The organism is Mycobacterium sp. SMC-17, assembly GCF_045310915.1.
Taxonomy (GTDB): Bacteria; Actinomycetota; Actinomycetes; order Mycobacteriales; family Mycobacteriaceae; genus Mycobacterium.
Genome location: NZ_JBJIAK010000041.1, coordinates 1 through 55039, shown reverse-complemented (window position 1 = coordinate 55039; position 55039 = coordinate 1). Strand labels below are relative to the sequence as shown.

The window sequence follows — 55039 nt, the reverse complement described above, 5'->3', positions numbered from 1 at the left end:
CCGGAAGCTAAGCCTGCCAGCGCCGATGATACTGCCCTGCACGGGCGGAAAAGTAGGACACCGCCGAACACAAATTACCTCAGCCCCCCGATGAAAATCGGGGGGCTGAGGCATTTTTGCGTTCAGGACGTTTTTGCATTTCGGCGCCGCGGCAATACGTGGCGCCGAAATGGCATTCATCAGTCGAACAGCGTCGGCTCTTCTGCTCCTGATCGGCTCTTTTCCAGATCGAGCAGCAGCCTCTTACGGTCCAGTCCGCCGCCATATCCGGTCAGGCTGCCATTTGCCCCGATAACGCGATGGCAGGGCACGATGATGCCGACGGGATTGTGTCCATTCGCCAATCCGACGGCTCGTGAAGCACCCGGTGATCCGACCTGTAAAGCGATTTCGCCATATGAACGCGTTTCGCCGTACGAGATGGTCAACAATGCACCCCAGACCCGTCGCTGGAATTCCGTGCCGACGAGGTCGAGTTCCAGATCGAACTCCTGGAGTTCGCCGGCGAAGTACGCGGTGAGTTGCTCGACGGCCTCTGGAAATGCCGACTCATCGGGCTCCCAGCCCTCATGGCTGGGCTCATATGTCTGATCGTCCATCCGCAGGTGCCGGATGCGTCCGTCGCGACCGGCGATCGTGATGGTTCCGACCGGGCTCTGCATCGTCCTGGTCTGCAACGTGGCGGTCATGCCTGCTCCTGTTGTGGTGATTGCGGTGGGTTGGCGGTCAGGGGCGGCCACTGGTTGACCGCGTGATCCAGGGAGGTCCACAGGTATTGGGTGGCGTAGGCGCGCCATGGGCGCCAGTGCGCACTGTGCTCGATCAGCCGGCGTGAATTGTCCGGCAGCCCAGCTTGTTTGGCTGCAGCCTGAACGCCGAGGTCGCTGGCCGGAAACGCATCCGGATCGCCGAGTCCCCGCATTGCGATCACCTCGGCGGTCCATGGTCCGATACCGGGCAGTTCGGCCAACTGAGTTCTCGCCTGCAGCCAGTCCGATCCGGCGTCGAGCTCGAGGGTGCCGGCCGCGAGTGCATCGATCAGCGCCACGAGAGTGCGCCGGCGGGATTCGGGGAAGGCCAGGTGGCTCGGATCGATCTCGGCCAGTTGCGTGACGGACGGGAAGACATGGGTCAGGGTGCCCACCGGGTCGTTGATCGTCGTGCCGTACGCCAGTGCCAGCCGACGCGTGTGTGTCGCAGCGGCCTTCATGGACACCTGCTGACCGATCACCACCCGTAGTGCCAACTCGTTCTCGTCGACCGTGCGGGGGATGCGCTGCCCGGGCGCCTTGGCGACGATAGGGGCAAGGTGCCGGTCGGCATTGAGGACATCGATGACGGCCTCAGGATCGGCGTCGAGGTCCAGGAGTCGCCGGCAGCGGGCGATGGCGGTGGCCAGATCCCGGAAGTCGTCGAGGATCAGCGTGCACTGCACGTGGTCCACGCGTGGCGACAACCCGACTATGCCGGTGCCGTTGGGGAGCCGCAGGGTGCGCCGGAACGCGCCGTCGTGCACCTCTTCGACGCCGGGCACCGCACCGGCCGCCAGGTGGCCGAACACTCCCTCGTAGGCGAAGGGTGTCCGCACCGGTAGCCGGACGGAAAGTGTTCCCGTGCCGGGGGTTTCGTTGGGTTCGAAGCGCGCTTGGGCCCGTTGCCGGAGTTCGGTCGGCGTCAGTGCGCAGACTTCGCGAATGGTGTCGTTGAACTGGCGGATGCTGGAGAATCCCGCGGCGAACGCGACGTCACCGAAGGGCAGTTTCGTGGTCTCGATGAGTACCCGCGCGGTCTGGCTCCGTTGGGCGCGGGCGAGCGCCAACGGGTTCGCGCCGACCTCGGCCTGGAGCAGGCGCTCGAGTTGTCGAGTGGTGTAGCCGAGTCTGGCGGCCAGTCCGGTGACGCCCTCGCGATCGACGGTGCCGTCGGTGATCAGTCGCATGGCGCGGGCGACGACGTCGGTGCGGATGTTCCACTCCGGTGACCCCGGTGATGCGTCGGGTCGACAGCGCTTGCAGGCCCGGAAGCCGGCCCGCTGCGCTGCCGCGGCGGTCGGGTAGAAGCGGACGTTGCGGGCGAACGGCGGCCGGACAGGGCAACTGGGGCGGCAATAGATACCCGTGGTGAGGACGGCCGTGACGAACCAACCGTCGAACCGCGCGTCCTTGGATTGGACTGCCCGGTAGCAGCGGTCGAAGTCGTCGTACATGTCTTCGACAATGTCATGCGGCAGACTCGAGTACTAGCGGAAAATCGACATCAACGTGGCTGGCGAGACATATTTAATCATTTGTCTCGTAAATGGCTGACGTGCGAGTTCCGCCCTGTTATAACTGGAACGCGTTCTAGTCGGGGTCTCGGGGTTCAGGGGAGTTGCATGTCGATCAACAGTCGTGATGAGTTGTCAACTGGCGCAGCCAGATTCGTGGGCCGCGTTGGCGCCTTGGCGGTCGCCCTGGGGATCGGCGCGGCAGTGGCGAGCAGCCCTGGCATCGCCTTCGCCGCTCCGAGTGACGCCGCGGGGGCGCCGTCGGACACTCATGCCAAGAGCGAGAGTCCGGCCAAGAGCGACGGAGACAAGACCGACACGAGCAAGCCGAAGAAGGACAAGGGCACCAAGCGTCCTGGCATCGTGAATCCGGGTAAGAAGTCGTCGAAGCGGCCCGCGGCGCAGGCGGATGTGGAAAAGCCGTCGGCTGCGAAGGATGCGACCGACACCGGCAAGACATCTGAGCCCGACGCGAAACCCGCGACCAAAAAGGTCACCAGGACGCCGGTCGTGACCTCGGCTCAGAAGCCGACGAAGCCGCAGGTGGCCGCGACGGCCAAGGCGGACGCGCCCGTGAGCTCTGTGCCGCGCCTGCACGCGGTCGCGCCGGTGGCGGCACTGGGTGCGCCCGTCGCAGCGGCGAGAGCGGCGGTGTCGCACGCGCTCTCGGCCGTGGGCCTCAACGGGGCGGCGAACGCGTCCGGGAACCCCGTCGCGCCACTGCAGAACGCCGCGTTGTCCGCGCTGCTCGGCGTCACCCGCCGCGAGACGGCATCCACCTCCGCGACAACGGCATTGGCGGCCGCGCCGTCGTCGCTGCAGAGCGTGCCCACGGTGCTCGGCACGTCGCAGCAGTTGGCCGCCGAGCGGAAAGCCACCGCCATCGTGAAGACGGTGCCGATGCAGATCATGAAGGCGATCATCAAGTTTGCGTTCCAGCTGAACGCCAAGCAGCAGTACTCCCAAGTGGGCGGACCGGACCAGGAGAACCTGGACCAGCTGAACCAGGCGGTGGACGAATACGCCCAGCAGGCCGCCATGGAGTACCAGCTGCTCAACCCGATGCGGCCGACGGTGCTGGAAATGGTTATGCCGCCGCATGATTGGTTCGGCCAGGCGATCACCGGCACGCGTATCCTGTACGACAACCCGGACACCATCTACCGGATGATGGCGGTCAATTCGACGTCCACGTACGTGATCAGCGGGAAGTTCGGCCCGGGGGGGCGCCCGGCGGAGACGACCTTCAGCGTGCTGACGGGCCTCGGCGGCAAGACGGCCGCGGTACTCAACGCCAAGGACATGCAGATCAACCCGGACGGTAGCTTCACCGTGACGGTGAGTTCGCGTCCGGCCGAGCCGGGCCAGACCAACCATCTGCAGATTCCGACCGACACGACCTTGATCGTCGCGCGGAACACCCTGTCGGACTGGAACACCCAGGATCCGATGAGCTTGTCCATCGAACGGGTCAGCGGCCCGCGCAACAGTCTGTTCGCGCAGATCGGCGGCTTCGACATTCCCGGTCTGGGCCCGGCTGTCTCCGGCAACCCGTTCCTGACCAACCTGGTCTCGCTGGTCCCGCCGCTTCCGGTGATGCCGCGGTTCCTGCAGGGTTTGGAGGCGTCGGTGATCCTGGCGCTCGGGTTGCGGATGGAACCGCAGTACATGGATGTGGCGACGAAGGATTCGTCGGGAAAGACGAAGCCGCCCAACGTCTTCACCGATCCCGAGAGCAACGCGACGTTCCTGTCGACCCAGGTGCAGAGCCCGGGATACTTCCAACTGGCCGACGACCAGGCGCTGGTGCTGACCATCAAGCCCGGCGACGCCGGCTACTTCGTGGTCCCGGTGACCAACGACTGGACCATCACCAAGAACTACTGGGATCAGCAGACCAGCCTGAACATCGCGCAGTCGGTGGCCAATGCGGACGGCAGCTACACCATCGTGGTGTCGCCGACCGATCCCGGTGTGGCGAACTGGGTGTCCACCGGTGGCCTCAACCAGGGGACCATCTCGATCCGCTTTCAGGACATCGACACCACGGGTACCAACCTGCCGAAGGTGAGTTCGCAGGTGGTGGCGCTCAGTGATCTCGGTAGCGTGCTGCCGGCCGGGACGGTGTATGTCACTGCGGCGCAACGGCAAGCGGCACTGGATGAGCGGAAGGCCGGCTACGACAAGCGCTTCGCGCCTTACCCGCAGGTGTGATTCACCACTCGTGGTTCGGGCACTGCACGTCGACGTAGACGGTCGCGGCCACCGGGCCGCCCGGCTTGAAGTTGCCCGGGTTGTTCACGTCGGTGACCCAGCAGATGTTGAGCGGTTTGACGTCGAAACCGTTGGTCCAGTTGATCTGTACGAGGTAGCCCTCGGCCTGGAGGTTGTTGATGACGTCGGCCGCCGAGCCCCCGGTGTCGAGGGTGGGATCGGCCGCCGCCTGCGGAGCGAGCGCGAACGCCACGGCGAGCGCACCGACAGCTGCAGCCATGACGGGATATCGCTTCATGCTCACCATGATCCTCCGGATCTGTGTGAAGCAGATGTGAATTTCAGGCCAGGATCGCCAACTGCGTCGGTTCGGACAGGCCACGCAGCGTCACGGTGTCGCCCAATGCCCAGTGCGCTCTTTCGGATTCGCTGACCGCGTCGAGCATGTCCGCGGCGGCCGCCAGCTGCCCCGGTACCGACTTGGCGAGCTCGCACAGGCGGGCCGCCTCGTTGACCGGTTCACCGATGACCGTGTACTCGAACCGCTCCTTGGCCCCGACGTTGCCGGCCACCACGGTGCCGGCCGCGACCCCGAGGCCGGCCTGCAGTTCGGGCACTTCGTCGCGCAGGCGTGACGCGATGGCCCGGGCGGCGGCGAGCGCGTCACCCTCGGTGCACTGCAGCGATACCGGCGCGCCGAACACCGCCAGCACCGCGTCGCCCTCGAACTTGTTGACGAACCCGTGGTGCCGGTCCACCTCGTCGACGATGACGGCGAAGAAGCGGTTCAGGAGGTCGACGACCTCGACGGCCGGGCGGCTGGTCACCAGCTGGGTGGAGCCGATGACGTCGACGAAGATCACCGCGGCGTGCCGCTCTTCGCCGCCGAGTTGCGGCTTCTCCTGTTCGGCGAGCGCCGCGACCTCACGTCCGACGTGCCGGCCGAACAGGTCGCGTACGCGTTCGCGTTCGCGGAGCCCGTGCACCATCGAGTTGAATCCGCGTTGCAGCTGGCCCAGTTCGGTGCCGTCGAAGACGACCAGATCCGTGGTCAGGTCGCCCTGCTCGACTCGGCTGAGTGCCTGTCGCACAATGCGGATCGGGCTGGCCGTCAGCCAGGCCACGATCCACATCAGCAAGGCGCCGAAGACCAACGCGAACACCGCGAGCACCAGGACGGCGAACGCGAATTGGGTTGGCGTGAGCGTGCTTTGGGTCAAGGCGAACACCGCGGCCAGCAGCACGCCCAGCATCGGCACGCCGGAACCGAACGCCCAGACGACCATGGTCCGGCCCATGATGCCCGGTGACAGCCGCGACGGCGGCCGGCCGGCCTGCAGGGCGTCGGCGGCAACGGGGCGCAGCGCGAACTCGGTGTACAGGTTGCAGCTGGTGGATACGACGATGCCGGGGAACGTGACGCCCAGCAGCAGTTTGGGGATGAACTGGGTGTCATGCATCGCGTAGAGCGTCGTCAGCAGTACGGCGCCGGCGCCCCACAGGGAGAGCAGCACGCGCGTCAGCTGGCCCGGGGCGCGGAAGGTGTTGCGCTGGTCCTCGACCGTCGGCGTGCGTTCTTCGATGGCCCAGCGCACGCTCTGGATCACCCTGTTGGTCGCCCACACCACGCCCACGAGGAAGGCGAACACGATGTACGCGGGCGCCACGATGGTGGTGATCCACCAGACATCGGCCCGGAAGACGTTGGGGGTCGGGAACAGCACCGTCTCGATGAGGATCGAGACGCCGACGCCGATCATGTTCGCGACGATCACGAAGGTGGTCAGGATGAGTTGGATGCGGATGCGTCGCCGGCGCTGGGTCTCGGAAACGCGGCCCAGAATCCACGATCCGTATTCGGGTGTGGCCTGCAGGCTGCTACGCGGGGTGATGGCTTCCCGTATCCGTGCCAGGCGCGTCGTCCCGGTCTGGTCCGCAGTCATTGGCCGTCAGCCTAGTTCGTGGGGCGGGTCCGGACCGGGATTCAATACCCCTAAGGTGGTTCGGGTGCGTCTCGTGATCGCCCAGTGCACCGTTGACTACGTCGGACGTTTGACCGCACATCTGCCGTCGGCCCGTCGCCTCCTGTTGTTCAAGGCGGACGGATCGGTGAGCGTGCACGCCGACGACCGCGCCTACAAGCCGCTGAACTGGATGACGCCGCCGTGCTGGACCGTCGAGGAGGCGCCGGTGGACGGCGTTTCGGCTCTGGTCTGGGTCGTCGAGAACAAGGCCGGTGAGCAGCTACGGATCACGGTCGAGGACATCGAGCACGACTCCAGCCATGAGCTCGGGGTCGATCCCGGCCTGGTGAAGGACGGTGTGGAGGCGCACCTGCAGGAGCTGCTCGCCGAGCATGTCGAGCTGCTGGGTGTCGGCTACACGTTGGTGCGCCGCGAATATCCGACGCCGATCGGTCCGGTCGACCTGTTGTGCCGCGACGAGACCGGTGCGTCGGTCGCGGTGGAGATCAAACGGCGTGGTGAGATCGACGGCGTCGAGCAGCTGACGCGGTACCTGGATCTGCTCAACCGGGACAGCGTGCTGGCGCCGGTGGCCGGGGTGTTCGCCGCTCAGCAGATCAAGCCGCAGGCGCGCACACTCGCCACGGACCGTGGAATCCGTTGCGTCACTTTGGACTACGACAAGATGCGCGGCATGGACAACGACGAGTTCCGGTTGTTCTGATGCCTCGGCGACGTCCGGAGCGGCCTCGGCGCGATCCGCCGCCACTGCTCGGGCTGTCGTCGCGCCGGGTGGAGACCGGGCCCGACGGGTATGACTACGAGGTGCGGGCCGTCGCCGGTTCCCGCGCGGTCAAGACCTATCGGTGCCCGGGATGCGATCACGAAATCCGCCCGGGCACAGCGCATGTGGTCGTGCTGCGGGTCGACGACGCCGAAGACCGCCGGCATTGGCACACGCCGTGCTGGGCGAACCGGGGCAACCGGGGACCGACGCGAAGGTGGTCCTAGCTCGAGCTCAGTGCTCGGCATCCTTGGCCGGCTCGACCAGTTCGATCAGCACGCCGCCGGCATCCTTCGGGTGGATGAAGTTGATGCGCGAGTCGGCGGTGCCGCGGCGCGGGGCTTCGTACAGCAGGCGGACGCCGTCGGCGCGCAGACGCTCGGACAGGGCGTCGATGTCGCTGGTCCGGTAGGCCAGCTGCTGCAGGCCGGGGCCGCGGGTGTCGATGAACTTGGCGATGGTCGACTTCTCGTCGAGCGGGGCCAGCAGCTGAATCTGTGCGCTGCCGACGGGCGCGCCACGGACGGAGAGCATGGCCTCACGGACGCCCTGGTCCTCGTTGACCTCTTCGTGCAGGACGATCATGCCGAGGTGGTCGTGGTACCACCGGATGGCGACGTCCAGATCCGGCACGGCGATCCCGACGTGATCAATAGCGGTCACGAGGGCGCTGGCCAGCGCCGGACGGGCATCGACGTGTTCGGTGGTCATAACGTAAAGGTAACCTGATACGACCGAATTTGCGCCTGTGGGATCGGCCACATTAGCCGTTACAGATTTGTTGGAGGATGGAAATGACGACCTCGGTAATTGTTGCTGGAGCCCGCACTCCAGTTGGCAAACTGATGGGTTCGCTGAAGGACTTCTCGGGTAGCGACCTGGGTGCCATCGCGATCAAGGGCGCGCTCGAGAAGGCCGGCGTCGACGCCTCGCTGGTCGATTACGTGATCATGGGCCAGGTCCTGACCGCCGGTGCCGGGCAGATGCCGGCCCGCCAGGCGGCCGTCGGCGGCGGCATCCCGTGGGACGTGCCGTCGCTGTCCATCAACAAGATGTGCCTGTCGGGCATCGATGCGATCGCGCTCGCTGACCAGCTGATTCGCGCCGGGGAGTTCGAGGTCGTGGTGGCCGGTGGCCAGGAGTCCATGAGCCAGGCCCCGCACCTGCTGCCGAAGAGCCGTGAGGGCTACAAGTACGGCAACGTCACCGCGCTGGATCACCTGGCGTACGACGGCCTGCACGACGTGTTCACCGACCAGCCGATGGGCGCCCTGACCGAGCAGCGCAACGATCAGGACAAGTTCACCCGTGCCGAGCAGGACGAGTTCGCCGCGCAGTCGCACCAGAAGGCCGCGGCCGCGTGGAAGGACGGCGTCTTTGCCGACGAGGTGGTTCCGGTGTCGATTCCGCAGCGCAAGGGCGACCCGATCGAGTTCGCCGAGGACGAGGGCATCCGCGGCAACACCACCGCCGAGTCGCTCGGTGGCCTGAAGCCGGCGTTCCGCAAGGACGGCACCATCACCGCGGGCTCGTCGTCGCAGATCTCCGACGGCGCCTGCGCCGTCGTGGTCATGAGCAAGGAGAAGGCCGAGTCGCTCGGCCTGACCTGGCTGTGTGAGATCGGCGCGCACGGCGTCGTCGCCGGCCCGGACTCGACGCTGCAGAGCCAGCCGGCCAACGCCATCAAGAAGGCCGTCGAGCGCGAGGGCATCACCGTCGACCAGCTCGACGTCATCGAGATCAACGAGGCCTTCGCGGCGGTGTCGCTGGCCTCGACCAAGGAGCTGGGCGTCGACGGCGCCAAGGTCAACGTCAACGGTGGCGCCATCGCCATCGGTCACCCGATCGGCATGTCCGGTGCCCGTATCACGCTGCACGCGGCGCTGGAGCTGGCCCGCAAGGGTTCGGGCTACGCCGTCGCCGCGCTGTGCGGCGCCGGTGGCCAGGGTGACGCCCTGATCCTGCGTCGTCCGTAGTTTCCCGCGAGGTGTGAACTACGCCTCGTAGTAGTCAGCCCGTCACTCGGGCACAATGGCGCCATGAACGCTGTTGTGCCCCGGGTGGCGGGCTGGTTTCGTTTGATCGCTCTGGCCGAGGCCGTCAGCTGGGTCGGGCTGCTGACCGGCATGTACTTCAAGTACCTCGGTACGCCACGCACCGAGATCGGCGTGCAGATCTTCGGCATGGTCCACGGCGTGGTGTTCCTGGCGTTCGTGGCCACCGGGCTGGTGGTCGGCTGGGCCGCGCGCTGGTCGCTCGTGACGTGGGTGGCTGCGGCGGTGTCCAGCATCGTGCCGCTGGCCAGTGTGGTCTTCCTGCGCTGGGCCGAGCGCAACGGGGCGTTGGCAGTCGGTGCCGCTGCCGCAGAGGCCGAACCGGAGACGTCGGCCGTCGCGTGACAAACTGGAGAGCGTGACTCGTCCGCGTCCTATCGGTCCCGCGCTGGCTGGCGCGGTGGACCTCTCCGCGCTCAAAAACCGTCCCGCTGAAGGTGCTGCCGGTGCCGGTGGCGCACCCGGTGGTATCGAGATCACCGAGGCCAATCTCGAAGCCGAGGTGCTGATCCGCTCCGGTGAGGTACCGGTCGTCGTGCTGCTGTGGTCGCCGCGCAGCGACTCGAGCGTCCAGCTGGGGCAGACCCTGTCCGCGCTGGCCGCCGAGGATGGCGGCAAGTGGTCGTTCGGCACCGTGAACGTCGACACCTCTCCGCGCATTGCCCAGATGTTCGGCATCCAGGGCGTCCCGACGGTCGTCGCGCTCGCCGGCGGCCAGCCGATCACGAGCTTCGAGGGTGGCCAGCCGGCCGACCAGCTGCGGCGCTGGGTGGACTCGCTGCTGCAGGCGACGGCCGGCAAGCTCGGTGGCGGCGGCGAGGGCGAGGACGAGCAGGTCGACCCCGCACTCGCACAGGCCCGCGAGTTCCTCGACAGCGGCGATTTCGACGGCGCCCTGGCTGCGTACCAGGCGATCCTCGATGCCGACCCGAACCACGTCGAGGCCAAGGGCGCCGTGCAGCAGATCGCCTTCCTGCAGCGTGCGTCCGCGCAGCGGCCGGAGGCCGTGCGTCTCGCCGATGCCTCGCCCGACGACATCGACCTGGCTTTCGCCGCCGCCGACGTGCAGCTCTTCCAGCGTGACGTCGACGGCGCGTTCAATCGGCTCATCGCACTCATCAAGAAGACCTCGGGCGACGACCGCACCCGCGTGCGGACCCGGCTCATCGAGTTGTTCGACCTGTTCGACCCGGCCGACCCCGAGGTCATCGCGGGCCGGCGCAATCTCGCCAACGCGCTCTACTAGGCATCACTGAGCCGGCACAGAGGCCCAGAAGTCGGTGACGGCTTGAGCGATCAGGTCGGTGTCGACCAACAGCGGGCCGACGTGTCCGGCGCCGGTGAGTGCGACGACGCGTGCGTCGGGCATGGTGGCGGCCGTGGCGCGGGCGTGGGCGGGGCTCCAGTGCTGGTCGCCGAGATCGCCGGTCATCAGCAGCGTCGGGACGGTGACGGCGGTGATCTGCTCGGTCAGCGCATGCCAGCTGTGCATGTATTGGATTGTGCGCCTTACTGATTCGCGGTCCATTGCGCGGAACGCGGCTTCGAGCTCGGCCGCCTGATCGGTGCGCGTGGTGTCGGCGCCACCGAGAAGCACGTCGAACAGAATCCTGGTCAGCAGGGGATCGGGTCCGAGCAGCCGGTAGGCGACGGCGAGCGGGTACGTCTGGGTCCAGCGCTGACGTCGGCTGACGGGCCGCAGCGGGGCGGCGATGGTGGTCAGGCTGCGCAGCCGGTGCGGTTGGGTCGCGGCCAGCGTGATGCCGACGTGTCCGCCCCAGGCGTTGCCGATCCAGTCGACGGTATCGAAACCGAGTGCGTCGATCACTTCGCCTGCGGCACTTGCACATTCGTCGAGGGTGAAATCCCGGCGGATGGGGCTGCTCGTGCCGTATCCGGGTCCGTCGATGGTCACCACCTGTCGCTGGGCGGCGAGGGTGTCGACGAGCGGACCCCAGCTGCGTGAGTCCACCCAGAGGCTGTGCCACAAGACGGCGGCAGGCCCTGTCCCGGTGCGATGTACGTGCAGATCTCCGAGGCTGGTCGGGACTTGGGTGTCGAGTGTCGTCATCGCGACCTCCATACAGGTTGTATGCTGCTACCATACAACCTGTATGGTCACCGTCAAGGGGGATTCGCGGGAGCGGCTCGTCGCAGTCGCGACCGAGTTGTTCGGCGAACAGGGCTACCACCAGACCGGTACCGAGGAGATCGTCCGCCGTAGCGGCGTCACCCGTGGCTCGCTCTATCACCATTTCGCGGACAAGGAAGCGCTCTTCGAAGAGGTCTTCGACCGTGCCGATCAGGTGGTGAGCGGGCGGGTTCGGGCCGCTGCCGCGGCGGCGGCCGACCGCGGCGAGGACGCGTGGTCGGTGTTCCTCGCCGGCTGGGATGCCGTGCTGGACACCGCGGTCGATGCGCCGCTGCAGCGCATCCGCGTGGTCGACGCGCCCGCGGTGCTCGGCTGGCAGAAGTGGCAGGAGCGCAACGCGCGGTACACCCTGGCCAATATCGAGGCCGGTCTCGTCAGCCTGCTGGAACAGGGTGTGCTTGCGCCGCAGCCGATTTCACCGCTGGCCCTGCTGCTGATGGGACTCAGCAACCAGGCCGTGGCCGCGATCGCGGGCGCGCCTGATCCCGTTCGCGCGCGCCGCGACATCGGTGCCGCGGTGCGTCGCCTGCTTGACGGGCTGCGCACCTAGTCTCGCGAGCAGACGTAAAACTGTCGATTTCACCCACAAATCGACAGTTTTACGTCTCCTCACGGAGGGAACTCAGGCAGGTTTGAGCCAGAGCGCCGACAGTGGCGGGAGGACCAGGACGGCGGAGGCGGGACGGCCGTGCCAAGGTTCGTCGGTGGCCTCGACCGCGCCCATGTTGCCCGCGCCGGCGCCGTGATAGACGGTCGCGTCGGTGTTCAGCAGCTCCTGCCACGTCCCGGCGTGCGGCAGGCCCAGCCGGTACTGCGAGTGCTCGCTGCCGGAGAAGTTGAAGACGCAGGCGATCGCCGACCCGTCGTCACCGAACCGCAGGAAGCTCAGCACGTTGCTGTTGGAGTCGTTGGCATCGATCCAGGAGTAGCCCTCGGGGCTGCTGTCGCGGGACCACAGCGCGCGGTTGTCCCGGTAGATGCCGTTGATGTCCCGCACCAGCTGCTGCACGCCGGTGGAGAAGCTGTGCTCGCCGAGCTGGAACCAGTCGAGCCCGCGTTCCTCGGACCATTCGGCGCGCTGGCCGAATTCCTGTCCCATGAACAGCAATTGCTTGCCCGGGTGCGCCCACTGGTAGGCCAGCAGCTGACGGAGGCCGGCCGCCTTGGCGTGGTCGCCGCCGGGCATCCGGGTCCACAGTGTGCCCTTGCCGTGCACGACTTCGTCGTGGCTGACCGGTAGGACGTAGTGCTCGCTGTAGGCGTACAGCATCGAGAACGTCATCTCGTGGTGGTGGTAGCTGCGGTGCACCGGGTCGTGGCTGATGTAGTCCAGGGTGTCGTTCATCCACCCCATGTTCCACTTCATCGAGAAGCCAAGGCCGCCAAGGTTTGTCGGGCGGGTGACGCCGGGCCACGAGGTGGATTCCTCGGCGATGGTGACGATGCCGGGAACCAGCTTGTGGACGGTGGCGTTCATCTCCTGCAGGAACTGCACCGCCTCCAGGTTCTCCCGGCCGCCGTAGATGTTGGGAGTCCAACCACCTTCGGGGCGCGAGTAGTCCAGGTACAGCATGGAGGCGACGGCGTCGACGCGGAGACCGTCGACGTGGAACTCCTCGAGCCAGTACAGCGCGTTGGCGACCAGGAAGTTGCGGACTTCGTTGCGGCCGAAGTCGAAAACGTAGGTGCCCCAGTCGAGTTGCTCGCCACGGCGGGGGTCGGCGTGTTCGTACAGCGGCGTGCCGTCGAAACGGCCCAGCGCCCACGAGTCCTTGGGGAAGTGCGCCGGCACCCAGTCGACGATGACGCCGATGCCGGCCTGGTGCAGCGTGTCGACCAGATAGCGGAAGTCGTCGGGAGTGCCGAGCCGTGACGTCGGCGCGTAGTACGACGTCACCTGATATCCCCAGGACCCGCCGAACGGGTGCTCGGCCACGGGGAGCAGCTCGACGTGTGTGAAGCCCTGCGCCACCACGTATTCGGTGAGCTCGACGGCCAGTTCGCGGTAGCTCAGCCCCGGCCGCCAGGACATCAGGTGCACCTCGTAGGTGCTCATGGGCTCGAAGATCGGATTGAGCTCGGCCCGGGCGGCCATCCAGGCGTCGTCCTGCCAGACATGGGAGCTGACAAAGGTTTTCGATGCGGTGAGCGGCGGCACCTCGGTGCTGAAGGCCATCGGGTCGGCGCGATCACTGACGGCGCCGTTGCCGCCGTGGATCCGGAACTTGTAGAGGCTGCCGACTTCGAATCCGGGCCAGAACAGTTCCCACACCCCGGAGGAGCCGAGTGCCCGCATCGGGGCCTCGCTGCCGTCCCAATGATTGAAGTCGCCGATCAGGTTGACGCCCTTGGCGTTCGGCGCCCACACCGCGAACGAGAAGCCCTCCACCACGCCGTCGGGTGTCTTGAACGAACGAGGCTGTGCGCCAAGGATTTCCCACAGCCGCTCGTGCCGGCCCTCGGCCAGCAGGTGCAGGTCCATGTCGCCGAGCGTCGGCAGGAAGCGGTACGGGTCGGCCGTCGTGTGCACGACGTCGCCGGAGTACTCGACCTCGAACCGGTAGTCGGCCAGGTTGTCGAACGGCACTTCGACCGCGAACAGGCCGCCCTCGATGGCTTCCATCGGGTACCGCTTCTTGCCGATCAGCGCCGTGACCCCGAGAGCGTGCGGCCGCAGCGCCCGGATGACCGTGCTCTTGCCGTACTCGTGCGCGCCCAGGATGGAATGCGGATCGTGGTGCTCGCCGGCCAGCAGCCGGGCCACGTCGGCGGCGGGTGGTCGGAGCTGGCTCGTCACGGTTGTCTCCGCAGGAGAGTCAGCCGCTTGTCGTACGGGATTTGCGGCATGTTCAGTATGTGCGCTACCGCTTTGCTCGGGTCTAGTCGCACGTAATTTGCTGCGCCCCATTGATATTCCTCACCGGTGATCTCGTCTCGTACCCAGAACCGGTCGTGGTCCTCCATGCCGAGGGCACCCATGTCCAGCCAGAGCGTTGCCTGCTCCGGGCCGAATGGGTTCAGCGTCAGCACAACGAGGACGGTGTCGCCGGTAACGGGGTCGAACTTGCTGTATGCCAACAACGCATCGTTGTCGACGTGATGGAACTTGATGGTCCGTAATTGGCTCAGTGCCGGATGCACGCGCCGAATCTCGTTGAGCCGCGTCAGCAGCGGCTCCAGGGACCGACCGCCGGCGAGCGCCGCCTCGAAGTCCCGTGGCCGCAGCTGGTACTTCTCGGAGTCCAGGTACTCCTCGCTGCCCTCGCGCACGGCCTGGTGCTCGAACAGTTCGTAGCCGGAGTAGACGCCCCACGACGAACTCAGCGTGGCCGCCAGCACCGCGCGGATCGCGAACATCCCCGGGCCGCCATGCTGCAGGCTGGCATGCAGGATGTCGGGGGTGTTGACGAACAGGTTGGGCCGGTAGAAGTCGGCGTACTTGGCGATCTCCTGGCCGAACTCGGTGATCTCCCACTTGGCGGTGCGCCATGTGAAGTACGTATACGACTGCGTGAAGCCCAGTTTCGCGAGTCCGTAGAGCCGCGCCGGGCGGGTGAATGCCTCCGACAGGAACAGTACGTCCGGATCGATGTTCTTGGCCTGGCCGATGAGCCAGGCCCAGAAGTTCGCGGGCTTGGTGTGCGGGTTGTCGACCCGGAAGATCTTGACGCCGTGCGACATCCAGAACTTGACGACGCGCAGCACCTCGTCATAGAGGCCCGCCGGGTCGTTGTCGAAGTTCAGCGGATAGATGTCCTGGTACTTCTTCGGCGGATTCTCGGCGTACGCGATGGTGCCGTCGGGCAACACGGTGAACCACTCGGGATGGTCCTTGGCCCACGGGTGATCCGGCGCGCATTGCAGCGCCAGGTCGAGCGCCACCTCGAGCCCGTTTTCGCGGGCCGCGGCGACCATGTCGTCGAACTCGTCGATGGTGCCAAGGTCCGGGTGCACCGCGTCGTGCCCGCCCTCGTCACTGCCGATGGCCCACGGGGAGCCGACGTCGCCGGGCGCGGCGGTCACGTTGTTGTTCGGGCCCTTGCGGTGCACCTTGCCGATCGGGTGGACCGGGGGCAGGTACAGGACGTCGAAACCCATTGCGGCAACGCGCGGGATGGCCTTCGCGGTTGTGGAGAACGTGCCGTGCACCGGCCTGCCGTCGGCATCCCAGCCGCCGGTGGACCGGGGGAAGAGCTCGTACCAGGCGCTGAACCGGGCCCGGGGCCTGTCGACCCAGATGCCGTATTGCTCTCCGCGCGTGACCAATTCGCGCAACGGGTACTTGCGCAGCAGGTCTGTCACGTCCGGCGCCAGCGCCGCGCCGGCACGGATGTACGGGTCGCCCGGTTCCCGGAGCCGCCGCGCGGCGGCGAGCAGCGGGGCGCGGTCGTCCTGGGGGACGGCCGTGGCGGCGCGCTCCAGCAGGCCCGCGCCGACCAACAGGTCGTTCGACAGCTCGGCCTCGCTCTGGCCGGCGTCGAGTTTGGCGGTGATGGCGTGCCGCCAGGTCGCGATGGGGTCGCCCCAGCCGTCGACGCGGTACGTCCACAGCCCGACGCTGTCCGGCGTGAACTGACCGTGGAAGACGTCGGGCGTGAAGCCCGGGGCCATGGGCAGCCGGGTCGGCTTGACCTTGGCCCGCGGCGGGGCGGGCGTCGGCGTCGCACCCGGCGGGGTCTCGGCGAGCTGCGGGTAGAGGGGGCCGTGGTAGCGCACCACCAGCGTTGCGGCGACAGCGTCGTGGCCTTCGCGCCACACGGTCGCGCTGATCGGAACCACTTCGCCGACCACGGCCTTGGCGGGGTATCGGCCTGCGGACACCACTGGTGCGACGTCGTCGATCTCGATCCGACCGGCCACCAAATCACTCCTTACCCGGGACTACGGGATTACCCATACCCACCGTAGTAGTCCGTGACACTTGAAGGGCAGTGACCAGTTGGATGGGCAGTTGGGCTGTCACCGAACTGACCCTGCACGTGGAAAAAATGTCAGTAAGGTTGGCTCGTGTGAAAGCCCTTCGCCGGTTCACCGTCCGTGCCCACCTGCCCGAACGTCTCGCCGCCCTGGAGCGCCTGTCCATCAACCTGCGCTGGTCCTGGCACACGCCGACTCAGGAGCTGTTCGCGGAGATCGATCCGGTGCTGTGGGAACAGGTCGGCGCCGACCCGGTGGCGTTGCTGGGGGCGGTCAGTCCCGCGCGTCTGGACGAACTGGCGGCAGACGACGACTTCGTCGGCCGGGTGAACCACCGGGCCGCGGATCTGGACAGCTATCTGACCCGGCCGCTGTGGTACCAGGAGCAGGCCGACCTCGCTGAGGACGGCGGCCCCGCGATGCCGAAGGGCATCGCGTACTTCTCCATGGAGTTCGGCGTGGCCGAGGTGCTGCCGAACTACTCGGGCGGTCTGGGCATCCTCGCCGGCGACCACCTCAAGTCGGCGTCGGATCTCGGCCTGCCGCTGATCGCGGTGGGGCTGTACTACCGGTCCGGTTACTTCAAGCAGTCACTGACGGCCGACGGCTGGCAGAACGAGAACTACCCGTCGTTCGATCCGCAGGGCCTGCCGCTGCGGCTGCTGACCGGGGCCGACGGCCAGCCGGTGCTGGTGTCGCTGAACCTGCCGGAATCACAGGTGCTGCGGGCCCGCGTGTGGGTCGCGCAGGTCGGGCGAGTTCCGTTGCTGCTGCTCGATTCCGACATCCCGGAGAACGAGCACGAGCTCCGTTCGGTGACCGACCGCCTGTACGGCGGCGACCAGGAACACCGGATCAAGCAGGAGCTGCTCGCCGGCATCGGCGGCATCCGCGCGATCCGGGCGTTCACCGAGATCGAGGGCATCGAGGCGCCCGAGGTCTACCACATGAACGAAGGCCACGCGGGTTTCCTTGGCGTGGAACGCATTCGGGAATACATCAGCGGGTCGGGGCTGGATTTCGAGACCGCGCTGGCGGTGGTCCGGTCGTCGACGGTGTTCACCACGCACACCCCGGTGCCGGCCGGTATCGACCGGTTCCCGGTGGAGATGGTCCGACGCTATTTCGACGACACCGTCGCTTCGCCGCTGCTGCCCGAGGTGCCGTTGTACCGGGTGGTCGCGTTCGGCGCCGAGGACGACCCGGACAAATTCAACATGGCGCACATGGGCTTACGGCTCGCCCAGCGGGCCAACGGGGTCTCGCTGCTGCACGGCCGGGTCAGCCGCGGCATGTTCAACGAACTGTGGCCCGGCTTTGACCAGGCCGAGGTACCGATCGGCTCCATCACCAACGGCGTGCACGCGCCCACCTGGGCCGCGCCGCAATGGCTCGAGCTGGGCCGCGAGTTGGTCGGCGTAGAGGGCATGACGGCCGTCGACCAGGCCGCCGGGGAGCCCCAGCTGTGGCAGCGGTTGCACGACGTCGATCCCGGTCACCTGTGGTGGATCCGGTCCCAGTTGCGCGAGTTGCTCATCGCCGATGTGCGGGCCCGGCTGCGGCGGTCATGGCTCGAACGCGGTGCCACCGAGGCCGAACTGGGCTGGATCGCAAAGGCTTTCGATCCTTCGGTCCTGACCATCGGCTTCGCCCGCCGGGTGCCGACCTACAAGCGGCTGACGTTGATGTTGCGTGATCCGGAGCGGCTGGAACTGCTGCTGCTCGATGAGCAGCGGCCGGTGCAGTTGATCGTCGCCGGTAAGTCGCATCCGGCCGACGACGGCGGCAAGGCGCTGATCCAGCAGGTGGTGAAGTTCGCGGACCGGCCCGAGGTGCGGCACCGGATCGCCTTCCTGCCCGACTACGACATGTCGATGGCACGGCTGCTGTACTGGGGTTGTGATGTGTGGCTCAACAACCCGCTGCGTCCGTTGGAGGCGTGTGGCACGTCGGGCATGAAGAGTGCGCTCAACGGCGGGCTGAACCTGTCGATTCGTGACGGCTGGTGGGATGAGTGGTATGACGGCGAAAACGGTTGGGAAATCCCGACTGCCGACGGCGTCACCGATGAGGCTCGTCGCGACGACCTGGAGGCCGCGGCGCTGTACGACCTGATGCAGAACTCGGTGGCGCCGAAGTTCTACGAGCGCAATGAGCACGGCGTCCCGACGCGGTGGGTCGAGATGGTGCGGCACACGCTGCAGTCGCTGGGACCGAAGGTGCTGGCGTCGCGCATGGTGCGCGACTACACCGAGAAGTACTACGGCCCTGCGGCACAGTCGTTCCGGCGAACCGTAGAGCCGATCGACGGTGTGCCGTTCGGCGCGGCCCGCTCGCTGGCGGCCTATCGCCAGCGGGTGACCGAGGCCTGGCCGAAGATTCAGATCACCGAGGTGGACAGCTACGGTCTGCCGGATACGCCTCTGCTGGGTTCCGAGTTGTCGTTGACCGCCACCGTCCAGTTGGCCGGGTTGCGCACCGATGAGGTTGTGGTGCAAGCGGTTCTGGGTCGTGTCGACGCCGGTGACCAGTTGGTGGAGCCGGTGACCGTGCCGATGGCGCACACGGGTTCTGGTGAGGGCGGCGTCGAGGTGTTCTCGGCGACCATCCCGCTGCCGGTGGCGGGGCCCGTCGGATACACCGTTCGAGTGTTGCCGCACAACGCATTACTGGCCGCCGACAACGAGCTCGGGCTGGTCACGCTGGCGTGAGCGCACTGACTGTTGCGGTCGATGGCGGACCGTACGCGCTGGCGGCCGGCCCGGATGGCGCGATGTGGGTGACGTTGGTGTCAGCGGGTGCGGTGGCCCGGATCGATGCCCGGGGCGAGGTGCGGCGGTTCGACGTCGGTACCGACAGCCGGCCGATGCAGATCTGCGCGGGACCCGACGGAGCCGTGTGGTTCACGTGCTCGGGCACGGACCGGCTGGGCCGGATCACCGGTGACGGAGCTCTGTCGTTCGTCGAATTGGACACGGGCAGTGCACCGTTCGGCATCACCGTCGGGCCCGACGATGCGGTGTGGTTCACCGCGATGGACGCGGGGACCGTCGGCCGCGTGGACGCCGACGGCACGGTCGAGGTGGTAGCCGCGCCCGGCGGGATGCCGTCGATGATCACCGCAGGTGGTGACGGCGCGCTGTGGTTCACGCTGAATCAGAAATCCGCGATCGGCCGAGTGACGGTCGCCGGCAAGCTCTCGACGCGGCCCACGCCGACACCCTCGGCAGGGCCCGTCGGCATCTGCGCGACCCACGATGATGCGGTGTGGTTCACCGCAATCGGAGCGGACAAGCTGGGCCGCATCCCGCTGAACGACGCCATCCAGGAGCTGGATCTGCCGGGCAAGCCGCACGCGGTGGTCGCCGATGTCTCTGACGGGGTGTGGGCGAGCCTGTGGGGCGCCGACGCGATCGCGCGGGTCAGCGCCGACGGCGAGGTCGCCACGTTCGACCTGCCGCCCGGCAGCGAGCCGCACGGGTTGGCCGTCGACCGTGATGGCGCGCTGTGGGTGGCGCTGGAGTCCGGTTTCGTGGTGCGGCTGCCCGTCTAGGCGGGTGCTCGCGCGATGGTCCTGTCGAAATCGATGTGGTGGCCCTGAAGCCACATCATCGAGCGGCCACCGTCTTTCGCCGCCTGCCGGAACATCACCGGCAGGATCAGGTCGCGTAAGAACCGCCCCACCGGGCCCGCGGCCTTGCTGTTGGCCGAGCGGTGCCCGTGACGGACGATCTTCTCGACCCGGCGCCGGCGCAGCGACTCGAACGTCGTGAATGCCGTAGGAATATCAGGGCAATCACGCAGGCACTGCGCGAGAATCACGGCGTCCTCGACGGACATCGACGCGCCCTGCCCGGCCGATGGCGCGGTGGCGTGGGCGGCATCGCCGATGATGATCTGGTCGCGGTGGTTGTGCCAACGTTTCACCACCGGCAGGTCGTACGTGGCCCATCCGACCATCGGGCCGGGCGCGGCGTCGATGATGTCGTGCGCCGGCCCGACATCGCCGGACATCAACTGGTGCAGCCAGTTTCGCCAGTCGGCGTCGGTCATGTCGGACAGTGCGCCGCGTTCCGGCTCGCGGGCCATCGGCGGATTGGCGAACCAGACGGTGCCGCCGTCCGGGGTGGGAAACCAGCCGAAGAAGCAGCGCGTGCCGAACTGCATCCGGAATTCCCGTGGCGGGACGTCGACGGTGAAGCCGGGGATGTAGCCGCCGACATTGAGCACCGGCACGTAGCGCGGTGCGCGTGCCGCCGGATCGATGGTGCGGCGAACCGTGGAGTGGATGCCGTCGCAGCCGATGAGCAGATCACCGGTTGCGCTGCTGCCGTCGGCGAATCGAGCCTCGACGCGGCCGTCGGAAACCGTTGTCGCGGAGACGAACTCCTTGCCGTAGCTGTAGCGAGCGCCACGTGCCGCGGCCAGCGTGTTGAGTTCGCGGTACAGGTCGGCGCGGCGCATCATGACCGACAGCTGCCCGTCCGGGCGCTGGGCGGCCATCGGGATGCGGCCCAGTTGCTTGCCGGCGCCGGTGAGGAAGCTGATGGTGTCGTTCGGGTAGCCCAGCTTCGCGAGTGGGCCGGCCGCATCGACGGCACGCAGCGCGTCCATGCCATTGGCCTGGAAGTTCAGCCAGGCCCCGCGCAGGTCGGCGCCGGAGGTGGAGCGTTCGTAGATGTGGGCGTCGATGCCCACCCGTTGCAGTGCGATGGCCAGCACCGGCCCGGCGACTCCGGCGCCGATGATGAGTGCTTCGGTCATGCGTCTTCCTCGGTTGGTGCCCAGATGTCTTGACAATCAGATAGCTTGATTGTCAAGCAATAGGATGAAAGGTAGGTCGCTCGATTGTCAAGCGAAAATCCGGTCGCCGACCGGTTGGGCGCGGCGGTGCAGGGCTACCAGGCCGCGGTCGACGACTTCGACCGCGAGGTCGCGCGCCTGCTCGGCATCAACGCAACAGACGCGCGGTGCCTGGAGATTCTGATCCAGGAAGCCGCTGGTGTCACCCCGCGCGAGCTGGCCGACCGGTTGGGCCTCACGACCGGCAGCGCCACGACGATGCTCGACCGCCTGGAGAAGGTCGGCTACGTCACGCGCTCCGCGCACCCCAGTGACCGGCGCAAGCTCCTGGTCCACGCCACTGTCACCGCGCGGGCGCGGGCCTTCGAGCTGATCGACCCGCTCGTGGACGAGGGGCGGCGTACGCTGCTGAGCCGCTACAGTGGCGCGCAGTTGGAGTTGATCACCGAATTCCTCACGCGGGCAACTGAATTGCAGCGCGAGCACGTCGCGCGGTTGCGGGGGATATGAGGCTGGGCGCCGGGCTACGAGCTCGGGCGTGTCGGCGCTGTCTGGGACATGTCGCGCCTGGACCCGTCAGCATGTGCTGACAGTGTCACCACATGCTGACGATGTCAGCCAATGCTGACAGGTCCAGGCGCGACATGGTGAGGAGAGAGGTCCCGCGGACGGAAGTGGTTCGACCGTAAGCCGGGGCTCGTTGACCGTGTCCGCGTCAGCCGCGGCTCGACGCCAGCGTCGGAGGGGAACCCCGTCAGCTCGACGCGGCCAACCGCTCCAGAGCGCTGCGCACCCGGGCGGGGTCGGTGGTCGACCAGTACGGCGGCAGCGACGACTGCAGGAACCCGCCGTAGCGGGCCGTCGCCATGCGGGAGTCCAGGATGGCGATGACGCCGCGGTCGTTGACGCTACGTAGCAACCGCCCGGCACCCTGCGCCAACAGCAGCGCCGCGTGCGATGCCGCCACGGCCATGAAGCCATTGCCGCCGCGGGCCGCGATGGCCCGCTGCCGCGCGGTCAGCAGCGGATCGTCGGGGCGGGGGAACGGAATTCGGTCGATGATCACCAGGGACAGCGACGGTCCCGGCACGTCGACGCCCTGCCACAACGACAGCGTGCCGAACAACGAGGTTTCGGCGTCGTCGGTGAAGCGGCGCACCAGGGTTGACGTCGAGTCGTCGCCCTGGCAGAGCACGGGGGTGTCGAGGCGCTCGCGCATGATCTCGGCGGCGGCCTTGGCGGCCCGCATCGACGAGAACAGTCCGAGGGTGCGGCCGCCGGCGGCGGTGATCAGTTCGTAGATCTCGTCGAGCTGTTCCTGTGGAGCGGCGTCGCGGCCCGGCGGCGGCAGGTGCTTGGCGACGTAGAGAATGCCCGACTTGGCATGGGAGAAGGGCGATCCCACGTCCATGCCCTTCCATTTCGGTGGCGTCGCGGTACTGTCCTCGGGCGCCGACAGGCCCCACGCCCGGGCCATCGACTCGAAGCGTCCACCGATGGTGAGCGTCGCGGACGTCAGCACCGCGGTCACCTCACCGAACAACCGGCCGCGCAGCAGCCCCGCCACCGACAACGGAGCCACGCGCAGGATGTATCGCACTGAGCCCCTGGACTCGTCGCGATCCAGCCACACCACGTCGTAGCGGTCGGGAATGGCCGGCACAAACGAATCGATGATGCGCGACGTGGTGTCGCTCAGATCGGTCAGTGCGGTGACGGCCTCGCTGCGCGCGGCCGCCGCGGTGGGATCGGACGGCGCGGTGTCGATCGCCATCTTCACCTTGTCCGTCGCATCGCGGACCACCGTCAGGTACGTGGCCAGCTCGTCGTCGAGCACGTCGATGCGGCCCGGTTCCATGTCGTGGATGGCCGAACCCAAGGTGGCGATGGCGGCCTCGAGGCGTTCTGCCAGTTCGGGTTCCACCAACCGGGCGGCCCGCCGGTGCGCCACCGCCATGGACGTGGCGGACAGCTCGCCGGTGGCCACGCTGGTCACGCGGTCCACCAGTTCGTGGGCCTCGTCAACCACCAGCAGTTGGTGCTCGGGCAGGACGTTGACCTCGGAGATGGCGTCGATGGCCAGCAGCGCGTGGTTGGTGACGATGACGTCGACCGCCCCGGCCTTCGCGCGGGCCTTCTCGGCGAAACAGTCTGTGCCGTAAGGGCACCGGGTGGCTCCGATGCATTCGCGCGCGCCGACGCTGACCTGTGACCAGGCCCGGTCCAGGACACCCGGCACCACCTCGTCGCGGTCACCGCTCTCGGTGTCCGACGACCACTCGATGAGCCGCTTGACGTCGCGGCCCAATGCCGATGCGGCGACGGGGTTGAACAGTTCCTCCTGGGGGAGCTCCTCCTCGACGGAGGCACCGCTGTGAACCTTGTTGAGGCACAGGTAATTTCCGCGGCCTTTGAGCAACGCGAACTCGGGACGGCGGGGCAGGTGCGGCGCCAGGGCATCGGCCAGGCGGGGCAGGTCGCGGTCCACCAACTGGCGTTGCAGCGCGATGGTCGCCGTCGACACCACCACCGGCTGATTCGATGCCACGGCGTGCGCGATCGACGGGACCAGGTACGCCAACGACTTTCCGGTACCGGTCCCGGCCTGGACGGCCAGGTGCTCACCCTTGTCGAAGGCGTTGCCGACGGCCTTGGCCATCTCGATCTGGCCGCTGCGTTCGGCGCCGCCGAGGGCGGATACCGCGATGGACAGCAGCGCGGCAACGTCGGTCGTCACGCGCCCACCAGTCGGGTGGGGATGGCGGGCTCGCCGGCGGATAGCTTGAGTCCGTCCCACGGCAGGCTGTGCAGGCCGGCCTCGACGCGCGCGCGGGCGTCGTCCAGCGACGAGTCGTACACGACCGAACCCGACCGGACCAGCGGCACGGTCAGCACCCGGCCGTCTTCCGTGGGAACCGCGTCGGCGGGGTGCACCACTTCCTCGACGATGGTTCCGGACTCCTTCGCCAGCCGCAGGGCCGCCTTGCGGCCGCCGTGAGATTCCTTGTGGCTGCTGCGTTTTGCCACGGGCATGCCGTCGACCTCGACCAGCTTGTAGACCATCGATGCGGTCGGCGCGCCGGAGCCCGTGACCACCGACGTACCCACGCCGTAGACATCGACGGGTGCGGCGGCCAGGCCGGCGATCGAGTACTCGTCGAGGTCGCCGGACACCACGATGCGGGTCTTGGTCGCGCCCAAGCCGTCGAGCTGGTCGCGCACCTGGCGGGCCATGACGCCCAGGTCGCCGGAGTCGATGCGCACCGCGCCGAGCTCGGGCCCGGCCACGGCGACGGCGTTGGCCACACCCTGGGTGATGTCGTAGGTGTCCACCAGCAGCGTGGTCCCGACGCCCAGCGCGTCGACCTGGGCGCGGAACGCGGCAACCTCGTCGGGGCCGCTCGTCGCGGTGTGCACGAGGGTGAACGCGTGCGCGCTGGTGCCCCGCGCGGGGACACCGTAGGTCCGCTGTGCCTCCAGGTTCGACGACGCGAAGAACCCGGCGATGTACGCGGCCCGCGCAGCCGCGACGGCCGCCTGCTCGTGCGTGCGCCGCGAGCCCATCTCGATGAGCGGCCGGCCGCTCGAGGCACTGACCATGCGGGCCGCGGCCGAGGCGATCGCGGTGTCGTGATTGAAGATCGACAGCACCAGGGTCTCGAGGATCACGCACTCGGCGAACGTGCCGTGGATCGACAGCACGGGAGAATCCGGAAAGTACAGCTCACCTTCGGGGTAGCCGTCGATGTCGCCGCGGAACTCGTAGTCGGCCAGCCAGCGCAGCGTCTCGGCATCCAGGAAGTCCAGTGACGCCAGCGCGGCGTCGTCGAACCGGAAGTCGGCGAGGGCCGAGAGGAACCGCGCGGTCCCGGCGACCACGCCGTAACGGCGCCCGAAGGGCAGCCGCCTGGCAAACACTTCGAACGACGCGCGGCGATGCGCGGTGCCGTCGCGCAGGGCGGCAGCGAGCATGGTGAGCTCGTATTTGTCGGTCAGCAACGCGGCGGTCACAGACCTCACCGTACTGGTTCTGCGAGCGGCAACCACCCGGCTATTCTGGGCTCATGGTTCTGGGTGCCCCGGTCGCGCGGACGAGCCCGGCGACTGATGTCGAAGAGGTGGCCGGCCTGGACAGTCCGTGGGTGACCATCGTCTGGGACGACCCGGTGAATTTGATGACCTACGTGACGTACGTCTTCCAGAAGCTGTTCGGTTACAGCGAGGTGCGTGCCACCGAGTTGATGATGCAGGTGCACACCGAGGGCAAGGCCGTCGTCTCGGCGGGCAGCCGGGAGTCGATGGAGGTCGACGTCACCAAACTGCACGCAGCCGGACTGTGGGCAACCATGCAGCAGGACCACTGAGCGGTGCGCAAGTGGAAGCGGGTCAACACGTCGTCGGGCGTGCGTATCAAGTCTGGTCTGGAAGCGCACGAGGTCACGATGTTGCGCAACCTGGTCGGCTCGCTGATCGAGATGCTCGACGATCGCGAATCCTCCTCACCGCGTGACGAACTCGCCGAACTGACGGGCATGAAGATCGGGCCGTCGCAGGCGCCCGACGACGACACCATGCGCCGGTTGCTGCCGGACTTCTACCACGATCCGGCCAAGCACCCGGACGGCCGCGCTGCCGGTGAGAGCCTCAACGGTGCACTGCGCAGCCTGCACGAACCCACCATCGTCGATGCCAAACGGCAAGCTGCCCAACGGCTTCTGGATTCCCTGCCGAACCCGGCCGGAAAATTCGAGCTGACCGAGGAGCAGGCTGAGGCCTGGGCCGCCGCGATCAACGATGTCCGTCTGGCTCTCGGCGCCATGCTGGACATCGGACCCGATGGGCCACAACGGCTTTCGCCGGACCATCCGATGGCGGGGCATCTGGAGGTGTACCAGTGGCTGACGTATCTGCAGGAGTACCTGGTGCTGAGCCTGCTGGACGAGCGGTGACGGGCTCCATCACCGACGTCGCCGGCATCCTGGTCGGCAATCACGACCGCATCGAAGACGCCACCCTGGGCGGCGGCTGGGCCACCGGCACCACCGTCGTCCTCGCTCCACCGGGGACCATCGGGGCGGTCGACGTGCGTGGGGGAGCGCCCGGCACCCGCGAGACCGACCTGCTCGACCCGTCCAACAGCGTGCAGCACGTCGACGCGATCGTCCTCACCGGCGGCAGCGCCTTCGGGCTCGCCGCCGCCGACGGCGTCATGACGTGGCTCGAGGAGCACGACCGCGGGGTGAAGATGCCCGGCGGTCGGGTGCCCATCGTGCCAGGGGCGGTGATCTTCGATCTGCCCGTCGGCGCGTGGGCGAACCGGCCGACGGCGGAGTTCGGCTACGCGGCCGTCGCCAACGCCGGCACCGACGTGCGCACCGGCAACGCGGGTGCGGGGGCCGGCGCGCGGGCCGGGGCGCTCAAGGGCGGTCTCGGCACGGCGTCGGTCACGCTCGACAACGGCGTCACCGTCGGCGCGCTCGTCATCGTCAATGCGGCGGGCCACGTCGTCGACCCGCAGACCGGCCTGCCCTGGGCGGCCGACCAGATCGCGCGTTTCGGGCTACAGCCTCCGCCGCCCGACCAGATCGAGGCGTACCGCACCCGCGTGAAGGACCCGAAGCCGCTCAACACGACCATCGCCGTCGTCGCGACCGACGCCGCCCTCAGCCCGGCCGGATGCAAGAAGGTGGCCGTCGCCGCGCACAACGGCCTCGCCCACACCATCCGTCCGGCGCACACCGCCGTCGACGGTGACACCGTCTTCGCGCTCGCGACCGGGCGGGTCCGCATCGAGCCGGACCCCGCCACGCCGGAACAGATGAACCCGGAGACGCGACTCATCTCCGAGATCGGGGCGGCCGCCGCCGACGCGCTCGCGACCGCCGTGATGGTCGGCGTGCTGGCCGCCGAGTCGATCGCCGAGATCCCGACCTACCGCGGCCTGCTGCCGGGAGCCTTCGGATAAGGCGCCGCGCCGGTAACCTGGCTCTATGACGCCAGCGAGTAGCGGAGCGGAGCGCGCATGACGTACGACCTGTCGCCCACGTCGTCGAAGCCGAAGCCGCCTGCGCCGTGGAAGGTCGGCGGCGTCACGATCGTCAGCTTCGTCGCGCTGCTGTGGCTCATCGAGGGCTGGGACGCGCTGCATAACCAGGAGCTGAATCAGGACGGCATCCGGCCGCTGGAGACCGACGGGCTCTGGGGCATCCTGTGGGCGCCGCTGCTGCACGCCGACTGGGCGCACCTGATCGCGAACACCGGCCCGGCTCTGGTGCTCGGGTTCCTGGTGACGCTTGCGGGCATGGGCCGCTTCCTCGGGGCGACGCTGATCATCTGGATTCTCGGTGGCTTCGGCACCTGGCTGATCGGCAACATCGGTGCGCCGCGCGGTGTGGAGTCCGTCCACATCGGGGCGTCCGGGCTGATTTTCGGATGGCTGACGTTCCTCATCGTGTTCGGGTTCTTCACCCGGCACGCGTGGCAGATCGTCGTCGGCATCATCGTGTTGTTCGTGTACGGAGGTGTGCTGTGGGGCGCGTTGCCGGGGACATTCGGCGTGTCGTGGCAGGGCCATCTGTGCGGTGGCATCGCGGGCGTGTTCGCCGCGTATTTGCTGAGCAGTCCGGAAAGGGAAGCGCGCGAACGGCGTAAGGGTTCAGCTCTGCCGTCGATTCCGACGTGATTTGCTGAATTTCGAATTCGCCGCACGCGGTGTTGCCGGAAGCGTGACCGGTATCGCTTTCGGGACCAATCGAGAAACTGGCCGCCCAATGGTGCCGTCTTTTCGTCGCAGGACGTGTTGACGTGGCAAGCTAGGGGTGTGCGCCTCACCATTCTCGGTTGCTCCGGCAGCGTGGGTGGGCCGGATTCTCCGGCCTCGGGCTATCTGCTGACCGCTCCGGACACCACGCCGATGGTTATCGACTTCGGTGGGGGCGTACTCGGCGCACTGCAGCGTCATGCTGATCCGGGCGCCGTAAATATATTGCTGTCACATCTGCATGCCGACCATTGTCTGGACTTGCCGGGGCTGTTCGTCTGGCGTCGGTATCACCCGAATCCTCCGGTCGGCCGCGCCCTGATGTTCGGCCCGGCGGCCACCTGGCACCGGCTCGGTGCGGCGTCGTCGCCCGAGGGCGGCGAAATCGACGACATCACCGACATCTTCGACATTCAGGTCTGGGTCGACGGCCAGGACGTCGAGATCGGCTCGCTGACCGTGACGCCGCGACTGGTGTGTCACCCGACCGAGTCCTACGGCATGCGCTTCACCGATCCGTCCGGCGCGACGCTCGTCTACTCCGCCGACACTGGCTACTGCGACGCGTTGATCGACCTGGCCCGCGGCGCCGACGTGTTCCTGTGCGAGGCGTCGTGGACCGACTCGCCGGACCGTCCGCCGAAGCTGCACCTGTCCGGCACCGAGGCCGGGCGTGCGGCCCGCGAGGCCGGCGTCAAAGAGCTGCTGCTGACGCATATCCCGCCGTGGACGTCCCGCGAGGACGTCATCAGCGAGGCCAAGGCCGAGTTCGACGGACCCGTGCACGCCGTGGTGTGCAACGAGTCGTTCGACATCACCAGCCGGTAAGTCGCCGCCGCGCTGACGGTGGCCCGCTAGGGTTGTCGGGTGTCCAGACGAGAAGACGGTCGCCTTGACGACGAACTCCGCCCGGTAAAGATCACCCGAGGATTCACCAAGCACCCGGCAGGGTCGGTATTGGTGGAGTTCGGCGAGACGCGGGTCATGTGCACCGCTTCGGTATCCGAAGGTGTGCCGCGCTGGCGCAAGGGTTCCGGGCTGGGCTGGCTGACCGCCGAATACGCGATGCTGCCGGCCGCCACGCATGACCGCTCCGACCGCGAGTCGGTGAAGGGCCGCGTCGGTGGGCGGACCCAGGAGATCAGCCGGTTGATCGGCCGCTCGCTGCGCGCGTGCATCGACCTCAGCGCCCTCGGCGAGAACACCATCGCCATCGACTGCGACGTGCTGCAGGCCGACGGCGGTACCCGCACCGCGGCGATCACCGGCGCCTATGTGGCGCTGGCTGACGCCGTCACCTATCTGGCCGCGGCCGGACGCCTGAAGGATCCGCGTCCGCTGTCGTGTGCCATCGCCGCCGTGTCGGTCGGCGTGGTCGACGGCCGGGTCCGCACGGACCTGCCCTACACCGAGGACTCGCGCGCCGAGGTCGACATGAACGTAGTCGCCACCGACACCGGAACCCTGGTCGAGGTGCAGGGCACCGGCGAAGGTGCGACGTTCCCGCGGTCGACGCTGGACAAGCTTCTCGATGCGGCACTGGCGGCGTGCGACCAGTTGTTCGCGCTGCAGCGTGAGGCGCTGGAGTTGCCGTACCCGGGCGTGCTGCCGGAGTCGACCGCGCCGGCCAAGAAGGCGTTTGGTGCCTGAGCTCCTCGTCGCTTCGCGCAACGCGAAGAAGCTTGTGGAGTTGCGGCGGGTGTTGGATGCCGCCGGCATCACGGGTCTGACCTTGTTGTCGTTGGACGATGTGCCGGCGTTCCCCGAGGCACCCGAAACCGGCGCGACGTTTGAACAGAACGCGTTGGCCAAGGCTGTCGACGGGTTCAATGCGACCGGAATTCCTTGTGTCGCAGACGATTCCGGGGTTTCGGTCGACGCGCTGAACGGCATGCCCGGGGTGTTGTCGGCCCGGTGGGCCGGGCGGCACGGGGATGACGCGGCGAACTTGACGCTGTTGTTGGGGCAGCTCGCGGACGTGCCGGACGAGCGCCGCGGTGCGGCGTTCGTGTCGTGCTGCGCGCTGGTGTCGTCGTCGGGCTCTGTGGTGGTGCGGGGCGAGTGGCCGGGCACCATCGCGCGGGAGCCGCGGGGTTCGGGCGGTTTCGGCTATGACCCGATCTTCGTGCCTGCCGGTGGTTCGGTGTCGGCGGCGGAGCTGACGCCGGCGGAAAAGGACGCGGCGTCACACCGCGGACGGGCGCTGGCGCAGTTGGTGCCCGCGCTGCGGGAGTTGGCTGGTTCCTGAGGGCGCGTTGCCGCACGAAGTCGCCGAGACCAACTGAATGGCGATTGTCGAGCCCGATTTCCGCGACCCGGTTGGTTTCGCCGCAGTTATCCACAGGCTCAGCTCGCTCGTAATGGCGAGAGCTGCGCGCGGCTGCGCACACTGCATCGGTGGGGGAGCCATTCATTGGGAGTGAGGCGTTGTCGGCAGGGCGCCTGACCCGGCATCAGTTGCGGACGAACTTTGTCGCCGTACACAAGGATGTCTATGTGCCGAGAGGCACGAGGCCGACCGCGGTCATGCGCGCGAAAGCGGCGTGGCTGCGGTCGAAGCGCCGTGGTGTGCTCGGTGGCTACTCCGCTGCGGCTTTTCATGGCGCGCGGTTTATCGGCGCGGATTGCCCTGCGCACATTTTCGACCGGTACAGCCGGCCCGCCCGGGGCGTTGTGGTCTGGGAGGACGACCTCGACAACGGCGACATATGCCAGATCGGCGAGATGCGTCTGACGACCGCATCGCGCACCGCGGTCGATCTCGCGCGCAGACTTCCGGAGGATCCAGCTGTCGCGGCGATTGATTCCTTGGCGCGGGCCGCCAGGCTGTCGGTTGCCGCCATTGCGGCAGCAGCGGAGCGTCACAATGGCAAGCGGGGGATCGTGCAGGCGCGCAAAACCGTAGCGCTCGTTGACCCAAAGGCACAGTCGCCGCAAGAAACGTTGTTGCGGTTGTTGATCATTCGGGCCGGATTCCCGAAACCGGAGAGCCAGTATCCGGTGTGCAACGAGTACGGCTCCTTGATCGGCGTTGTCGACTTCGCATGGCCGGATTTGATGATCGCCGTCGAGTACGAGGGTAGGCATCACATGGATCCCGAGCAGGTTCGTAAGGACATCGCGCGGGTCGAGGAGATGGTCGAAATGGATTGGCTCGTCATCCGGGTGACGTCGCGCGACCCTGCGGGCGTGGTGCTGCGACGGATCGCCCGTGCACGTGCAGCGCGGGGAGTGGCGGACGACGACGTCGATCTGCGTTTCAATGGCGCGTTGTGGGGCCAGGCGTCGTGACGAAGTTGCCGAGACCAACTGCGCGGCGATCATCGAGGCCGTTTTCCGCCACTCAGTTGGTCTCGACGGTAGCCAGCGTCAGAGATTGCTCGGCTCGGTCAGATAGCCGTCGATGAAGCCATGCAGTGCGGGAGCGAGGTGCGCGACGCCGGAATCGTTGAGCTTCGCCAGCAGGATGATGCCCTGATACTGCGCGAGTAGTGCGTGCGCGAGCTGCTGCGGATCGGTGCCGGGGCGCAGCGCTCCTGCCGCTGCAGCCTCGGTGGCGATGACCGCCATGTGGTGTTCCATCGTCTTGAGGGTGTGGGCCAGATGCTCGCGCAGATCGTCGTCGGTGGTGGACAGCTCCGCGGCGAAGTTGCCGAAGGGGCAGCCCACGGCACGGCCGAATTGCGCTTCGAGGGCCGACTGGATGGCGCCGATGGCGTCCGGGATGGCATGCAACTTATCGGCGGGCGTCGCGGCGGGGGAGTCGGTCAGCTGGCGTTGAAATGCCTTGGCGTGTAAGTCGACAACGGCTTTGGCGAGCTCTGATTTCGACGGAAAGTAGTGATAGAAGCTGCCCTTTTTGATGTCGGTCGCGCGGCAGAGTTCGTCGACGCCGACGGCTTGGTAGCTGCGTTCGAGGAACAGCCGTGCGGCGGTGGCGACCAGGCGGTCGCGGGCGTCGGAACTTCGGGGCACCTGAGAATCGTATTTAATAGTTGACCGGTCGGTCAAGAAGTGGCAAGTTGACGACATGACTACCGCTGAGGTCTTCCGTACACCCGACGAACGCTTCGCGAATCTGCCGGGCTACGACTTCGCCCCCAACTACGTCGACGTCGACGGGTTGCGTCTGCACTATCTCGACGAGGGGCCGCGGGACGGCAAGCCCATCGTCTGTTTCCACGGCGAGCCGACGTGGGCGTACCTGTACCGCAAGATGATCGGCCCGTTCGTCGAGGCGGGCCACAGGGTGATCGTCCCTGACTACGCGGGCTTCGGCCGTTCGGACAAGCCCACCGACCGGCGGTGGTACAGCTACGACCGGCACGTGGAGTTGGTGACCCAGATGCTGGGCGGGCTGGGGCTGCAGGACGCCACCGTCGTCGTGCAGGACTGGGGCGGGCCGATCGGCTTGCGCTGGGCTGTAGAGAACGCGGATCAGGTTGGCGCACTGGCGATTTTCAACACCGGGCTGTTCACCGGCCGGGTGTCGAAAGGCTTCATAGCGTGGCGCGCGTTCGCGGAGGCCAATCCAGACCTGCCCGTCGGCTTCGTGATTCAGGGTGCGACGACGACCGACCTGTCACCCGAGGTTGTCGCTGCCTACGACGCGCCGTTCCCGACCGTGGAATCGAAGGCCGGTGCCGCACAGTTCCCGCTATTGGTGCCGATCGCGGAGGACGCCGCGGGTGCGACGGAGATGAAGGCCGTCACCGATGCGCTGTCGCGGTGGGAGAAGCCGGCGCTGGTGGCGTTCTCCGACCAGGACCCGGTGTTCCCATATCCGCGGGCAGGCGAGGCGTTCGTCGACCTGATCCCGACGGTCGACGAGCAGGTGCGGATCGAAGGGGCCTCGCACTTCCTGCAGGAGGACCGGGGCGAGCAGTTGGCAGTCGAGGTGCTCAAGTACCTGGGTTGAGGTGTGACTAGCGCGACCGTAACGCCAGTGCGGGTTTCGGTCTCGATTTCCGCCTTGGCGTTACGCTCGCGGCCGCCGTGGCTCGTTTATCCACAGGGCTACGCCGACAGGCCTTGGTCAGCGGCCGACGAGTGGGCACACTGCCAGCATGGGGGAGCCGTTCATCGGCAGTGAGGCGTTGGCGGCCGGGATGCTGACGCGTCATCAATTGCGAACGAATTTCGTTGCCGTGCACCAGGACGTGTACGTGCCACGGGGTACACGACCGAACGCGATCCTTCGCGCGAAAGCAGCATGGCTGCGTTCCCGACGCACGGGGGTGCTCGCAGGCTTCTCGGCAGCCGCGCTCCACGGGGCTCGGTACATCGATTCGGCGTTGCCGGCCAACATCATTCACAGTAATCGTCGGCCCGCGCGTGGCATTGTGGTGTGGGCGGACACTTTGGATGGTGACGAGGTGTGCACGATCGGCGAGATGCGACTGACCACTCCATTACGCACGGCCGTCGATCTGGCCCGCAGGTGCCGAGAAGACGTAGCGGTCGCCGCCATCGACGCGCTGGCACACGCGGCGCGCTTGACCGTCGCAGACATGCAGGCCGCGATCGAACGCCATCCTGGGCAGCGGGGACTGAAACAAGCCAGGGTGACGATTGGGCTGGTCGATCCCGGCGCCGATTCGCCAGGTGAGACGCGGTTGCGGCTATTGATCGTGAAAGCGGGCTTCCCTCGGCCAGTCAGCCAGCACCCCATCTACAACGAATTCGGCGTGCTGATCGGCGTGGTTGATCTCGCGTGGCCGGGCCTGAAGGTCGCGGCTGAGTACGAGGGGCGGCACCACATGGACCCCGATCAGGTTCGCAAGGACATTGCGCGGATCGAAGAGATGATCGAGATGGGTTGGCTTGTCATTCGAGTTACCTCCCGCGATCCCAGCGGCGTCGCGCTGCGCAGGATCGCGTCTGCGAGGGCATCGCGTGGTGCGGCCGATGACGTGACGATCCGTCTCTCGCGAGACCTGACAGACGCGGTATGGCCCGCTGGGCGGCAAGCATCGTGACGGTCGGTTCAGTGGGCCCGCGACCGTAACGCCAGGGCGGCCATCGGGCTCGATTTCCGCCCTGTGGTTACAGTCGCGGCGCGTCTCTGGCTTCAGAGGTCGAAACGCTTCTTCACGTCTTCGGTGCGGAAGTGCTCGACGATGATGCCGACGAGCGGGACGGTGCCGGCGAACAGGACGCCGATCGTCTGGCCGAGGGGCCAGCGGACCTTGACCGCCAGGTTGAACGTGCAGAGCAGGTAGGCGAAGTACACCCAGCCGTGGACGATGCCGATCCAGTTGAGACTGGCGTCGTTGAAGATGTAGTGCGCGACCAGCTCGTAGCAGAGCGCGATGAGCCAGAGACCGGTCGCCCAGGCCATCACGCGGTAGGCGGTCAGCGCCTTGCGGATGGTGTCTTTCGACAGGGTGGTCGGCTGCGACTCGGTCATGTGGTGGTCCTGTCCTGTTTGTCGTTCTCGGCCAGTTCGGCCAGGTAGGCGTTGTATTCGTTGAGGGTAGGGTCCGCGGTGTCTTTGGCGGCCTTGGGGCGCTCGGGGAGCAGGCCCTCGGGGATTTCGGTGGGCTCGTTCTTGGGCTGCTGCTCGGGTGGAGCTTCTTCGTAGCGCACGAACTTGTAGTAGCCGTAGAAGCAGAAGGCGCCGAACATCGGCCACTGCAGGGCGTAGCCCAGGTTCTGGAAGGTGCCGGCGCTCGACTGGAACCGCGACCATTGCCACCAGGCCAGGGCCATGCAGCCCAGGGCAGCGACGGTCACCAGCACGATGAGCGCCGGCCTCCTACGCCGTGTAGTGGACATATGGCAACGGTACCGCGCGGGGGTTTGGGTTTGCGATTCGTGCCTGCTAGGGCGCCGATCGGCGGGGTACGTGGTTACCTGTCGGCCGCCGCCACAACCTACGGCGGCCAGCCGCCAGGTTCAGGGTGCCGCGGCCGCGCTATCCTCGTCGTGTTGCGGGCGTGGCGGAACTGGCAGACGCCCGGGCTTTAGGTGCCCGTGTTCGAAAGAGCGTGTGGGTTCGAGTCCCACCGCCCGCACTCTTTCTGCGTTACTGCGCGCTCTTCAGCCGCACCATCCGCGTCGTCGAGCTCTCGTCCAACTCGACGACGTCGGTGCGCGAGCGCAAGAAGTCACTGAAAGACTTGAATCCCAAAGCCTTTTCGCTGAATGACGGATCCATGCGCTTCATCTGCGCCTTGACCGCCGAGTTGTGCAGCCAGTCGACGTCGTCCTTCTCCAGCCCGATATGTAGCGCGCGAGTCAGCAGGGCGGTGGCGGCAGCCTGGGGGTCGTGCTCGGTCTTGGTGCTGCGGCGTGTGCGTTTGGCCGGTTCTGGAGAAGGCTCGCGGACGGGCACGCCGGGCAGGGCGTCGTAGGTGACGAACTCGTCGCAGGCCGCGGCGAGCGCGCGGCTCGAGGAGCCGGCCACGCCGATGCCGACCACGTACCGGCCGAGCCGCTTGCAGCGCTGGGCCAGCGGAATGTAGTCCGAGTCGCCGGCGGCGATCACGACATGGGTGAGGTCGGGCAGCCGGAACATGTCCTCGACGGCGTCGACCGCGAGCCGGATGTCGGCGCCGTTCTTGCCGTACGCCGCCGCGGGGAAGAGCTGCACGAGGTCGACGGCGCGGCCGACGAGCTGCTGCTGGTAGCCCGCGTTGACCTCGGCGGACCAGTCGGCGTACGCGCGAGTGAGCACCAGCGTGCCGAAGGACGACGCGAAGTCGAGGACCGCGCCGACGTCGACGGTGGCCGTCGTCAATCGGTCTGGATCGAGTCCCTTGGCCTTGTCTTTCTGAAAAGAGTTGCGGCCGTGGACCTGGTCGTAGCGCGAGATGACGATGTTGTCGAAGTCCAGGAAGACCGCGACGCGGGTCGCGGCGGTGTCGGTCATGAGCCCAGTCTGGTGCATCGGGGGAGTGTCGAGGCGCGGAATTCGCCGGGCGCGTCGCGCATCGGCTGCTTAACCTGTCGGGATGCTCACGGAATTGACCGCCCTCCCCGGCGGGTCGTACCGCATGGGATCGCATGACTTCTACCCTGAGGAAGCGCCGGTGCATGAGGTGACGGTCGCGCCGTTCTCGATCGAACGGCACCCGGTCACCAATGCCCAGTTCGCCGACTTCGTGGCCGCGACGGGGCACGTGACGGTCGCCGAGCAAGAACTCGATCCGGCGCTGTTCCCCGGCGTCCCGGCCGACGACCTCGTCCCCGGCGCGCTGGTGTTCCAGCCGACGACAGGCCCGGTGGACCTGCGGAACTGGCGCGCCTGGTGGACGTGGGTGCCCGGTGCGTGTTGGAAGCACCCGAAGGGGCCGGGCTCCACCATCGAGGACCGGCTCGATCATCCGGTGGTGCAGGTCGCGTACCCCGACGCCGCGGCCTACGCCGCCTGGGCGGGGAGGCGGCTGCCGACCGAGGAGCAGTGGGAGTACGCCGCCCGCGCCGGGGCGACGACGGTGTACGCCTGGGGTGACGAGGTCCGGCCCGACGGGCAGCTGATGGCCAACACCTGGCAGGGCCAGTTTCCGTACCGCAACGACGGCGCCCTCGGTTGGGCCGGCACGTCGCCGGTTGGCACGTTCCCGCCCAACGTTTTTGGCCTGTTCGACATGATCGGCAACGTGTGGGAGTGGACCCGCACCCGCTACACGCCGCGGCACCAGCCGCACGCCGAAGTGTCCGGCTGCTGTCCGCCGCCCGGTGGTGACCCGTCGGTGATGCAGACCCTGAAGGGCGGCTCGCACCTGTGCGCGCCGGAGTATTGCCATCGGTACCGGCCGGCGGCGCGGTCGTCGCAGTCGCAGGACAGCGCGACGTCGCACATCGGGTTCCGCTGCATCGCCGATTGAGGTGGCGAAAGCGGCGCTCAAACGCCGCTGCATAGTCCCTGGCCTAGGGCTTTACCTTCGATCGGGTGGCGTAACACGCTACGTATCGCCACCTGTGGTCATCGGTGGCACAGTGAGTTCATGACCCGCCGCCCGCACATCCCGCCGAAGGACTTTCCCCGTCCTGCGGCGCGGGAGTATGCGGGCACCCGCGCCGATGCGGCCCGGTGGGCGCGTGACGTGCTGCGTGGCCAGATCCTCGACGGCGTGTACGGCGGCCTGGCCGCGGCGCGTCCACTGCTGCCGCCGGAGAACGAGCTGGCCGCCGAATTGGGCGTGAGCCGCAACGCAATTCGTGAGGCCCTGGAACTCCTGCGTGGCGAGGGGCTGATCACCCGTGTGCAGGGCGCCGGGACGTTCGTCACGGGTGCGAAGCTCAGCCAGCGGATCGACCGATTGGAAGGTCTCGCCGAATCGCTTGCCGGGCATCAACTTCCGGTGGAGAACACCGTGATGTCGGCGCGTGAGTCGGTCGCCTCGCCGTTCGTTGCGGCGAAACTCCAAGTGGCCGAGGGTGCGCCGATACTCTTCATCGAGCGTCTCCGGTCGGTGGGCGGGGTTCCGCTGTCCCTGGACACCACGTCGTTGCGGATCGGGGCCATCCCGGTCGACGCCAATCTGGCCGACCAGGACGTCTTCTCGCTGATCGAGACCGAACTCGGGATGCGCCTGGGGTGGGCCGAGATCACCGTGGAATCGGTCTCGGCCGACGCCGACACGGCCAAGCTCCTGCAAATCCGTCCGGGCGCACCGCTTCTGCTGCTGCACCGGCTGACGCATCTCGAAGACGGCACCCCCTTCGACCTTGAAACCGTGCGGTACCGCGGCGACCGCTGTTCGTTGATCACCACTGCCGCACGAGACTCCGCGCCGCCGCCACCGTAGCCGGCATTTCCGCAGTCAATCACCCAATCCCCTTACCGATTAACACAATCGATAGAGAGGTAGTACAACCATGCCCGAACAACCCAACATCGTCTATTTTCACGTCGACAATCTCGGCATGGGGGAGCTCGGCTGTTACGGCGGCGGCATCCTGCGCGGGGCCGACACGGTCCGGATGGACGCCTTCGCGGCCGAGTCGCTGAAGCTGTCGCACTTTGTCGTCGAACCGCAGTGCACGCCAACCCGTTCGGCGTTGATGACGGGCCGGTACCCGATCCGGTCCGGCAACCACACCATCGCGCTCGGCGGTAACGGCGGCGGCATCGTGGCGTGGGAACGCACAATGGGAGACATCCTGTCCGAAGCCGGTTATGCCACAGCCTGTTTCGGCAAGTGGCACATCGGTGCGGAGGACGGTCGCTGGCCGACCGATCACGGTTTCGACGAGTGGTACGGCCCGGCCCGCACCTACGACGAGTGCCTGTGGCCCGACGACCCCTGGTACAAGGCCGAGCGCGACGGCTACTCCTACATGTACGACGGCACCAAGGAAGGTGGCGTCACGACCACCGACCAGCAGCTGACGGTCAAGCTCAAGGGTGAGGTCGACGGCGAATACGACCGCCGGGCAAAGGCTTTCATGAAGCGCAGCGTCGATGCGGGCAAGCCGTTCTACCTGTATCACAACCACTCGCTGATGCACTTCCCGATGGAAGTCCGCCCGGAGTTCAAGGGCAAGAGCACCAACGGCAACTGGGGCGACTCGCTGCTGATGCTCGACCACGACTTCGGCAGCATCCTGGACTACCTCAAAGAGCTGGGCATCGAGGACAACACCATCGTGATCATGGCCGGCGACAACGGCGCAGAGGACCATCTGGCGGGTCGGGGTACCGCGGGCTTCTTCGACGGCTCCTACTTCAGCTCGGCCGAGGGCGGCATCCGGACACCGTGCCTCATCCGGTGGCCCGGTCACGTGCCGGTGCGGGAGAGCAACGAGATGGTGCACGTCACCGACATGTTCCCGACGCTGCTGCGCTGGGTCGGCTGCGACGTGCCCGACGACCGGATCATCGACGGCATCGATCAGCGTGAATTCTTCGGCGGGGCAGAGGAATCCAAGCGCGACGGCTGCATGGTCTGGCTCAACGAGGAGCTGCACGCGGTGAAGTGGTCGCAGTTCAAGATCAACTTCAAGCGGCAGCAGCACTTCCACGATCCCGAGGTCCCGTTGGGCTTCGCCCGCATCACCAACCTCCTCGAGGACCCGAAGGAACGCGAGGCCGTCAACCAGGCCTGGGTGCGGTGGTGGGTCATGCAACACGCCTACCGGTTCATCCAGGAATTCGAAGCCAGCGTGGAGACCGAACAACTCATCCCGGCCGGGGCGCCCATCGATTTCGTCCCCGAACGCAACCAGTAACACCAGCGGAGTACGGCCCCTGCACGTCAGGGGCCGTACTCGACTGTCGAAGGAGTGCAGCCGTGTCCAGCTATGGCGCCCAATCGATCACGATTCTCGAAGGGCTCGACGTCGTCCGGAAACGCCCCGGTATGTACATCGGGTCGACCAGCGAGCGCGGCCTGCATCACATGGTGTGGGAGGTGGTCGACAACGGCGTCGACGAAGCCATGGCCGGCCACGCCAGCCGCGTCGATGTCACGCTGCTCGACGATGGCGGCGTCGAGGTCAGCGACGACGGCCGCGGCGTCCCGGTTGCCATGCACGCCACCGGGATTCCCACCGTCGACGTCGTGATGACCCAACTGCATGCCGGCGGCAAGTTCGACGGCGACTCCTATCAGGTGTCCGGCGGGCTGCACGGCGTCGGGGTCTCGGTGGTCAACGCGTTGTCGACACGGCTCGAGGTGTGCATCAACCGGGACGGGTACGAATGGTTTCAGCACTACGACCGCTCGGAGCCCGGCACCCTGCAGAAGGGTGAGCCGTCGACCCGCACCGGCACCACTGTCCGATTCTGGTCGGACCCAGACATCTTCGAGACCACCGAGTACAACGCCGAGACCATTGCCCGCCGCCTGCAGGAGATGGCGTTCCTGAACAAGGGGCTCGTGCTGTCGCTGACCGACCGGCGGGTGCCCGCCCCGGAGACCCGTGTCTTCCACCACCCCGGCGGGCTGATCGACTACGTCCGCCACATCAACCGGACCAAGAGCGCCATTCAGCCGAGCATCATCGCGTTCGACGGCGCGGGGGACGGCCACGAGGTCGAGATCGCCATGCAGTGGAACGCCGGTTACTCGGAGTCAGTGCACACCTTCGCCAACACCATCAACACCCACGAGGGTGGCACGCACGAGGAGGGCTTCCGCGCGGCGCTGACGAACGTGGTGAACAGGTACGCCAAAGACAAGAAACTGCTCAAGGACAAAGACCCCAACCTCACCGGTGACGACATCCGGGAAGGCCTCGCCGCCATCATCTCCGTCAAGGTCGCCGAACCGCAATTCGAAGGGCAGACCAAGACCAAGCTCGGCAACGCGGCCATCCGCTCGTTCGTGCAGAAGGTGTGCCACGAGGAGCTGACGCACTGGTTCGAGGCGAATCCGGCGGAGGCGAAGGTCATCGTCACCAAGGTGGCGTCGTCGGCGCAGGCTTGTGTCGCGGCGCGTAAGGCGCGGGAGTTGGTGCGTCGCAAGAGCGCCACCGACATCGGTGGTCTGCCGGGCAAGCTGGCGGACTGCCGTTCCACCGATCCGACGAAGTCGGAACTGTATGTGGTGGAGGGTGATTCGGCCGGTGGCTCGGCCAAGAGTGGCCGGGACTCGATGTTCCAGGCGATCCTGCCGCTGCGCGGCAAGATCATCAACGTCGAAAAGGCGCGCATCGACCGGGTATTGAAGAACACCGAGGTGCAGGCCATCATCACGGCGCTCGGTACGGGTATCCATGACGAGTTCGACCTGTCGAAGCTGCGGTATCACAAGATCGTGTTGATGGCCGACGCCGACGTCGACGGCCAGCACATCTCGACGCTGCTGCTCACCTTGTTGTTCCGCTTCATGCGACCACTCATCGAGCATGGTCATGTGTTCCTGGCCCAGCCGCCGCTGTACAAGCTGAAATGGCAACGCAGCGAACCGGAATTCGCCTACTCCGACCGGCACCGTGACGCGCTCCTGGACGCGGGGCTCAAGGCGGGGAAGAAGATCAACAAGGATGACGGCATCCAGCGCTACAAGGGTCTGGGTGAGATGGACGCCAAAGAACTGTGGGAGACCACGATGGATCCGTCCGTCCGCGTCCTGCGTCAGGTCACGCTCGACGACGCCGCGGCCGCCGACGAACTGTTCTCGATCCTGATGGGCGAGGATGTCGAAGCCCGCCGGGGCTTTATCGTGCGCAACGCCAAGGACATTCGTTTCCTCGACGTGTGACGAATCAGCCGAGCGGCATGAGATAGATCAGCACCAGCACACCTTCGGCGATCACCGCGAGGCCAACAGCCGGCAGGTACCGCATACCGGAGTAGTGCCCTTGCGCCAACTGTCGACGCCGGCTCACCCCGATCCGGCACACCACGGCGGCAAGCACCGCGACGGCGGCCACGAGGGCGATCCGCGTCGCGTTGTGACCACCGCGGAAGGTATCAACGTTGCGCAGCAACACCAGAACTCCCGAGGTCGCGATTGCCAGCGCTGTCCGGTTCCAGGCCAGGGCCGTGCGTTCGGCCTGCAGTCCGCGATCCTGGGCGACCGTCATCGCACTGTGGCGCTGAGCGCCAGGACGACGGTGATCAGTCCGATCAGCGCCAGGCCGGTGGTCAGGAAGGTAGGAGCCGAGGCTTGCGGCAGCGGCTCCTCGTTGCGGATGGCCCGATCCACCTGGCTCCAGCGCCGCAGTCCCGCGACCGCCGTCAACACGGCCATGACGCCGACGCCGACGCCCAGGACGTGCCGCAGGCCCGGGATGGCCAGCTCCGGCATGAACTGGACGACCGCCACCGCGGCGGCCATCAGACCGAGCGACGTGCGCTGCCACGCCAGGAACGTGCGCTCATTGGCGAGGGTGAACCGGTAATCGGGCTCGATCGGGGTACGCGCGGCCGTCACGCTCGAAATGTCCATGGCTACAAGACTTTCCGAAAACTCTGTGTCGTGCCAGGGCGCCCGAGGTGGCGTAACAGAGTGTTAATTCACGGTATCCGCGGCGCGGCGCAATCCGGTCGAATAGGCCTCTGACCTGCGGTTTCCACCGTCGCAGATGGCGTAACTACCGCGCAACCTCAGATGACAGCGAGGTAACAGAAACGGTTGACCCTTGTGGACATGGACAAGCAACAGCGCACTGGCAGCCCGTGGCAGGCCCGCTCGGTTGCTCTGCTGACCGCACTCACGGTTGGTGGAGCCCAACTGCTGACAGGGTGCGGCCTGCTGTCGGAACCCACCGTCGTCGTCAACGTCGGCTACCAATCCAAGACCATCAACACCGTCAACGCCGGCACGCTTCTGCGCGATCGTGGCGACTTCGAGAACCAGCTCAAAGAACTGGGCGCGGCCACCAACACGAAGTACCGGGTGGTGTGGCAGGACTTCGCGTCCGGTGCGCCGCTGACGGCGCAGATGATCGCCACCCACGTCGACATCGGATCGATGGGCGACTACCCGCTGCTGACCAACGGCTCCAAGACCCGCAAATACGATGACGCGGCAACGGAATTGGTCGCGACCACCGGCTACAACCTGCGCGGCTCGCTGAACCAGGTGGTGGTGCGGCCGGACTCGTCGGCGCGCACCCTCGCCGACCTGAGCGGTAAGAAGGTGTCCACCAGCCTCGGATCGGCCGGCGACGGCATGTTGTCGACTGCGGTGAAAACCATTGGCATCAGCAAGGACTCACTGCACGTCGTCAACCAGGACCCGTCGGTCGGTGCGTCGTCCATCGACGGCGGTCAGGTCGACGCCCTCGCGCAATTCGTGCCATGGCCGCAACTGGTGATCTACCGCAACCAAGGACGGCTGCTCTACGACGGTGGTGACAACAACGTGCCCACCTTCCACGGCGTCGTCGCGCGCCGGCAGTTCGTCGACGGCCATCCCGAGGTGATGGCGGCGTTCCTGCGGGCGATGAAGAGCACCACCGACGAGATCGTCGCGCATCCGCTCAAGTCGGCTCTGCGGGTCAGTGCGCTGACCGGGATCGAACCCGAGGTGATCTATCTGTACAACGGCCCCAACGGCTTCGTGAGTTTCGACATGACACTCAAGGACCAGGTGCTCGCCGCCTTCAAACCGATCAAGGCCTACCTGGTCGGACGCGGCGCGGTGACAAAGGATTTCGACGTCGCCAGATTCGTCAACGACGGATACCTGCGGCAGTTGTTCGGACCCGACTACGCGCAGCGGCAGGCCAGTGTGGCCAATCCGATGACGCTCGCCGGTGTCGATGAGGTGTGCGGACTGCCGGTCAACGACGCGGCGCAGGCCTCCGAAGTGTGGGTGTCCGGCACCGACACCGCGGTCTCCGCGACGCCGAGCTGCCTGCTGCGCCGCCTGGCCGCGACACCGCACGTCCGCGCCGCCTACGTGCCCGACACCTTGACCGGACTGCGCATCTTCGGCGATCACGCTGTCTGGCTCGACGATCCGGATGCCCCGCCAACTCAGCGGTACAAGCCGTTCGCCACCGCCGCCGGTGCGGACACCTACCGGACCACTCACCCACAAGCAGCCGCCATCGGCTACACCGCCGCCATCGGCCAATCCCGCACCGCGGGCTGATCACACCATCAGGAGAGAAAGGAAACGCATGACCGAGCTCATGACCAGACCCACGTTGGCCGTCCCTCGCCTGTGGTCGCCGGCGAACCGGACCGGAAAACCGATGCGGCACAAGATGACTGCTCTGCTGTCGACGTCCGCCGCGCGGCGGGTCCCGGCGCTACTGCTGCCGCTGATCCCGATCGCCGTCTTCCTGACGCTGTGGCATCTGCTGACCGCCCACAACGTCGTCGCCTGGCTGCGTTTCAACCGGATGCCGGCCCCGGAGGCCGTGTTCCACACGCTGCTGACGCGGGCCAGCTCGAGCGGCTTCTACGACGACCTACTGGCGAGCCTGCAACGCATCCTGCTGGGCTTCAGCCTGGCCGCGGTGGTCGGCATCGGGCTGGGCGTGCTGATCGGTCGGTCGGAGATCGCGCGAATGACGTTGCGGCCGTTCATCGAACTGATCAGGCCCATCCCGGCGATTGCGTTGGTGCCGCTCACCATCCTGCTGTTCCCGTCCAGCGAGCAGGGCATCGTGTTCATCACGTTCTTCGCCGCGTTCTTCCCGGTGGTGGTCAGCACCATTCACGCCATGGACTCGATGCCGAAGGTGTGGGAGGAAGCCGCGCAGACCATGGGTGCCGGGCGAATGTCGTTGTTGCTCCACGTGATCATCCCGGGTGCGCTGCCGGGGATTTTCGCCGGACTCTCGGTCGCGATGGGCGTGGCCTGGATCTGCGTGGTCAGCGCGGAGATGATTTCGGGCCAGTACGGCATCGGGTATTACACCTGGCAGGCCTACGGGTTGCTCGACTACGCCGGTGTGGTGGTCGGCATGATCTCCATCGGAGCGCTGGGACTTGGGACCGCGTGGCTGGTGGAGCGGGTCGGACGGCGGGTCAACCGCTGGCTGCCGAGGGCCGCCCGATGAGCGCCGGCGCTGTCGATCTGCAGCAGCTGCAACTGGGCTTCAACGGTGTGGTCGCGGCCAACATCAGCCTGGCCATCGAGGGCGGCGAAGTGGTCGTCTTCCTCGGGCCGTCCGGCTGCGGCAAGTCGACCATCCTGCGGGCGCTGGCCGGGCTGCTCAAGCCCATGGGTGGCACCGCCACGGTGGACGGTGCACCGGTCACCGGCAATGCGGCCCAGTGCGCCATGGTGTTTCAGGAAGACGCGCTGTTCCCGTGGCGCAGCGCGCGCAAGAACGTCGAGTTCCCGCTCAAGCTCCGTGGCGTGCGCGGCAAGGAGCTCAAGGAGACGGCGACGGCGCGGCTCGAGCAGGTCGGGCTCGGGGCCTACCTGGACCACCTGCCGAGCCAGCTCTCGGGCGGCATGCGGCAGCGGGTGCAGCTTGCCCGCACGCTGGCCTGCAAGCCGCGGGTGATGTTGATGGACGAGCCGTTCGGCGCCCTGGATGCGCAGACACGGCTGGAGATGCAGCAGTTGCTGATGTCGGTGTGGGAGCAACATAAGATGACGCTGCTGTTCGTCACCCATGATGTCGACGAGGCGCTGCTGCTGGCCGACCGGGTCGTCCTGCTCAGCCACCGGCCCGCCACCGTCGCCGACGTCATCACCATCGAGCAACCCCGCGCCCCCGAGGCGCAATTCGAGGAGTCCTACCAGCGGCGCCGCCGCGACATCCTGGACTTCCTCGGTCATCGCCCGGCCGCCTGACCAAACTGGCTTCCCGCCAAGGAGATTCGATGAGCATCACCCTGCCTGGGTTCCGCGCGCCCGCATCCCGTCCCGAGCGGCCGTCCCTGCTGTCACCCGCCGTGCTGCGCACCGAGGTGCTGGCCGGGCTGGTCGTCGGGCTGGCGCTGATCCCGGAGGCCATCGCCTTCTCCGTCATCGCGGGCGTCGATCCCCGCGTCGGGCTGTTCTCGTCGGTGACCATGGCCATCACCATCGCGTTCGCCGGGGGACGCCCGGCCATGGTGTCGGCCGCGACGGCGGCGGTGGCACTGGTCGTGGCGCCGGTGGCCCACGAGCACGGTGTCGGGTATCTGGTGGCCACCATCGCGTTGGCCGGGGTGATCCAGATGCTGCTGGCGTTCCTCGGAGTCGCCAAGCTGATGCGGTTCATCCCGCGCAGCGTGATGGTCGGCTTCGTCAACGCGCTCGCGATCCTGGTGTTCGTCGCCCAGCTCCGGCATCTGATCGACGTGCCATGGCTGGTGTATCCGCTGACCGCGGCGGGCATCGCGATCATGGTGCTGCTGCCCAAGCTGACCACCGCGGTGCCGCCGCCGCTGGTCGTGGTGCTGGTGCTGACCGTCGCCGTCGTGGCCTTCGGCTGGCACGTGCCCAACGTGGGAGATCAAGGGGCCCTGCCGGATTCGCTGCCGCTGCCCGGCATTCCGGACATTCCGTTCACCGTGCACACGCTGCAGATCATCGCGCCGTATGCGTTGGGCGCAGCGCTGGTCGGGCTGCTGGAATCGCTGATGACGGCCAAGCTCGTCGACGACATCACCGACACTCCGTCGAGCAAGACCCGCGAGGCGTGCGGACAGGGCGTGGCCAACGTGGTGACCGCGCTGTTCGGCGGCATGGGTGGTTGCGCGGTGGTGGGGCAGACGATGATGAACGTCAAGATCGCCGGCGCCCGGACCCGGCTCTCGACGCTGCTGACCGGGGTGTTCGTCCTGATCCTCGTGCTGGCGCTCGGGGACCTGGTCGGGCGGATCCCGATGGCGGCGCTTGTCGCGGTGATGATCGTGGTGTCCGTGGCCACCTTCGATTGGCACAGCGTGGCGCCGCGGACGCTGAAAGTGTTGCCGCGCAGTGAAACTCTGGTGATGGTCATCACGGTGTGCGCGACGGTCGCCACCGGAAACCTGGCGATCGGCGTCGCGCTCGGGGTGCTTGCCGCGATGGTGGCGTTCGCCCGCCGGGTCGCGCATTTCACCACGGTGTCCGCGGTGGAACCGGGGACGTACCGGGTGAGCGGCGACCTGTTTTTCGTATCGAGCAATGACCTGATTCATCAGTTCGACTACGCGGGTGATCCCGCCGACGTCGTCGTGGACTTGTCGGGCACCGCGGTGTGGGACGCCTCGTCGGTCGCGACGCTGGATGCGATCCGGACGAAGTACGCGTCGCGCGGGAAGACGGTGCGGTTCATCGGTCTCGACGACGCGAGCGCGGACCGGCTGAACCGGTTGTCGGGGCGCCTCGGGATTTAGCGGCGGCGGGTTGCGACGTTGCGCCATGATGGAGGCGTGAACGTGAACTGGCGAGGTGTCCTCGGTGTCGTTGTCGGGCTGCTGATCGGACTACTCATGGGCGGACCGATCGCCGGCCAGGCGCACGCTGCCGCGGCCGCACCCGCCGGGGACGTCATCTCCATCGGTGACCCGCACGCGCTCGGACAGATCGACCTCTACCTCGACCCCATCTGCCCGTTCAGCGGCAAGCTGATCCGGTCCGACGGCGAGGAGCTGGGGCGGCGCATCGACAACGGCGCGCTGCGGGTGAACGTGCGGTTCGTGAACTTCCTCGAAAAGTATTCGGCCAGTGGCACATACGACCAGCGTGCGATCTACGCGGCCTTCGTCGCGGCCGGCGAGTCGAAGTCGAGTGATGTCGCGTGGCGCTTCATTCAGCAGATTTTCGCGACGGAGAACCAGCCGCGTGAAGGCGGCGAGACGGACCTGAGCAACGACCAGTTGGCCGAGCTGGCGGGCCGCGCGGGCGCCCCGCAGTCGGCGCAGGACCTGATCCGGCTCGGCTTGCCCGTCGGCTACGACTCCAAAATCATCGCCGCCAACAACCTCAAGCTCCTGCACGAGTTCCCGGAGCCGGGCGTGCCGCTGGTCGTTATCGATGGACAGGTCGTCAACGACGAGGAGTGGCTGAGCCGGCTGCCGAGCTGACCGGCGGCAGTCACTTCGTGACGGGAGCCCGGTGCTGGTGCCGGGCGTACCGGCGCACGTAACGGGCGGCACCGGGCTCGTCTGGGGCAGGTGGTTGCTCTGGCGTGCTACGTCGAGCGTGGCGCTTGGCGTGGTCTGTCGCGGCGTGTCGGCGCAGTAGGCGTCGTCACGTTCGGCGTAGGGCCCACGCGCCACGTACCCGACGTCAGCCGATCGTGTCGGGTATGGGGGCCTCGTCGTTCCTGCCGTATCCCCCGATCGGGGGACAGGGGTTTCACCCGGCGGAGGGGCCGGTCGGCGGATACAGGTCGACGGCCGTCGGCGGCATTCTTAGTTCAACACCGGAACACACCGGAAAGAACTTGAAAAGCCTTATCCGCCAAAGGAGTCGACATGAACATCACCCGCCGCATCGCCGCCGGATTCGCCCTCGCCGCCGCGCCGGCTGTCATCTTCCTCGGTGCCGCCACCGCGCACGCCGACGTCACGACCGCCAGCAGCCCCATCGGTACGCACCACGCGTTCCCGCACCAGCAGAACGCCCCGCAGCCGGGCAGCCCGGTGCATCACCACCACCAGCACAACCACCGCTGAGACTTTCTGTCACCGCTGAGGCCGCCCCTGTCATCGACGGGGCGGCCTTACGCAGAGTTGGTCGAAGGGGGGTTGGGGGACGGCGTGCGCCTCGAGCAAGAGCGGGTGGACTGGTCTTGGGTCGGGCAGCGGTTGCGTCTCGCGCAGGAGCGCACTGCAGAGTCATAGGCTCGAAGCTGGGACCTACAGTGCACCGCTGATGCGTGAGTGGCCGAGTGGCACCGCTTCTGAAGTGCGAAGAGTTGCCGAACGGCATCTTTCGTGAATGTTGTCGAACGGCTACAATCTGTGATGTTGTCGAACGACTACATGAGGTGTCGAAATGCAAGTCAAGACGATGGGTGACCTTGGTGCGCTCGTTCGTTCGGCGCGCACCGCCCGCGGGATGACGCAGGCCGATCTTGCGGCGCAACTGCACACGAGCCGAGATTGGGTAATTCGTTTGGAGAAAGGGCACCCGCGGCTCGAAGCGCAACGGGTTCTCGATGCTCTGCGTGTCGTTGGTATTGATCTCGAGGCCGTCGTTTCCGGGACACCGTTGAAAACTCCTTCGAAATCGCAACAGCAAGTTCCCCGTGACCCGTTTGACGCGCTCTTCGGCCCGAAGAAGGCGTAGTGGCGACTCGAACGTTACGTGTCTACCTTGACGGAACTCCTATCGGAACGGCCGCGCAATCGTCGCAGGGCGCGCTGAGTTTCAGCTACGACGACGAGTACCTCGAACAAGGTGATCCGACGCCGTTGTCGTTGTCGTTGCCGGTCCTGTCAAAGCGGCACCGGGACAAGGCGGTCCGCGCATATCTTGAGGGCCTGCTGCCTGACAGCGAAGGAGCGCGACAGCGATGGGGACGCGAATACAACGTGTCGCCGAACAATCCGTTTTCACTGCTCGCTCATGTCGGTCGCGATGCGGCCGGCGCAGTTCAGATTCTTCCGTCTGACCTCGACCCGGCCGATGCGCGTGATCGAACCGGTGACATCGACTGGCTCAGTGATACCGACTTCGCCGAGCTGGTGCGTGACCTCGCTACCCATCAATCCGACTGGGACCCAGGGAGATTCGGGGGGCGCTGGAGTCTTGCCGGCGCCCAACCAAAAGCAGCGCTGTTCCGTGACCCGGCGTCAGGGCGATTCGGTATCCCGCGTGACGCCACGCCGACGACCGTGATCGTCAAGCCTGCGATCGCTGGTTATGCCCGTCACCACATCAACGAGGCGCTGTGTCTGAGCGCCGCCGGTGAGGCTGGTCTACTTGCGGCTGTATCCGAGGTAGTCGAGATCGCTGACGTTCAGGTACTGATCTCGATGCGCTACGACCGGCTTCATGACGGGACCGCGTGGCGCCGGGTCCATCAAGAGGACATGTGCCAGGCATTGTCGGTACACCCCAGCTTGAAGTACCAGTCCGATGGAGGGCCGGGCGTGGGCAAGATCGCGGATCTACTCGCCAGGCTCCCGATCGAGGACCGCGAGGTCAATGCCGAGCGCTTCTTCAAAGCTCTGGCATACAACGTGCTGATCGGCGGAACGGACGCTCACGCTAAGAACTACTCGCTGGTCCTCATTGGCGCGCGGGCGCAGGTATCGCCCCTGTATGACGTAGCGTCGGCGGCACCGTACGACCAGCATCAGCGGCTGCTGTCATCGATGAAAATCGGTGACCACTGGAAGATGCTTGACGTTACGAATTCTGATTGGCGCACGGTAGGCCGTCGACTCGGGCTCTCCGGGGACCGGGCCGTGGCTTGGGTTGATGAACTTCGAAAGCAACTTCCTGGTGCGTTCGAGCGGGCGGTTGCTTCGCTGCCCGGGAGTATGCAGCCGGAGGCAAAACGCATGGGGGACAGGATTGTCGAGCACATTGCCGGAACCTGGAGGCCAAGTTTGAGTCGTTGAGCGCGACGTTCTCAGGGGTTCGCTTTCGCGACGGCAGGTGCACTTGTCCGGGGGAGAGATGAACTATTCGTTCAAGGACCTCAAACCCGACGCTGTATCGCTCCAGCTCGGGCGATGCGAAGTCGGTGCGATCTCAGTGAAAGTTGGTGCGACCTGTCGGGATCGCAATAGGCGAAAATGGACGTGATCGGTGGCGGCATCGGGGCATTCGGCGGGGCAGAAATGGGTAAGTTCGTCGGGGAGGTTGTGTGTCCATACTGAACTTGCCCGAGCCTGCGAATTGGTCGAAGGCTGGTGCACGCCTATTCGTCGCGGGCATCGTTGTACTTGCGGGGTTGGTCTACTTCGTGGTCCGGGGAATCCTGGCCGGGTTGCGCGGCAATCTCTTGACGACGGTGCTGGTGCTTGGAATCGTCACATTTCCCGTATTGATGATGGCGGCGCTAGCAGTGGCGGCGACAGGCAAGACGAAGCTGCGAACGTCGGGAGACGCGACAGGCTTCACGGTGCTGCCCGACAAGCGGTTCAGCATGCTGTACTTCACCGGAATGGCGGTATTGGCCCCGTCGGCCATTCTTTTCGCAGTGTTCGTCCCACAAGGTGCGATCGACCTTCCCATGTCGCGAGGGATGCAAGTCTTCTCACCCGTGCTGTTCGCAACAGCTGCGGTGATCGCGATCGGTGCGCTGATTCTCGGGGTGCGGCGTGAGGGAGTCGGCTATTTGAAATTCACGCCATCGGCGATCGAGATCGCCGATGTACTCAAAACCCGCGAAGTGGAATGGGATGACATTGTCGATGTCAGGGACCATTCGGACACGAAGGGCGGCAACAAAGCCGGTCGGTCAGTGGTGCTGTGTCTCCGGGATGGCGGGGAATCGGTAATCGGAGCGCTGAACATGTACGTGCCGACCGGCGTACCGCTCTACTGGATGGTGCGGCACTACTGGCGGAATCCAGAGGATCGGGCGGAATTGCGGGACTCGCGCGCTCTAGACCGGTTGCGTGCCGGACGATTCGATCTCGGGTAGAGATGGGCGGCAAGTAGTTCGCCCGAAGCCGAACGCCCCTGTCGTCGACGGGGCGGCCTTACGCACTGGGGCTGACGGTCCTGCCGAGGAACGCCAGCAGCTTGGTGGTGCGCGACGCGTCCGCCGGTGCGGGTTGCTCCGGACCGAACGCACCCGGGCGCCGCAGCATCTGCGCCGGCACCGAGTGGACCAGCCCCTCGGACAGGGTGAGCAGGTCGTCGGGCAGCTCGGTCGACTCGCCGAGGGACTGGCGCAGATCCCAGGTGTGCAGCGCCAGGTCGGCAATCGGGAACAGCAGCGCGCGGCGCAGCGGAACCTCGCCTTGCGGGGACTTGCGCGGGGCATCGAGATCGGCGGTGGGTAGCGCATCGCGTAGCCGAATTGCCAACGCGCTCAACTGATCGGCGGGGTTGCCGTACATCCAGTCCGACGGTTCGGAAGGGCCATCCCAGAGCTCGCCGTCTTCGGCGAGCACGATGATTCGGGTGGCGCTGCCGGTCGCGTGCGCGACCAACTCGCGCACCGTCCAGTCCTGCAGGATCGATGGGTCGTCCCAGCGTTCGGCCGGCACGTCACGGACGGCGGCGGTGAGCAGGTCGAGGGCCTCGACAGCCAACACGCCAAGCTCGGGAGTCGTGTCTTCGCTCATGTGGACCACCGTACGAGCCGGCACCGACATCGGCCGGCGGATCGCGGGAGTCGGTTCGCTAATTGGCCTGTTCAGGCCCTGTCCCCGTACCCTTCGACGGTGACCGCGATCGATCCTGACCAGCTCAGCACCTGCCTGAAGGTGCTGGCTGAGGTGAGCGCGCTGCCGCCCGAGCATCCCGACGCCATTGCGGTACGCCAGGCCACCGCGAAGATGTTCAAGGAGCTCAAGAAGGAGCGCCGGGCCGCCGCACGTGGCCGGATCGCGGCCGCTGATCGCGCCGTCATCGCCGCGACCGCGACCGGTGCGCCGGGACGGATCGACGACGAGACGCAGGGTCTGCCCCTGGTGTCCACCGCGGTGGGGGCCACGGCGGGCACGCTGCTGCGTTCACAGCACTGCTACATTTGCAAGAACCACTTCACGGTGGTCGATGCCTTCTACCACCAGCTGTGTCCCGACTGTGCCGCGTTCAACCGGGCCAAGCGCGACGCCCGCACCGACCTGACCGGTCGCACCGCGCTGCTCACGGGTGGACGCGCCAAGATCGGCATGTACATCGCGCTGCGGCTGTTGCGCGACGGTGCGCACACCACGATCACCACGCGGTTCCCCAACGACGCGGTGCGCCGCTTCGCCGCGATGGAGGACAGCGCCGACTGGTTGCACCGGCTGCGGGTCGTCGGGATCGACCTACGGGACCCAGCCCAGGTGGTCGCGCTGGCCGACGAGGTGGCCGCGCAGGGGCCGCTCGACATTCTGATCAACAACGCGGCGCAGACGGTGCGCCGCCCGCCGGGCTCGTACGCCGCGCTGGTCGAGGCTGAGCGCACCCCACCGCCGGAGCTGGTGGACGTCATCACGTTCGACCACGTCAGTGACGCGCATCCGCATGCGCTGGCAGGGAGCCTCGGTGAGCATCCGACGGCGCACGCGCTGACTTCGCTTGCGCTGCAAGCTCGTAGCGCGTCGCCGGAGCGGATTGCCGCCGGCCTCGCGATCGACGCGGGCGGGCTGCTACCCGACACCGCGTCGGTCAACAGCTGGACCCAACGGGTGCACGAGGTCGACGCGATGGAGCTGCTCGAGGTGCAGCTGTGCAATCAGACGGCGCCGTTCATTCTGGTGAGCCGGCTGCGTCCGGCGATGGCCGCCTCGCCGGCGCGGCGCAAGTACGTGGTGAACGTGTCGGCGATGGAGGGCCAGTTCAGCCGCGGCTACAAGGGTCCCGGGCATCCGCACACCAACATGGCCAAGGCCGCGCTGAACATGCTGACCCGTACGAGTGCGGGGGAGATGCTGGAGCAGGACGGCATTCTCATGACCGCCGTCGACACCGGCTGGATCACCGACGAACGCCCGCATCCCACCAAGCTGCGGCTGGCCGAGGAAGGCTTCCACGCGCCGCTGGATCTGGTGGATGGTGCTGCGCGCGTGTATGACCCGATTGTGCGGGGCGAATTGGGCGAAGACCTCTACGGGTGCTTCTTGAAGGATTACGTGAAGAGTCCTTGGTAGGTGGGCTTTTGCCGCCAGACCAACTTGCCCGCACGCGGCGGCCTGACGCCCTACGCTGCGAACCATGTCGATCGACCGTGTTGGGCTCGTCGTCGGTGGTCTCCGCTTGGCGTCGGGGGTCTCGTTCCTGATCGCCCCGGAACGGGCCAATCGGCTCTGGGGTGACCCCGAGAAGCCGACGGGATCCACGTGGTTGCTGCTGCACTCGATGGGTTACCGCGACGCGTTGATCGGCGGGCTGCTCGCCGGGGCAGCGCTGCGGGGCCGGGACACCCGCGGGTGGTTCCTGGCCTCGGGTGGTGCCGATGCGGCAGATCTGTTGGGCGGCATGGGTGTTCATCATGAGATGAGGCCGTCGCAGAAGTACATCGGCCTCGGAGGCGCCGTCGTCGGGATCGGTGTCGGGTTGTGGGGTGCGACGCGGCGCCGCACGGTTCCGCGCGTGGGCGTTGCCGCTACGTCCTGACCGGGGTTGGGCGCGCGCTATGCCGCCATTCGTGCTGCGGTGGCCGCGGCGATCTGGTTGAGGTGGTTGGTGGCGACCTGCACCGAGCTCTGGTGGGGGAGTGCGTCGACGAACTCGTAGGTGATGTGCGGCAGGGTCGGCGGGTTGGTCGCGTAGAAGGCGACGGCCCGGTCGATGGCCTCGACGAGGGCGGGGCCGCCCACGATCGGGTCGGTGACGAACGCCAGCACCTGCTGGGCGAGGCTGCCCTGGCCGGTGAGTCCGGCGATCAGCGCGACGGCCGCGTTGATGCTGATGCCGAGTTGGACCGCGGCCTTGTAGACGGCGGTGATGTCGCGGCCGGCCTGGTTGTTGGGCGTGGTGGTGTAGAGGTCGCCGGGGTTGGCGAAGTCCCACCAGGTGTCAACACCGTTGGTGTCCTTGGGGATTTGCGCGGCGGTCAGGTTGGTGACGGCGATGCCGCGGCCGCCCGGATCGGTGCCGCCGGGGAAGGTGTGGCCGGTCAGGCGCCAGGGGTTGCCGAAGGTGTAACCGCCGATCAGGTTCGGCCGGGCCCATTGCAGGCTGCCGGTCATGATCTCGGCGAGGACCCGGGAGGCGGCCTCGGCGCCCTGGCTGTAGCCGCCGAGGGCGAAGGTCTGCTTCGGGTAGTTGTTGATCCAGCCGATCGCGTTCGTGACCGCGATCCGCACCGACTCGGCGTAGCTGGGGGACAGCGGCGCGCCGGGCGGGATGGGGCCGAACGTCCAAGGGGCCTGGATAGGGACTTCGAAGACGAGGTCGGGGTCGGCGGCGTGGACGACGTCGGAGGGGTAGCCGGTGCCGGGGGCAGCCCAGGTGCCGGCAAAGGTCAGGACGGCGTGTCGGACGTGGTAAACGCCCGAGATGTTGGCGGCGATATCACTGAAAGTGGTCATCGCTCAGCTCATTTCGCGGTGGTGGGGAGTCCGTTTGCTTTGCGCCACTGGATGGCGAACTCCATGAGTTCGATGAGCACGTCACCGCTGTCGCGGGTGATGCCGTCGCTGAAGGTGTGCACCCAGGCGATCTGCTCGGCGGTGGTCACCTGCTGTTCGAAGGCGTCGAAGGTGCCCTGGTAGTTCTGGCCGTTGTGGGTGGAGTTCCACGGGCCGCGGTTGGGGTCGTCGACGATGTCGCCGATGTTGCGCGGGTGACGGGCCAGGACACGGCGCCAGGGCTCGGGCATGCCGTTGGCGGTGACGCCGGAGATGTCAGTCTGGAGCGATTGTGCATCAGCCATGGTGGTGCCTCCTGGGGTGGTGTGGATGTGACTGGGCGGCCCACCGCGGTGCTGCGGCGGGGCGGAATGGATTGGTGGGGAGGGTTCTTGCGATGTGAGGGCTGACGGTCGCCGGTTGCGCATGCCGGGATCGTGCTGTGCGTAGCGTCGCCTGCAGTCATCGTGCCATCCGTTCTGACGGTGATGTCTATTTCCACAGTAGGCCGGGATTGATAGGTGGTCGACGTCGGCAAAACGGTTCAGATCCTCGCCGCGCCGGGGCCGCAAACTGGCTCTTCATGATTGAGGGTGTAGAACGGTCAGCTGCTGTCGGCCTGTGATTGGGGTGTCTGGTTGGCTGGGTGTGT

Annotated in this window: 55 protein-coding genes and 1 tRNA gene; 36 read left to right on the top strand and 20 right to left on the bottom strand. The window is 67.0% G+C overall.

From position 1 onward, the window contains the following. Positions 1 to 179: 179 nt before the first annotated feature. Together ACJH7A_RS22565 and ACJH7A_RS22560 are read right to left on the bottom strand one after the other, a co-directional pair. Positions 180 to 689 carry a methylated-DNA--[protein]-cysteine S-methyltransferase gene (locus tag ACJH7A_RS22565; protein ID WP_406802743.1) on the bottom strand — a complete coding sequence of 170 codons (510 nt, stop codon included), beginning with the start codon at positions 687 to 689 and terminating at the stop codon, positions 180 to 182. After that, a complete protein-coding gene (locus tag ACJH7A_RS22560; protein WP_406802742.1) occupies positions 686 to 2206 on the bottom strand; it encodes a DNA-3-methyladenine glycosylase 2 family protein in 1521 nt (506 codons plus the stop codon). Before ACJH7A_RS22560 ends, ACJH7A_RS22565 begins: the two co-directional genes overlap by 4 nt. A gap of 168 nt (positions 2207 to 2374) precedes the next feature. Here ACJH7A_RS22560 and ACJH7A_RS22555 point away from each other — a divergent pair, with 168 nt between their 5' ends. Further along, positions 2375 to 4480 carry a DUF1214 domain-containing protein gene (locus ACJH7A_RS22555; protein ID WP_406802741.1) on the top strand — a complete coding sequence of 702 codons (2106 nt, stop codon included), beginning with the start codon at positions 2375 to 2377 and terminating at the stop codon, positions 4478 to 4480. A 1-nt stretch (position 4481) separates the two neighbouring features. Here the strand turns inward: ACJH7A_RS22555 and ACJH7A_RS22550 are convergent, their stop codons facing one another. Together ACJH7A_RS22550 and ACJH7A_RS22545 are read right to left on the bottom strand one after the other, a co-directional pair. Further along, a complete protein-coding gene (locus ACJH7A_RS22550; protein WP_406802740.1) occupies positions 4482 to 4778 on the bottom strand; it encodes a hypothetical protein in 297 nt (98 codons plus the stop codon). 43 nt (positions 4779 to 4821) lie between these two features. Next, positions 4822 to 6423, bottom strand: coding sequence for an adenylate/guanylate cyclase domain-containing protein (locus ACJH7A_RS22545; protein ID WP_318987093.1), 1602 nt, complete (start codon positions 6421 to 6423; stop codon positions 4822 to 4824). A gap of 64 nt (positions 6424 to 6487) precedes the next feature. Between ACJH7A_RS22545 and nucS the strand changes: the two genes are divergently transcribed. Both nucS and ACJH7A_RS22535 read left to right on the top strand, forming a co-directional pair. Next, complete coding sequence (gene nucS / locus ACJH7A_RS22540) at positions 6488 to 7168, top strand: endonuclease NucS (RefSeq protein WP_020102410.1); 681 nt, start codon at positions 6488 to 6490, stop codon at positions 7166 to 7168. Further along, positions 7165 to 7455 (top strand): hypothetical protein, encoded by a 291-nt coding sequence (locus ACJH7A_RS22535; RefSeq protein ID WP_406802746.1) that lies wholly within the window; start codon positions 7165 to 7167, stop codon positions 7453 to 7455. The genes nucS and ACJH7A_RS22535 overlap by 4 nt, the downstream gene beginning before the upstream one ends. Positions 7456 to 7462: 7 nt before the next feature. Here ACJH7A_RS22535 and mce read toward each other — a convergent pair whose 3' ends face one another. After that, complete coding sequence (mce, locus tag ACJH7A_RS22530) at positions 7463 to 7939, bottom strand: methylmalonyl-CoA epimerase (RefSeq protein ID WP_406802739.1); 477 nt, start codon at positions 7937 to 7939, stop codon at positions 7463 to 7465. Positions 7940 to 8022: 83 nt separating this feature from the next. Between mce and ACJH7A_RS22525 the strand changes: the two genes are divergently transcribed. The 3 genes from ACJH7A_RS22525 to ACJH7A_RS22515 all read left to right on the top strand — a co-directional run bounded on the left by ACJH7A_RS22525 (position 8023) and on the right by ACJH7A_RS22515 (position 10528). Further along, the gene (locus tag ACJH7A_RS22525; protein ID WP_318987095.1) at positions 8023 to 9204 is read left to right on the top strand and encodes an acetyl-CoA C-acetyltransferase; all 1182 of its coding nucleotides are present in this window, start codon (positions 8023 to 8025) and stop codon (positions 9202 to 9204) included. A 63-nt stretch (positions 9205 to 9267) separates the two neighbouring features. Beyond that, entirely contained in the window at positions 9268 to 9627 is a 360-nt protein-coding gene (locus ACJH7A_RS22520) for a DUF3817 domain-containing protein (RefSeq protein WP_318987096.1), read from the top strand. 13 nt (positions 9628 to 9640) lie between these two features. Then, on the top strand, positions 9641 to 10528 hold the full coding sequence (locus ACJH7A_RS22515; protein WP_212812486.1) for a tetratricopeptide repeat protein: 888 nt from the start codon (positions 9641 to 9643) through the stop codon (positions 10526 to 10528). 3 nt (positions 10529 to 10531) lie between these two features. On the opposite strand, the gene ACJH7A_RS22510 is transcribed toward ACJH7A_RS22515, so the two are convergent. Then, positions 10532 to 11353 (bottom strand): alpha/beta fold hydrolase, encoded by an 822-nt coding sequence (locus tag ACJH7A_RS22510; protein ID WP_406802738.1) that lies wholly within the window; start codon positions 11351 to 11353, stop codon positions 10532 to 10534. Positions 11354 to 11396: 43 nt separating this feature from the next. Here ACJH7A_RS22510 and ACJH7A_RS22505 point away from each other — a divergent pair, with 43 nt between their 5' ends. Continuing rightward, on the top strand, positions 11397 to 11984 hold the full coding sequence (locus ACJH7A_RS22505) for a TetR/AcrR family transcriptional regulator (protein WP_406802737.1): 588 nt from the start codon (positions 11397 to 11399) through the stop codon (positions 11982 to 11984). A 72-nt stretch (positions 11985 to 12056) separates the two neighbouring features. Here ACJH7A_RS22505 and glgB read toward each other — a convergent pair whose 3' ends face one another. Together glgB and ACJH7A_RS22495 are read right to left on the bottom strand one after the other, a co-directional pair. Next, a complete protein-coding gene (glgB, locus tag ACJH7A_RS22500; protein WP_406802736.1) occupies positions 12057 to 14231 on the bottom strand; it encodes a 1,4-alpha-glucan branching protein GlgB in 2175 nt (724 codons plus the stop codon). Beyond that, the gene (locus tag ACJH7A_RS22495) at positions 14228 to 16294 is read right to left on the bottom strand and encodes an alpha-1,4-glucan--maltose-1-phosphate maltosyltransferase (protein WP_406802735.1); all 2067 of its coding nucleotides are present in this window, start codon (positions 16292 to 16294) and stop codon (positions 14228 to 14230) included. The genes glgB and ACJH7A_RS22495 overlap by 4 nt, the downstream gene beginning before the upstream one ends. Before the next feature lie 149 nt (positions 16295 to 16443). Between ACJH7A_RS22495 and glgP the strand changes: the two genes are divergently transcribed. Both glgP and ACJH7A_RS22485 read left to right on the top strand, forming a co-directional pair. Then, complete coding sequence (gene glgP, locus ACJH7A_RS22490; RefSeq protein ID WP_406802734.1) at positions 16444 to 19062, top strand: alpha-glucan family phosphorylase; 2619 nt, start codon at positions 16444 to 16446, stop codon at positions 19060 to 19062. Beyond that, the gene (locus ACJH7A_RS22485; protein ID WP_212812480.1) at positions 19059 to 19904 is read left to right on the top strand and encodes a virginiamycin B lyase; all 846 of its coding nucleotides are present in this window, start codon (positions 19059 to 19061) and stop codon (positions 19902 to 19904) included. The genes glgP and ACJH7A_RS22485 overlap by 4 nt, the downstream gene beginning before the upstream one ends. Here the strand turns inward: ACJH7A_RS22485 and ACJH7A_RS22480 are convergent. Beyond that, positions 19901 to 21115 (bottom strand): NAD(P)/FAD-dependent oxidoreductase, encoded by a 1215-nt coding sequence (locus ACJH7A_RS22480; RefSeq protein ID WP_212812479.1) that lies wholly within the window; start codon positions 21113 to 21115, stop codon positions 19901 to 19903. The two genes, ACJH7A_RS22485 and ACJH7A_RS22480, sit on opposite strands and share 4 nt — an antisense overlap. Before the next feature lie 84 nt (positions 21116 to 21199). Between ACJH7A_RS22480 and ACJH7A_RS22475 the strand changes: the two genes are divergently transcribed. Next, positions 21200 to 21664 (top strand): MarR family winged helix-turn-helix transcriptional regulator, encoded by a 465-nt coding sequence (locus tag ACJH7A_RS22475; protein WP_212812478.1) that lies wholly within the window; start codon positions 21200 to 21202, stop codon positions 21662 to 21664. Between the two features lie 244 nt (positions 21665 to 21908). Here the strand turns inward: ACJH7A_RS22475 and ACJH7A_RS22470 are convergent, their stop codons facing one another. Both ACJH7A_RS22470 and ACJH7A_RS22465 read right to left on the bottom strand, forming a co-directional pair. After that, the gene (locus ACJH7A_RS22470; RefSeq protein WP_406802733.1) at positions 21909 to 23891 is read right to left on the bottom strand and encodes an ATP-dependent DNA helicase; all 1983 of its coding nucleotides are present in this window, start codon (positions 23889 to 23891) and stop codon (positions 21909 to 21911) included. Further along, positions 23888 to 25165, bottom strand: coding sequence for a nicotinate phosphoribosyltransferase (locus ACJH7A_RS22465; protein WP_406802732.1), 1278 nt, complete (start codon positions 25163 to 25165; stop codon positions 23888 to 23890). Before ACJH7A_RS22465 ends, ACJH7A_RS22470 begins: the two co-directional genes overlap by 4 nt. 53 nt (positions 25166 to 25218) lie before the next feature. On the opposite strand from ACJH7A_RS22465, the gene clpS reads away from it, so the two are divergent. The 8 genes from clpS to ACJH7A_RS22425 all read left to right on the top strand — a co-directional run bounded on the left by clpS (position 25219) and on the right by ACJH7A_RS22425 (position 31205). Beyond that, positions 25219 to 25518, top strand: a complete 300-nt coding sequence (gene clpS / locus ACJH7A_RS22460) for an ATP-dependent Clp protease adapter ClpS (protein ID WP_212812475.1) — start codon at positions 25219 to 25221, stop codon at positions 25516 to 25518. Between the two features lie 3 nt (positions 25519 to 25521). Then, positions 25522 to 26103, top strand: coding sequence for a DUF2017 domain-containing protein (locus ACJH7A_RS22455; RefSeq protein WP_406802731.1), 582 nt, complete (start codon positions 25522 to 25524; stop codon positions 26101 to 26103). Beyond that, positions 26100 to 27119, top strand: coding sequence for a P1 family peptidase (locus ACJH7A_RS22450; RefSeq protein ID WP_406802730.1), 1020 nt, complete (start codon positions 26100 to 26102; stop codon positions 27117 to 27119). The genes ACJH7A_RS22455 and ACJH7A_RS22450 overlap by 4 nt, the downstream gene beginning before the upstream one ends. 57 nt (positions 27120 to 27176) lie before the next feature. Next, complete coding sequence (locus tag ACJH7A_RS22445; RefSeq protein ID WP_212812472.1) at positions 27177 to 27836, top strand: rhomboid family intramembrane serine protease; 660 nt, start codon at positions 27177 to 27179, stop codon at positions 27834 to 27836. Positions 27837 to 27974: 138 nt separating this feature from the next. Then, a complete protein-coding gene (locus tag ACJH7A_RS22440) occupies positions 27975 to 28742 on the top strand; it encodes a cyclic nucleotide-degrading phosphodiesterase (protein ID WP_318987109.1) in 768 nt (255 codons plus the stop codon). A 39-nt stretch (positions 28743 to 28781) separates the two neighbouring features. Beyond that, on the top strand, positions 28782 to 29564 hold the full coding sequence (gene rph / locus ACJH7A_RS22435; RefSeq protein ID WP_029105438.1) for a ribonuclease PH: 783 nt from the start codon (positions 28782 to 28784) through the stop codon (positions 29562 to 29564). Then, positions 29554 to 30162 carry an RdgB/HAM1 family non-canonical purine NTP pyrophosphatase gene (gene rdgB / locus ACJH7A_RS22430; protein WP_406802729.1) on the top strand — a complete coding sequence of 203 codons (609 nt, stop codon included), beginning with the start codon at positions 29554 to 29556 and terminating at the stop codon, positions 30160 to 30162. The genes rph and rdgB overlap by 11 nt, the downstream gene beginning before the upstream one ends. A 149-nt stretch (positions 30163 to 30311) precedes the next feature. Further along, positions 30312 to 31205 carry an endonuclease domain-containing protein gene (locus ACJH7A_RS22425; protein WP_406802728.1) on the top strand — a complete coding sequence of 298 codons (894 nt, stop codon included), beginning with the start codon at positions 30312 to 30314 and terminating at the stop codon, positions 31203 to 31205. 78 nt (positions 31206 to 31283) lie between these two features. On the opposite strand, the gene ACJH7A_RS22420 is transcribed toward ACJH7A_RS22425, so the two are convergent. After that, positions 31284 to 31889 carry a TetR/AcrR family transcriptional regulator gene (locus ACJH7A_RS22420; protein WP_406802727.1) on the bottom strand — a complete coding sequence of 202 codons (606 nt, stop codon included), beginning with the start codon at positions 31887 to 31889 and terminating at the stop codon, positions 31284 to 31286. A gap of 55 nt (positions 31890 to 31944) precedes the next feature. Here ACJH7A_RS22420 and ACJH7A_RS22415 point away from each other — a divergent pair, with 55 nt between their 5' ends. Together ACJH7A_RS22415 and ACJH7A_RS22410 are read left to right on the top strand one after the other, a co-directional pair. Continuing rightward, a complete protein-coding gene (locus ACJH7A_RS22415) occupies positions 31945 to 32832 on the top strand; it encodes a haloalkane dehalogenase (RefSeq protein WP_406802726.1) in 888 nt (295 codons plus the stop codon). A gap of 148 nt (positions 32833 to 32980) precedes the next feature. Further along, a complete protein-coding gene (locus ACJH7A_RS22410) occupies positions 32981 to 33892 on the top strand; it encodes a hypothetical protein (protein ID WP_406802725.1) in 912 nt (303 codons plus the stop codon). A gap of 92 nt (positions 33893 to 33984) precedes the next feature. Here the strand turns inward: ACJH7A_RS22410 and ACJH7A_RS22405 are convergent, their stop codons facing one another. Both ACJH7A_RS22405 and ACJH7A_RS22400 read right to left on the bottom strand, forming a co-directional pair. Further along, a complete protein-coding gene (locus ACJH7A_RS22405) occupies positions 33985 to 34323 on the bottom strand; it encodes a DUF3817 domain-containing protein (RefSeq protein ID WP_029119231.1) in 339 nt (112 codons plus the stop codon). Then, positions 34320 to 34691: a hypothetical protein gene (locus ACJH7A_RS22400; protein ID WP_053854173.1), complete on the bottom strand. Its 372-nt coding sequence runs from the start codon at positions 34689 to 34691 to the stop codon at positions 34320 to 34322. The genes ACJH7A_RS22405 and ACJH7A_RS22400 overlap by 4 nt, the downstream gene beginning before the upstream one ends. A gap of 155 nt (positions 34692 to 34846) precedes the next feature. On the opposite strand from ACJH7A_RS22400, the gene ACJH7A_RS22395 reads away from it, so the two are divergent. Beyond that, a tRNA-Leu gene (locus ACJH7A_RS22395) sits at positions 34847 to 34930 on the top strand. 11 nt (positions 34931 to 34941) lie between these two features. Here the strand turns inward: ACJH7A_RS22395 and ACJH7A_RS22390 are convergent. Further along, on the bottom strand, positions 34942 to 35787 hold the full coding sequence (locus ACJH7A_RS22390; RefSeq protein WP_406802724.1) for an NYN domain-containing protein: 846 nt from the start codon (positions 35785 to 35787) through the stop codon (positions 34942 to 34944). A gap of 82 nt (positions 35788 to 35869) precedes the next feature. Between ACJH7A_RS22390 and ACJH7A_RS22385 the strand changes: the two genes are divergently transcribed. The 4 genes from ACJH7A_RS22385 to gyrB all read left to right on the top strand — a co-directional run bounded on the left by ACJH7A_RS22385 (position 35870) and on the right by gyrB (position 41068). After that, positions 35870 to 36745 carry a formylglycine-generating enzyme family protein gene (locus tag ACJH7A_RS22385; RefSeq protein ID WP_406802723.1) on the top strand — a complete coding sequence of 292 codons (876 nt, stop codon included), beginning with the start codon at positions 35870 to 35872 and terminating at the stop codon, positions 36743 to 36745. A gap of 219 nt (positions 36746 to 36964) precedes the next feature. Further along, the gene (locus ACJH7A_RS22380; RefSeq protein WP_406802745.1) at positions 36965 to 37669 is read left to right on the top strand and encodes a GntR family transcriptional regulator; all 705 of its coding nucleotides are present in this window, start codon (positions 36965 to 36967) and stop codon (positions 37667 to 37669) included. A gap of 70 nt (positions 37670 to 37739) precedes the next feature. Beyond that, complete coding sequence (locus tag ACJH7A_RS22375) at positions 37740 to 39092, top strand: arylsulfatase (RefSeq protein WP_406802722.1); 1353 nt, start codon at positions 37740 to 37742, stop codon at positions 39090 to 39092. Between the two features lie 62 nt (positions 39093 to 39154). Further along, the gene (gyrB, locus tag ACJH7A_RS22370) at positions 39155 to 41068 is read left to right on the top strand and encodes a DNA topoisomerase (ATP-hydrolyzing) subunit B (RefSeq protein WP_406802721.1); all 1914 of its coding nucleotides are present in this window, start codon (positions 39155 to 39157) and stop codon (positions 41066 to 41068) included. Between the two features lie 4 nt (positions 41069 to 41072). Here the strand turns inward: gyrB and ACJH7A_RS22365 are convergent, their stop codons facing one another. Continuing rightward, positions 41073 to 41393, bottom strand: a complete 321-nt coding sequence (locus tag ACJH7A_RS22365; protein ID WP_406802719.1) for a DUF202 domain-containing protein — start codon at positions 41391 to 41393, stop codon at positions 41073 to 41075. Then, positions 41390 to 41758 carry a YidH family protein gene (locus ACJH7A_RS22360; protein WP_406802718.1) on the bottom strand — a complete coding sequence of 123 codons (369 nt, stop codon included), beginning with the start codon at positions 41756 to 41758 and terminating at the stop codon, positions 41390 to 41392. Before ACJH7A_RS22360 ends, ACJH7A_RS22365 begins: the two co-directional genes overlap by 4 nt. A gap of 201 nt (positions 41759 to 41959) precedes the next feature. Here ACJH7A_RS22360 and ACJH7A_RS22355 point away from each other — a divergent pair, with 201 nt between their 5' ends. The 9 genes from ACJH7A_RS22355 to ACJH7A_RS22315 all read left to right on the top strand — a co-directional run bounded on the left by ACJH7A_RS22355 (position 41960) and on the right by ACJH7A_RS22315 (position 50798). Continuing rightward, complete coding sequence (locus tag ACJH7A_RS22355; RefSeq protein ID WP_406802717.1) at positions 41960 to 43411, top strand: ABC transporter substrate-binding protein; 1452 nt, start codon at positions 41960 to 41962, stop codon at positions 43409 to 43411. Between the two features lie 28 nt (positions 43412 to 43439). Next, positions 43440 to 44327, top strand: a complete 888-nt coding sequence (locus tag ACJH7A_RS22350; RefSeq protein ID WP_406802716.1) for an ABC transporter permease — start codon at positions 43440 to 43442, stop codon at positions 44325 to 44327. Further along, positions 44324 to 45073, top strand: coding sequence for an ABC transporter ATP-binding protein (locus tag ACJH7A_RS22345; protein WP_406802715.1), 750 nt, complete (start codon positions 44324 to 44326; stop codon positions 45071 to 45073). The genes ACJH7A_RS22350 and ACJH7A_RS22345 overlap by 4 nt, the downstream gene beginning before the upstream one ends. Positions 45074 to 45102: 29 nt before the next feature. Beyond that, positions 45103 to 46587, top strand: a complete 1485-nt coding sequence (locus ACJH7A_RS22340; protein ID WP_406802714.1) for a SulP family inorganic anion transporter — start codon at positions 45103 to 45105, stop codon at positions 46585 to 46587. A gap of 96 nt (positions 46588 to 46683) precedes the next feature. Continuing rightward, a complete protein-coding gene (locus ACJH7A_RS22335) occupies positions 46684 to 47277 on the top strand; it encodes a DsbA family protein (protein WP_406802744.1) in 594 nt (197 codons plus the stop codon). Between the two features lie 393 nt (positions 47278 to 47670). Then, positions 47671 to 47871 (top strand): hypothetical protein, encoded by a 201-nt coding sequence (locus tag ACJH7A_RS22330; protein WP_406802713.1) that lies wholly within the window; start codon positions 47671 to 47673, stop codon positions 47869 to 47871. A gap of 322 nt (positions 47872 to 48193) precedes the next feature. Continuing rightward, positions 48194 to 48487, top strand: coding sequence for a helix-turn-helix domain-containing protein (locus ACJH7A_RS22325; RefSeq protein ID WP_226521093.1), 294 nt, complete (start codon positions 48194 to 48196; stop codon positions 48485 to 48487). Next, positions 48487 to 49767 carry a type II toxin-antitoxin system HipA family toxin gene (locus ACJH7A_RS22320; protein WP_406802712.1) on the top strand — a complete coding sequence of 427 codons (1281 nt, stop codon included), beginning with the start codon at positions 48487 to 48489 and terminating at the stop codon, positions 49765 to 49767. Before ACJH7A_RS22325 ends, ACJH7A_RS22320 begins: the two co-directional genes overlap by 1 nt. Positions 49768 to 50015: 248 nt before the next feature. Beyond that, a complete protein-coding gene (locus tag ACJH7A_RS22315) occupies positions 50016 to 50798 on the top strand; it encodes a hypothetical protein (protein ID WP_406802711.1) in 783 nt (260 codons plus the stop codon). Between the two features lie 58 nt (positions 50799 to 50856). Here the strand turns inward: ACJH7A_RS22315 and ACJH7A_RS22310 are convergent, their stop codons facing one another. Next, positions 50857 to 51447 (bottom strand): TIGR03086 family metal-binding protein, encoded by a 591-nt coding sequence (locus ACJH7A_RS22310; RefSeq protein WP_406802709.1) that lies wholly within the window; start codon positions 51445 to 51447, stop codon positions 50857 to 50859. 99 nt (positions 51448 to 51546) lie between these two features. Between ACJH7A_RS22310 and ACJH7A_RS22305 the strand changes: the two genes are divergently transcribed. Both ACJH7A_RS22305 and ACJH7A_RS22300 read left to right on the top strand, forming a co-directional pair. Then, complete coding sequence (locus ACJH7A_RS22305; protein ID WP_406802707.1) at positions 51547 to 52965, top strand: SDR family NAD(P)-dependent oxidoreductase; 1419 nt, start codon at positions 51547 to 51549, stop codon at positions 52963 to 52965. Between the two features lie 64 nt (positions 52966 to 53029). After that, positions 53030 to 53431, top strand: coding sequence for a DUF4267 domain-containing protein (locus tag ACJH7A_RS22300; protein WP_406802706.1), 402 nt, complete (start codon positions 53030 to 53032; stop codon positions 53429 to 53431). Positions 53432 to 53448: 17 nt separating this feature from the next. Here the strand turns inward: ACJH7A_RS22300 and ACJH7A_RS22295 are convergent, their stop codons facing one another. Further along, positions 53449 to 54348, bottom strand: a complete 900-nt coding sequence (locus tag ACJH7A_RS22295; RefSeq protein WP_406802705.1) for a hypothetical protein — start codon at positions 54346 to 54348, stop codon at positions 53449 to 53451. Between the two features lie 8 nt (positions 54349 to 54356). Further along, positions 54357 to 54692, bottom strand: coding sequence for a hypothetical protein (locus ACJH7A_RS22290; RefSeq protein ID WP_212812451.1), 336 nt, complete (start codon positions 54690 to 54692; stop codon positions 54357 to 54359). Positions 54693 to 55039 lie beyond the last annotated feature (347 nt).

What these genes read in the sequence shown, in the direction of transcription:
- ACJH7A_RS22505 (WP_406802737.1), top strand. Translation starts at nt 11,397, where the DNA reads ATGGTCACCGTCAAGGGGGATTCGCGGGAGCGGCTCGTCGCAGTCGCG.
- ACJH7A_RS22335 (WP_406802744.1), top strand. Translation starts at nt 46,684, where the DNA reads ATGGGCGGACCGATCGCCGGCCAGGCGCACGCTGCCGCGGCCGCACCC.
- ACJH7A_RS22300 (WP_406802706.1), top strand. Translation starts at nt 53,030, where the DNA reads ATGTCGATCGACCGTGTTGGGCTCGTCGTCGGTGGTCTCCGCTTGGCG.
- ACJH7A_RS22445 (WP_212812472.1), top strand. Translation starts at nt 27,177, where the DNA reads ATGACGTACGACCTGTCGCCCACGTCGTCGAAGCCGAAGCCGCCTGCG.
- ACJH7A_RS22355 (WP_406802717.1), top strand. Translation starts at nt 41,960, where the DNA reads ATGGACAAGCAACAGCGCACTGGCAGCCCGTGGCAGGCCCGCTCGGTT.
- ACJH7A_RS22545 (WP_318987093.1), bottom strand. Translation starts at nt 6,423, where the DNA reads ATGACTGCGGACCAGACCGGGACGACGCGCCTGGCACGGATACGGGAA.
- ACJH7A_RS22375 (WP_406802722.1), top strand. Translation starts at nt 37,740, where the DNA reads ATGCCCGAACAACCCAACATCGTCTATTTTCACGTCGACAATCTCGGC.
- ACJH7A_RS22365 (WP_406802719.1), bottom strand. Translation starts at nt 41,393, where the DNA reads ATGACGGTCGCCCAGGATCGCGGACTGCAGGCCGAACGCACGGCCCTG.
- ACJH7A_RS22385 (WP_406802723.1), top strand. Translation starts at nt 35,870, where the DNA reads ATGCTCACGGAATTGACCGCCCTCCCCGGCGGGTCGTACCGCATGGGA.
- ACJH7A_RS22310 (WP_406802709.1), bottom strand. Translation starts at nt 51,447, where the DNA reads ATGAGCGAAGACACGACTCCCGAGCTTGGCGTGTTGGCTGTCGAGGCC.
- ACJH7A_RS22405 (WP_029119231.1), bottom strand. Translation starts at nt 34,323, where the DNA reads ATGACCGAGTCGCAGCCGACCACCCTGTCGAAAGACACCATCCGCAAG.
- ACJH7A_RS22325 (WP_226521093.1), top strand. Translation starts at nt 48,194, where the DNA reads ATGCAAGTCAAGACGATGGGTGACCTTGGTGCGCTCGTTCGTTCGGCG.
- mce (WP_406802739.1), bottom strand. Translation starts at nt 7,939, where the DNA reads ATGACCACCGAACACGTCGATGCCCGTCCGGCGCTGGCCAGCGCCCTC.
- ACJH7A_RS22345 (WP_406802715.1), top strand. Translation starts at nt 44,324, where the DNA reads ATGAGCGCCGGCGCTGTCGATCTGCAGCAGCTGCAACTGGGCTTCAAC.
- ACJH7A_RS22510 (WP_406802738.1), bottom strand. Translation starts at nt 11,353, where the DNA reads ATGACGACACTCGACACCCAAGTCCCGACCAGCCTCGGAGATCTGCAC.
- ACJH7A_RS22295 (WP_406802705.1), bottom strand. Translation starts at nt 54,348, where the DNA reads ATGACCACTTTCAGTGATATCGCCGCCAACATCTCGGGCGTTTACCAC.
- ACJH7A_RS22410 (WP_406802725.1), top strand. Translation starts at nt 32,981, where the DNA reads ATGGGGGAGCCGTTCATCGGCAGTGAGGCGTTGGCGGCCGGGATGCTG.
- ACJH7A_RS22390 (WP_406802724.1), bottom strand. Translation starts at nt 35,787, where the DNA reads ATGACCGACACCGCCGCGACCCGCGTCGCGGTCTTCCTGGACTTCGAC.
- ACJH7A_RS22350 (WP_406802716.1), top strand. Translation starts at nt 43,440, where the DNA reads ATGACCGAGCTCATGACCAGACCCACGTTGGCCGTCCCTCGCCTGTGG.
- ACJH7A_RS22565 (WP_406802743.1), bottom strand. Translation starts at nt 689, where the DNA reads ATGACCGCCACGTTGCAGACCAGGACGATGCAGAGCCCGGTCGGAACC.
- ACJH7A_RS22290 (WP_212812451.1), bottom strand. Translation starts at nt 54,692, where the DNA reads ATGGCTGATGCACAATCGCTCCAGACTGACATCTCCGGCGTCACCGCC.
- ACJH7A_RS22555 (WP_406802741.1), top strand. Translation starts at nt 2,375, where the DNA reads ATGTCGATCAACAGTCGTGATGAGTTGTCAACTGGCGCAGCCAGATTC.
- ACJH7A_RS22525 (WP_318987095.1), top strand. Translation starts at nt 8,023, where the DNA reads ATGACGACCTCGGTAATTGTTGCTGGAGCCCGCACTCCAGTTGGCAAA.
- ACJH7A_RS22480 (WP_212812479.1), bottom strand. Translation starts at nt 21,115, where the DNA reads ATGACCGAAGCACTCATCATCGGCGCCGGAGTCGCCGGGCCGGTGCTG.
- ACJH7A_RS22550 (WP_406802740.1), bottom strand. Translation starts at nt 4,778, where the DNA reads ATGAAGCGATATCCCGTCATGGCTGCAGCTGTCGGTGCGCTCGCCGTG.
- ACJH7A_RS22415 (WP_406802726.1), top strand. Translation starts at nt 31,945, where the DNA reads ATGACTACCGCTGAGGTCTTCCGTACACCCGACGAACGCTTCGCGAAT.
- ACJH7A_RS22520 (WP_318987096.1), top strand. Translation starts at nt 9,268, where the DNA reads ATGAACGCTGTTGTGCCCCGGGTGGCGGGCTGGTTTCGTTTGATCGCT.
- ACJH7A_RS22340 (WP_406802714.1), top strand. Translation starts at nt 45,103, where the DNA reads ATGAGCATCACCCTGCCTGGGTTCCGCGCGCCCGCATCCCGTCCCGAG.
- clpS (WP_212812475.1), top strand. Translation starts at nt 25,219, where the DNA reads ATGGTTCTGGGTGCCCCGGTCGCGCGGACGAGCCCGGCGACTGATGTC.
- ACJH7A_RS22360 (WP_406802718.1), bottom strand. Translation starts at nt 41,758, where the DNA reads ATGGACATTTCGAGCGTGACGGCCGCGCGTACCCCGATCGAGCCCGAT.
- ACJH7A_RS22560 (WP_406802742.1), bottom strand. Translation starts at nt 2,206, where the DNA reads ATGTACGACGACTTCGACCGCTGCTACCGGGCAGTCCAATCCAAGGAC.
- ACJH7A_RS22400 (WP_053854173.1), bottom strand. Translation starts at nt 34,691, where the DNA reads ATGTCCACTACACGGCGTAGGAGGCCGGCGCTCATCGTGCTGGTGACC.
- ACJH7A_RS22330 (WP_406802713.1), top strand. Translation starts at nt 47,671, where the DNA reads ATGAACATCACCCGCCGCATCGCCGCCGGATTCGCCCTCGCCGCCGCG.